The organism is Roseibium denhamense (genome assembly GCF_009711415.1).
Taxonomy (GTDB): domain Bacteria; phylum Pseudomonadota; class Alphaproteobacteria; order Rhizobiales; family Stappiaceae; genus Roseibium; species Roseibium denhamense.
Window position 1 is genome coordinate 57,672 of sequence record NZ_SMLZ01000111.1, and the last position, 56,978, is coordinate 114,649.

54 protein-coding genes, 1 tRNA gene, 1 other RNA gene, 1 pseudogene and 1 riboswitch (1 of these 58 only partly in view) are annotated in these 56,978 nt (G+C 55.8%); of the genes and pseudogenes, 16 read left to right on the forward strand and 41 right to left on the reverse strand.

Annotated elements, in window-relative coordinates; all coding sequences use genetic code 11:
* Window positions 1-86: 86 nt before the first annotated feature.
* Window positions 87-494 (reverse strand): flagellar export protein FliJ, encoded by a 408-nt coding sequence (gene fliJ, locus E1180_RS14575; RefSeq protein WP_155191955.1) that lies wholly within the window; start codon window positions 492-494, stop codon window positions 87-89.
* 28 nt (window positions 495-522) lie between these two features.
* Window positions 523-1,848, reverse strand: coding sequence for a flagellar protein export ATPase FliI (gene fliI / locus E1180_RS14580; RefSeq protein ID WP_283404419.1), 1,326 nt, complete (start codon window positions 1,846-1,848; stop codon window positions 523-525).
* A 372-nt stretch (window positions 1,849-2,220) separates the two neighbouring features.
* Between fliI and ctrA the strand changes: the two genes are divergently transcribed.
* A complete protein-coding gene (gene ctrA / locus E1180_RS14585; protein ID WP_031270498.1) occupies window positions 2,221-2,913 on the forward strand; it encodes a response regulator transcription factor CtrA in 693 nt (230 codons plus the stop codon).
* A gap of 159 nt (window positions 2,914-3,072) precedes the next feature.
* Here ctrA and E1180_RS14590 read toward each other — a convergent pair whose 3' ends face one another.
* Complete coding sequence (locus E1180_RS14590; protein ID WP_155191956.1) at window positions 3,073-4,047, reverse strand: MBL fold metallo-hydrolase; 975 nt, start codon at window positions 4,045-4,047, stop codon at window positions 3,073-3,075.
* 261 nt (window positions 4,048-4,308) lie between these two features.
* On the opposite strand from E1180_RS14590, the gene E1180_RS14595 reads away from it, so the two are divergent.
* The gene (locus tag E1180_RS14595; RefSeq protein WP_155191957.1) at window positions 4,309-5,187 is read left to right on the forward strand and encodes a LytTR family DNA-binding domain-containing protein; all 879 of its coding nucleotides are present in this window, start codon (window positions 4,309-4,311) and stop codon (window positions 5,185-5,187) included.
* A gap of 53 nt (window positions 5,188-5,240) precedes the next feature.
* Here the strand turns inward: E1180_RS14595 and E1180_RS14600 are convergent, their stop codons facing one another.
* The 7 genes from E1180_RS14600 to E1180_RS14630 all read right to left on the reverse strand — a co-directional run bounded on the left by E1180_RS14600 (window position 5,241) and on the right by E1180_RS14630 (window position 12,375).
* Window positions 5,241-6,125 carry a CheR family methyltransferase gene (locus E1180_RS14600; protein ID WP_155191958.1) on the reverse strand — a complete coding sequence of 295 codons (885 nt, stop codon included), beginning with the start codon at window positions 6,123-6,125 and terminating at the stop codon, window positions 5,241-5,243.
* Window positions 6,122-7,345, reverse strand: coding sequence for a protein-glutamate methylesterase/protein-glutamine glutaminase (locus E1180_RS14605; RefSeq protein ID WP_155191959.1), 1,224 nt, complete (start codon window positions 7,343-7,345; stop codon window positions 6,122-6,124). Before E1180_RS14605 ends, E1180_RS14600 begins: the two co-directional genes overlap by 4 nt.
* 19 nt (window positions 7,346-7,364) lie before the next feature.
* Window positions 7,365-7,730: a response regulator gene (locus E1180_RS14610; protein ID WP_155191960.1), complete on the reverse strand. Its 366-nt coding sequence runs from the start codon at window positions 7,728-7,730 to the stop codon at window positions 7,365-7,367.
* A gap of 41 nt (window positions 7,731-7,771) precedes the next feature.
* Window positions 7,772-8,263, reverse strand: coding sequence for a chemotaxis protein CheW (locus E1180_RS14615; RefSeq protein WP_155191961.1), 492 nt, complete (start codon window positions 8,261-8,263; stop codon window positions 7,772-7,774).
* Complete coding sequence (locus E1180_RS14620) at window positions 8,260-11,049, reverse strand: hybrid sensor histidine kinase/response regulator (protein ID WP_155191962.1); 2,790 nt, start codon at window positions 11,047-11,049, stop codon at window positions 8,260-8,262. The genes E1180_RS14615 and E1180_RS14620 overlap by 4 nt, the downstream gene beginning before the upstream one ends.
* A 134-nt stretch (window positions 11,050-11,183) precedes the next feature.
* Window positions 11,184-11,828 (reverse strand): histidine phosphotransferase ChpT, encoded by a 645-nt coding sequence (gene chpT, locus E1180_RS14625; protein WP_155191963.1) that lies wholly within the window; start codon window positions 11,826-11,828, stop codon window positions 11,184-11,186.
* A 166-nt stretch (window positions 11,829-11,994) separates the two neighbouring features.
* Window positions 11,995-12,375 carry a YHS domain-containing (seleno)protein gene (locus E1180_RS14630; protein WP_208997156.1) on the reverse strand — a complete coding sequence of 127 codons (381 nt, stop codon included), beginning with the start codon at window positions 12,373-12,375 and terminating at the stop codon, window positions 11,995-11,997.
* A gap of 261 nt (window positions 12,376-12,636) precedes the next feature.
* Between E1180_RS14630 and E1180_RS14635 the strand changes: the two genes are divergently transcribed.
* From E1180_RS14635 to E1180_RS14645, 3 genes are all read left to right on the forward strand, one after another.
* A complete protein-coding gene (locus E1180_RS14635) occupies window positions 12,637-13,206 on the forward strand; it encodes a DUF1134 domain-containing protein (RefSeq protein ID WP_155192146.1) in 570 nt (189 codons plus the stop codon).
* A gap of 112 nt (window positions 13,207-13,318) precedes the next feature.
* Complete coding sequence (locus tag E1180_RS14640) at window positions 13,319-14,662, forward strand: coiled-coil domain-containing protein (RefSeq protein ID WP_208997157.1); 1,344 nt, start codon at window positions 13,319-13,321, stop codon at window positions 14,660-14,662.
* A gap of 49 nt (window positions 14,663-14,711) precedes the next feature.
* Complete coding sequence (locus E1180_RS14645; RefSeq protein WP_155191965.1) at window positions 14,712-15,485, forward strand: DeoR/GlpR family DNA-binding transcription regulator; 774 nt, start codon at window positions 14,712-14,714, stop codon at window positions 15,483-15,485.
* 90 nt (window positions 15,486-15,575) lie between these two features.
* Here E1180_RS14645 and E1180_RS14650 read toward each other — a convergent pair.
* Together E1180_RS14650 and E1180_RS14655 are read right to left on the reverse strand one after the other, a co-directional pair.
* Window positions 15,576-15,651, reverse strand: a tRNA-Glu gene (locus E1180_RS14650).
* A 109-nt stretch (window positions 15,652-15,760) separates the two neighbouring features.
* Entirely contained in the window at window positions 15,761-16,117 is a 357-nt protein-coding gene (locus E1180_RS14655; RefSeq protein ID WP_155191966.1) for a hypothetical protein, read from the reverse strand.
* Between E1180_RS14655 and E1180_RS14660 the strand changes: the two genes are divergently transcribed.
* Together E1180_RS14660 and rpoH are read left to right on the forward strand one after the other, a co-directional pair.
* Window positions 16,116-17,141: an RluA family pseudouridine synthase gene (locus E1180_RS14660; RefSeq protein ID WP_155191967.1), complete on the forward strand. Its 1,026-nt coding sequence runs from the start codon at window positions 16,116-16,118 to the stop codon at window positions 17,139-17,141. The two genes, E1180_RS14655 and E1180_RS14660, sit on opposite strands and share 2 nt — an antisense overlap.
* Window positions 17,142-17,320: 179 nt before the next feature.
* A complete protein-coding gene (rpoH, locus tag E1180_RS14665; RefSeq protein WP_155191968.1) occupies window positions 17,321-18,205 on the forward strand; it encodes an RNA polymerase sigma factor RpoH in 885 nt (294 codons plus the stop codon).
* 95 nt (window positions 18,206-18,300) lie between these two features.
* Here the strand turns inward: rpoH and E1180_RS14670 are convergent, their stop codons facing one another.
* The 4 genes and pseudogenes from E1180_RS14670 to E1180_RS14685 form a co-directional block, all read right to left on the reverse strand.
* Complete coding sequence (locus E1180_RS14670) at window positions 18,301-19,239, reverse strand: ABC transporter substrate-binding protein (protein ID WP_155191969.1); 939 nt, start codon at window positions 19,237-19,239, stop codon at window positions 18,301-18,303.
* Window positions 19,240-19,261: 22 nt separating this feature from the next.
* Window positions 19,262-20,017, reverse strand: a complete 756-nt coding sequence (locus E1180_RS14675) for an ABC transporter permease (RefSeq protein WP_155191970.1) — start codon at window positions 20,015-20,017, stop codon at window positions 19,262-19,264.
* Between the two features lie 148 nt (window positions 20,018-20,165).
* Window positions 20,166-20,273, reverse strand: a riboswitch (TPP riboswitch).
* Window positions 20,274-20,428: 155 nt separating this feature from the next.
* Window positions 20,429-22,192: a hypothetical protein gene (locus tag E1180_RS14680; RefSeq protein ID WP_155191971.1), complete on the reverse strand. Its 1,764-nt coding sequence runs from the start codon at window positions 22,190-22,192 to the stop codon at window positions 20,429-20,431.
* A gap of 256 nt (window positions 22,193-22,448) precedes the next feature.
* A pseudogene (locus tag E1180_RS14685) lies at window positions 22,449-23,742 on the reverse strand (adenylosuccinate synthase).
* Window positions 23,743-24,163: 421 nt separating this feature from the next.
* Here E1180_RS14685 and E1180_RS14690 point away from each other — a divergent pair.
* Complete coding sequence (locus tag E1180_RS14690) at window positions 24,164-25,063, forward strand: DMT family transporter (RefSeq protein ID WP_155191972.1); 900 nt, start codon at window positions 24,164-24,166, stop codon at window positions 25,061-25,063.
* A 30-nt stretch (window positions 25,064-25,093) separates the two neighbouring features.
* On the opposite strand, the gene serA is transcribed toward E1180_RS14690, so the two are convergent.
* The 19 genes from serA to ruvC form a co-directional block, all read right to left on the reverse strand.
* Window positions 25,094-26,680 (reverse strand): phosphoglycerate dehydrogenase, encoded by a 1,587-nt coding sequence (gene serA, locus E1180_RS14695; RefSeq protein WP_155191973.1) that lies wholly within the window; start codon window positions 26,678-26,680, stop codon window positions 25,094-25,096.
* Window positions 26,681-26,754: 74 nt separating this feature from the next.
* On the reverse strand, window positions 26,755-27,933 hold the full coding sequence (locus E1180_RS14700) for a phosphoserine transaminase (RefSeq protein WP_155191974.1): 1,179 nt from the start codon (window positions 27,931-27,933) through the stop codon (window positions 26,755-26,757).
* Between the two features lie 147 nt (window positions 27,934-28,080).
* Complete coding sequence (locus tag E1180_RS14705) at window positions 28,081-28,899, reverse strand: outer membrane protein (protein ID WP_155191975.1); 819 nt, start codon at window positions 28,897-28,899, stop codon at window positions 28,081-28,083.
* A gap of 213 nt (window positions 28,900-29,112) precedes the next feature.
* The gene (glmM, locus tag E1180_RS14710) at window positions 29,113-30,456 is read right to left on the reverse strand and encodes a phosphoglucosamine mutase (RefSeq protein ID WP_155191976.1); all 1,344 of its coding nucleotides are present in this window, start codon (window positions 30,454-30,456) and stop codon (window positions 29,113-29,115) included.
* 177 nt (window positions 30,457-30,633) lie between these two features.
* The gene (ftsH, locus tag E1180_RS14715; protein ID WP_155191977.1) at window positions 30,634-32,550 is read right to left on the reverse strand and encodes an ATP-dependent zinc metalloprotease FtsH; all 1,917 of its coding nucleotides are present in this window, start codon (window positions 32,548-32,550) and stop codon (window positions 30,634-30,636) included.
* Window positions 32,551-32,727: 177 nt separating this feature from the next.
* Window positions 32,728-34,083 (reverse strand): tRNA lysidine(34) synthetase TilS, encoded by a 1,356-nt coding sequence (tilS, locus tag E1180_RS14720; RefSeq protein ID WP_196220605.1) that lies wholly within the window; start codon window positions 34,081-34,083, stop codon window positions 32,728-32,730.
* Window positions 34,067-35,008 (reverse strand): tol-pal system protein YbgF, encoded by a 942-nt coding sequence (gene ybgF / locus E1180_RS14725; RefSeq protein ID WP_208997158.1) that lies wholly within the window; start codon window positions 35,006-35,008, stop codon window positions 34,067-34,069. Before ybgF ends, tilS begins: the two co-directional genes overlap by 17 nt.
* A 189-nt stretch (window positions 35,009-35,197) precedes the next feature.
* Window positions 35,198-35,683, reverse strand: a complete 486-nt coding sequence (gene pal / locus E1180_RS14730) for a peptidoglycan-associated lipoprotein Pal (RefSeq protein ID WP_208997159.1) — start codon at window positions 35,681-35,683, stop codon at window positions 35,198-35,200.
* 126 nt (window positions 35,684-35,809) lie between these two features.
* Window positions 35,810-37,159 (reverse strand): Tol-Pal system beta propeller repeat protein TolB, encoded by a 1,350-nt coding sequence (tolB, locus tag E1180_RS14735; RefSeq protein ID WP_155191979.1) that lies wholly within the window; start codon window positions 37,157-37,159, stop codon window positions 35,810-35,812.
* A gap of 42 nt (window positions 37,160-37,201) precedes the next feature.
* Window positions 37,202-38,113: a cell envelope biogenesis protein TolA gene (locus E1180_RS14740; protein ID WP_155191980.1), complete on the reverse strand. Its 912-nt coding sequence runs from the start codon at window positions 38,111-38,113 to the stop codon at window positions 37,202-37,204.
* Between the two features lie 6 nt (window positions 38,114-38,119).
* Window positions 38,120-38,572 carry a protein TolR gene (gene tolR / locus E1180_RS14745; protein WP_155191981.1) on the reverse strand — a complete coding sequence of 151 codons (453 nt, stop codon included), beginning with the start codon at window positions 38,570-38,572 and terminating at the stop codon, window positions 38,120-38,122.
* Window positions 38,573-38,575: 3 nt separating this feature from the next.
* A complete protein-coding gene (gene tolQ / locus E1180_RS14750; protein ID WP_155191982.1) occupies window positions 38,576-39,256 on the reverse strand; it encodes a protein TolQ in 681 nt (226 codons plus the stop codon).
* Window positions 39,257-39,542: 286 nt separating this feature from the next.
* Window positions 39,543-40,007, reverse strand: coding sequence for a tol-pal system-associated acyl-CoA thioesterase (ybgC, locus tag E1180_RS14755; protein WP_283404421.1), 465 nt, complete (start codon window positions 40,005-40,007; stop codon window positions 39,543-39,545).
* A 73-nt stretch (window positions 40,008-40,080) separates the two neighbouring features.
* A complete protein-coding gene (locus E1180_RS14760; RefSeq protein ID WP_208997160.1) occupies window positions 40,081-42,135 on the reverse strand; it encodes a methyl-accepting chemotaxis protein in 2,055 nt (684 codons plus the stop codon).
* A gap of 171 nt (window positions 42,136-42,306) precedes the next feature.
* Window positions 42,307-43,350, reverse strand: coding sequence for a Holliday junction branch migration DNA helicase RuvB (gene ruvB, locus E1180_RS14765; protein WP_155191984.1), 1,044 nt, complete (start codon window positions 43,348-43,350; stop codon window positions 42,307-42,309).
* Window positions 43,340-43,585, reverse strand: coding sequence for an endonuclease (locus E1180_RS14770; protein WP_155191985.1), 246 nt, complete (start codon window positions 43,583-43,585; stop codon window positions 43,340-43,342). Before E1180_RS14770 ends, ruvB begins: the two co-directional genes overlap by 11 nt.
* Entirely contained in the window at window positions 43,582-44,199 is a 618-nt protein-coding gene (gene ruvA, locus E1180_RS14775) for a Holliday junction branch migration protein RuvA (RefSeq protein WP_155191986.1), read from the reverse strand. Before ruvA ends, E1180_RS14770 begins: the two co-directional genes overlap by 4 nt.
* Window positions 44,196-44,861 carry a hypothetical protein gene (locus tag E1180_RS14780; protein ID WP_155191987.1) on the reverse strand — a complete coding sequence of 222 codons (666 nt, stop codon included), beginning with the start codon at window positions 44,859-44,861 and terminating at the stop codon, window positions 44,196-44,198. Before E1180_RS14780 ends, ruvA begins: the two co-directional genes overlap by 4 nt.
* Window positions 44,858-45,373 (reverse strand): crossover junction endodeoxyribonuclease RuvC, encoded by a 516-nt coding sequence (gene ruvC, locus E1180_RS14785; protein ID WP_155191988.1) that lies wholly within the window; start codon window positions 45,371-45,373, stop codon window positions 44,858-44,860. Before ruvC ends, E1180_RS14780 begins: the two co-directional genes overlap by 4 nt.
* Window positions 45,374-45,471: 98 nt before the next feature.
* Between ruvC and E1180_RS14790 the strand changes: the two genes are divergently transcribed.
* The gene (locus E1180_RS14790) at window positions 45,472-46,233 is read left to right on the forward strand and encodes a sulfite exporter TauE/SafE family protein (RefSeq protein ID WP_155191989.1); all 762 of its coding nucleotides are present in this window, start codon (window positions 45,472-45,474) and stop codon (window positions 46,231-46,233) included.
* A gap of 343 nt (window positions 46,234-46,576) precedes the next feature.
* On the opposite strand, the gene E1180_RS14795 is transcribed toward E1180_RS14790, so the two are convergent.
* The 6 genes from E1180_RS14795 to E1180_RS14820 all read right to left on the reverse strand — a co-directional run bounded on the left by E1180_RS14795 (window position 46,577) and on the right by E1180_RS14820 (window position 49,848).
* Window positions 46,577-47,323, reverse strand: a complete 747-nt coding sequence (locus tag E1180_RS14795) for a YebC/PmpR family DNA-binding transcriptional regulator (protein WP_155191990.1) — start codon at window positions 47,321-47,323, stop codon at window positions 46,577-46,579.
* Between the two features lie 107 nt (window positions 47,324-47,430).
* Window positions 47,431-48,252 (reverse strand): TIGR00282 family metallophosphoesterase, encoded by an 822-nt coding sequence (locus E1180_RS14800; protein WP_155191991.1) that lies wholly within the window; start codon window positions 48,250-48,252, stop codon window positions 47,431-47,433.
* Between the two features lie 24 nt (window positions 48,253-48,276).
* The gene (locus E1180_RS14805) at window positions 48,277-48,867 is read right to left on the reverse strand and encodes a 5-formyltetrahydrofolate cyclo-ligase (RefSeq protein ID WP_155191992.1); all 591 of its coding nucleotides are present in this window, start codon (window positions 48,865-48,867) and stop codon (window positions 48,277-48,279) included.
* A gap of 57 nt (window positions 48,868-48,924) precedes the next feature.
* Window positions 48,925-49,079, reverse strand: a non-coding RNA gene (ssrS, locus tag E1180_RS14810) — 6S RNA.
* Window positions 49,080-49,161: 82 nt separating this feature from the next.
* On the reverse strand, window positions 49,162-49,545 hold the full coding sequence (locus E1180_RS14815) for a cell division protein ZapA (RefSeq protein ID WP_155191993.1): 384 nt from the start codon (window positions 49,543-49,545) through the stop codon (window positions 49,162-49,164).
* Between the two features lie 6 nt (window positions 49,546-49,551).
* Window positions 49,552-49,848: a DUF4164 domain-containing protein gene (locus tag E1180_RS14820; protein ID WP_155191994.1), complete on the reverse strand. Its 297-nt coding sequence runs from the start codon at window positions 49,846-49,848 to the stop codon at window positions 49,552-49,554.
* 109 nt (window positions 49,849-49,957) lie between these two features.
* On the opposite strand from E1180_RS14820, the gene E1180_RS14825 reads away from it, so the two are divergent.
* From E1180_RS14825 to fba, 7 genes are all read left to right on the forward strand, one after another.
* A complete protein-coding gene (locus E1180_RS14825) occupies window positions 49,958-50,284 on the forward strand; it encodes a hypothetical protein (protein WP_155191995.1) in 327 nt (108 codons plus the stop codon).
* A gap of 2 nt (window positions 50,285-50,286) precedes the next feature.
* Window positions 50,287-52,275 carry a transketolase gene (gene tkt / locus E1180_RS14830; RefSeq protein ID WP_155191996.1) on the forward strand — a complete coding sequence of 663 codons (1,989 nt, stop codon included), beginning with the start codon at window positions 50,287-50,289 and terminating at the stop codon, window positions 52,273-52,275.
* A 140-nt stretch (window positions 52,276-52,415) separates the two neighbouring features.
* The gene (gene gap / locus E1180_RS14835; protein WP_155191997.1) at window positions 52,416-53,426 is read left to right on the forward strand and encodes a type I glyceraldehyde-3-phosphate dehydrogenase; all 1,011 of its coding nucleotides are present in this window, start codon (window positions 52,416-52,418) and stop codon (window positions 53,424-53,426) included.
* A 93-nt stretch (window positions 53,427-53,519) separates the two neighbouring features.
* Window positions 53,520-54,143: a LysE family transporter gene (locus E1180_RS14840; protein ID WP_155191998.1), complete on the forward strand. Its 624-nt coding sequence runs from the start codon at window positions 53,520-53,522 to the stop codon at window positions 54,141-54,143.
* A 15-nt stretch (window positions 54,144-54,158) separates the two neighbouring features.
* Window positions 54,159-55,352 (forward strand): phosphoglycerate kinase, encoded by a 1,194-nt coding sequence (locus tag E1180_RS14845; protein WP_155191999.1) that lies wholly within the window; start codon window positions 54,159-54,161, stop codon window positions 55,350-55,352.
* A gap of 22 nt (window positions 55,353-55,374) precedes the next feature.
* Window positions 55,375-55,746 carry a VOC family protein gene (locus tag E1180_RS14850; RefSeq protein ID WP_155192000.1) on the forward strand — a complete coding sequence of 124 codons (372 nt, stop codon included), beginning with the start codon at window positions 55,375-55,377 and terminating at the stop codon, window positions 55,744-55,746.
* Between the two features lie 227 nt (window positions 55,747-55,973).
* On the forward strand, window positions 55,974-56,978 hold the 5' portion of the coding sequence (gene fba / locus E1180_RS14855; protein WP_155192001.1) for a class II fructose-bisphosphate aldolase. The gene runs 63 nt beyond the window's last position; only the first 1,005 of its 1,068 coding nucleotides appear in the window; it begins with the start codon at window positions 55,974-55,976; the stop codon falls past the right edge of the window.

Here is a 56,978-nt window from a genome sequence, read left to right on the forward strand (position 1 = left end):
ACAAGGCTCGGCGCACCGCAAAAAGACAGCGGTCGAAGAACACTTTTTGGTTTAGCCTGAGCCTGCCGGGCTCCGCTGTGCCCGGATTACCGTGCCCTTGCCCGGCTGGCTATTTCATCGAGCTGATCCTGCTCTGCCATATCCTGTGCCGTTCGTTCGCGCTGCTGATCCCGCTCTTCCAGCTGCTCGAATTTCTTCAGCTCTTCAATGGCCTCGCTCAGCTCGTCTTGAGCCCGCTGAAGCTGGTCATCCAATTCGTGGGCCGAGTTACGCAGATTGTCACGGCGTTCAGCTGCCGCCTTGGCGAAAGTCGGGTAAGCGAAATGACTGACATCGGTAATGCCGACACGCTCTTGCTCAACCCGGATCTGATCGTCAAGCTCATCGGCCATGCGATTGAATTCGGCAATCATGCTTTCGATTTGCGCCAGCTGGCGCCGTTTTTCATCAACCTGAAACCGTTTCAAACGGATCAAACTGTCTCGGGTTTTCATTACTCAATACTCCCCTAACACGGGCAGTCTATCCCGGAGTCATTTCCAAAAGGTTGGCGAGTTGCTGATATCCATCAGAAAGTGATGTCGCTTCATTCTTTTCCTGATTGAGAAAATCGTCTATTGGGCCAAATCGGTAAATTGCCTCATCGACGGTCGGATCCGACCCCTTGCGGTATGCACCGAGACGGATCAGCTCTTCCATATCCGTATAAGTGGACAGCAGCTGCTTTGCCTTTCGCAAGACAGGCAGATGTTCCTCAGGCACACAGCGCGGCATTGTTCGTGAAACTGATTTGAGAACATTGATCGCCGGATACCGGCCCCGTTCCGCAATGCCGCGCTCCATCACGACATGCCCATCAAGAATACCCCGGACCGCATCAGCGACCGGCTCATTGTGATTGTCGCCCTCAACCAGAACTGTAAACAGGCCGGTTATCGAGCCCGTTTGCCCCCGGCCCGGTCCGGCCCGCTCCAGCAGGCGCGGCAATTCCGTAAACACTGTGGGCGTGTATCCTTTGGATGTCGGAGGCTCTCCGATGGACAGGCCGATTTCCCGCTGCGCCATTGCAAACCGGGTTACCGAATCCATCATGCAAAGCACATTTTTGTTCTCATCACGGAAATGCTCGGCAACGGTCATGGTCAGGTAGGCAGCTTGACGCCGCATAAGAACGCTTTCGTCAGATGTGGCCACAATGACGACGGACCGCGCTAGGCCCTCCTCCCCCAGATCGTCTTCAATAAACTCCTGAACTTCGCGGCCGCGCTCGCCAATCAGCCCAATCACCGCGACATCGCATTTTGTGTTGCGGGCGAGCATGGACATTAAAACCGACTTTCCAACTCCGGAGCCGGCAAATATCCCCATCCGTTGGCCTTCGCAGCACGTAACGAAAGTATTGAGCGCCCGCACGCCAAGATCCATTGGGGGGCCAACACGTTTACGTTCTGACGCTGGTGGAGGTGAGCTTCGCAATTTGCGAGGCACTCCGCCATTTGGAAGATCTCCTTTACCATCAATCGGTTCACCATGCGCATTAACCACCCGGCCGAGCCACTGGTTGCTGGGATGAACCACGCTGTCGCGTGCCGTGATGATCGCCTTGCACCCCATCCGCACACCCTCCAACCCGGAAAAAGGCATGCACAATGCGTGGCTGTCACGGAAACCCACGACTTCTGCAGGAATTTTAGGATTGTCTTCGCCGTTATCGATCATGAGTCGCGAACCGACACTCATTTCGTGTATGGGACCCGCCACCTCAACCAGAAGACCCTGCACCGCGGTCACCCGGCCGTAAATTTCGGTCGTCATCAACGAATCAATCTCGGCAAAAAGCGCCTTCACGTCAGATTCCTTACCCTGTTAACGCTTTTGGTAACCTATCGTTTACGAGTCTGGTTAATCTTAACCTTTGAAAGGCTGACAAGCGAGGGCCATTTCGAAGTTAAGACGGGTTTGTTGAAAGGAATCTGAACGGAGTCGGTTAGACCGGTTTGTTAATGTGCAACTTTAAGAATTGTGAATCCGGTTTTTTTACGGTGATTCAACAAGTTGGCGGTTGTTCACAGATTCGTTTCTCCGAAGCTTGCTGCTATGAATCGGAATTTGTTAACCATAAGCTCATAGCTTTGAGTCGGGGTTAATAGCAGTCCTTCGTAGCAGGCACCGACAGAGCCGTTGCGACTTGCCCAGGAAAGGCAGAACAAGGGGATTGGCATGCGTGTATTGTTGATTGAGGATGACAGCGCGACAGCGCAGAGCATCGAACTGATGCTGAAGTCCGAGAACTTCAACGTCTACACGACAGATCTTGGCGAGGAAGGTATCGACCTTGGCAAGCTGTACGATTACGACATCATAATGCTGGACTTGAACCTCCCGGACATGTCCGGCTACGAGGTTCTGCGGACACTCCGCGTATCCAAGGTCAAGACACCGATCCTGATCCTGTCGGGCAATGCCGGCATTGAAGATAAGGTTCGCGGCCTAGGCTTTGGCGCAGACGACTACATGACCAAGCCGTTCCATAAGGATGAGCTGGTCGCCCGCATCCATGCAATCGTCCGGCGCTCAAAAGGCCACGCACAATCGGTCATCGTCACCGGGGATCTTAAGGTCAATCTGGACACTAAGACCGTGGAAGTCGGTGGGCAGCGGGTTCATTTGACCGGCAAGGAATATCAGATGCTCGAGCTGCTGTCCCTGCGCAAGGGAACCACGCTCACAAAGGAAATGTTCCTCAACCACCTTTATGGCGGGATGGACGAGCCGGAACTGAAGATCATCGACGTCTTCATTTGTAAGCTTCGCAAGAAACTGGCAGCGGCGACCTCTGGCAAGAACTACATCGAGACCGTGTGGGGACGTGGATACGTTCTTCGCGAGCCAGATGTGGAAGCTGCCGCCTAAAGCGAGTGATATCGCAACACGGACGAAAAAAAGGCCCCGGGAACCCGGGGCTTTTTTGTATTTTTGAACAAGCGCAGTTGTGCCTCGAAATGAAATGGCCGGGCAAGACCCGGCCATTTTTCCGCGCAGTTGTTATGGTGATGGGGCTACGCGGGTTATTCAGAGGTTCAGCTGGTAAGACGCCGGGACATACCGGAAGCCCTCTCCCGTCGTCTCGACAAAACCGACAGCCGGGAACGGCATATGGTAGCCAACGAACGGAATACGGTCGCTCGCCAGCATGCTGAACACACGGCGGCGGGTTTCGGCGGCCGCTTCTTTATCCATGTCGAAACGCACTTCCCAATCAGGATAGGCAAGCGACCAGACGTAGTGGTTGGCAGTGTCGGCGATGAGGAGCAACTGTTGCCCGTTGCTTTCCAGCATGTAGGTCATGTGCCCTGGTGTATGGCCATTTGCCGCAAGTGCCGTAACCCCTGACACGACCGAGTCGCTATTGGTCAGAAACGTCATTTTTTCTGCAAGGGGTTTCACGTTGCTGGTAACCAGCTTTGTGACCCCGTTTGCCTCAGGGTCCATTGCCGCCCAGAAGTCATACTCTTTTTGGCCCGTGACATAGCGGGCATTTGGAAAGGCTGGAGAGCCGCCTTCCATAAGGCCGCCGATATGGTCTGGGTGCATGTGCGTTAATACAACGATGTCGACCTGCTCTGGCGTATAGCCAGCACTTTGCAACGCAGCGCGCATATTGCCCCGGGCTGGACGCCCTCCTTCGCCGACCCCTGTGTCGAACAAAATAAGTTCATTGCCGGTATTCACGACGGTTGGCGTGAAAAAGGCCTTGAAGGTGTCCGCGGAGATAAAGTTGTCGGCAGACACAGAACCGAAATCATCCGCCTCGACATTCATTCCAAATGTTTTTTGTGGCTCGGAAACAGTGACAGCTCCGTCAAGGAGCGTGGTGACCTCAAAGTCTCCCACGTTGTGGCGCGCGATTGGTGCGGCCAGATCACCCTGTTTTTCGGCCGCAGCGAGGCTGACACCAGTTGCGGACACCAAACCGGCGCCGGCCGCGAGCCCGCCCGCCCCAAACAGTGCCGCACGCCGGGTGAGATTCACTTTCAAGTCAGTCATCAAGTCAGCTCCTACCAATCACTGTCCAACCACACGGGTTTTCGTGCACAAGCAGGCCGTGCGGATGGACGTCTAAAAGATGCAATGTTGAAAATGGCGCCCTGCCCCACCAAGGAAAGGCAAACCCGGCAGAATTACACGGGCAACACATCACTTCTTAGGGCGCTGAAAAAGCGCAGTGATTACTTGAACTTGCAAGTGGTGCATTTCATGCGTCATAAATGGCAACGATGAACCTGCGTAAATTCCGGACTGTCTTCGATGGAAAAACGGGAACTGGGACATGCTGTGATCGTCGCAGCCATCGTTGCCGGAATGCTTGCGGCCAACGAAGTTGCCCGGCCGCAAAACTGGACGCCGGTCGGCCTTTACCTCTATTGGGCCACCCGTATCGCCATTGAGGCCGGGCTGTTTCTATCGACTTTCCAGGCGCTCTTTCTCGCGCCCCAGCTCTCCCGCCGGCCGGTCGTGCATGGCTGTCTCGCCGCCGTGATCAGTTTCTTCCCATTTGTGCTTGCCGTGACAGCGTTGGATATAGTTCTAGGCCTACCTGAACTGGATCTCTCGATCGGCGGGCCAGCAACACCTGGGCCAAGGCTCCTGCCGTTTGCTCAGGAGCTCGGATATCTAATCGATAACCACCTTGTGCTCAGTCTGCTTCTGTGGTGCACCATCATGTTCACTCGGCAGCCGGACATCCGGAGACACCCGGCAAACGAGACTGCTGAGGAAATTGGCGCCCGGCCACCAGAAAAAAAAGGCAATGCTACCCAGACCAACGGGTTCGAAAAAAAGTCTGACTTGGAAGCAGGGCCACCGAAGCTTTTGAAGAGGCTCGCTCCAGACCTTCAAGGGCAATTGCTTCGTGTAGAGGCACAAGAACACTATGTCCGGCTGGTCACTGAGGATGGCAACAGCATGGTGCTTTACCGCTTCGGCGATATCCTGCACGAACTTGCCGACATTCCCGGAATGCAAGTGCACCGAAGCCATTGGATTGCTGACATCTGCGTCGGCCGCGTGTATCGCCAGGGCCACAATCTCCGGATCTCAGCGCGGGATGGCGAGACTATTCCGGTCAGCCGGAAGTTTTCAGCCCAAGTGCAAAGGCGCTACGAAACACTGTTCCAAAAAAAATGACCCCGGCATGGTCAACACCTGCCAGGGCCATAATGGATTTACCTCTCCGCCGTTTAGCGGATCGAGCTCGCACCGACGGCAACTCTGCCGCCAAGAGCAGATGCGGGCGCGGTTTTGGTATCCGCCTGTGGTTTGCGCTGGAACAGTCCACGCTTCCCCGGAACCGGTTTGAAGGCGTCGGTAAGCCCGACAACTGTCTCGGCTGCGCCCAACACCAGAAAGCCATCCTCAGGCAACGCTTTCGCCAATCGCCCTAGAATTTCAGTCTTCGTTGCTTGATCAAAATAGATCAGCACGTTCCGGCAGAACACGATGTCAAACTCGCCCAAGTGGCTGAAGCTGTCCAAGAGATTGAGCTTCTTCCATTCCACCATTGCCCGCATGCCGGCATTGATCTGCCACATGTCGCCTTTTTGCTCAAAGTACTTCAACAGCATTTGGATTGGCAGGCCACGCTGAACTTCAAACTGGCTGTAAAGACCGGTCTTGGCTTTTTCGAGGACCTCTTGCGAGAGGTCGGTGCCCAGAATGCGGGTTCGCCATCCGCCCATTTTCGCAGCGTCTTCCTTCAGACAGATGCCGAGGGAATACGGCTCCTGGCCCGTTGACGCAGCAGCGCACCAGATCTTCAGTTGCTTCCGGGTCGACCGGCTTGCCAAAAGCGCCGGCAACATGGTGTCCTTGAAATGGTCGAACGGTGTCTTGTCCCGGAAAAAGAATGACTCATTCGTCGTCATCGCCTCGATGACTTCCGTTTCCAGGGTGCGATTGCCGCCTTTTTGCAAGGCTTGGATCACCGCGCTCAGTGTTTCCAGCTTTGAACTGCGTGCGATAGGCAATAACCGGCTTTCCACCAGGTACTGCTTGTCATTGGACAGAACCAGGCCGGAACGGGTCTTCAAGAAGTTCTTCAGAAAGTCGAACTCACTCGGGGTCATCGTGTATTCCCCTTCAATACGCGTGAGATCTTCGGCCCAATGTCTTTCAAAGGGAGAATATCGCAACACATTCCAGTCTGGGCAGCCGCCCCAGGCATTCCCCAGACAACGCTTGTAGCTTCATCTTGCGTGATGATGCTGCCACCGCCGGCAGCGATCGTTTTCACGCCGTTCGCACCGTCATGCCCCATGCCTGTCAGGATGATGCCGAGCGTCGCGGACCCATAAATCTTCGCGACGCTGTCAAACAGGGGATCAACGGCCGGTTTGCAGAAATTGACGGGCGGTCCGTCGTTCAAAACAATTTTTACGCCGCCTGCATCCTTCTCCAGGATCATATGCTTGCCGCCAGGCGCGACATAGATGTTGCCCGGTTTCAAGAATTCACCGTGCTCACCCTCTTTGGCCGGCCGCAAAGCGGCTTTTCCCATGTGCTCGGCCAAGATAGCCGTAAACGTTGGCGGCATGTGCTGCGTAATGACAACCGGAACGTCATTCATCGCCGTCCCGACTTCCCGCATGACTTCCTGAAGTGCCTGCGGACCGCCGGTTGAGGATCCGATGGCCAGAATACGGGGACGTGCTGACGAGTAAGGACGGGTCTTCAGAGCCGCAGCGCCAGCTTGTGGAGAGGCCGGCTGCCCAGCTTGACGAAAGCTTGCCCGTGTATCGGTTGCAGGACGGGCACTTACGGGCCGGACAGGCTGTGCAGTACGGCCGGCCTGGGTCTCAGCCCGCATCGTACGCACTGGGCCGCGCATCCGGAGAGCGCGGGCACCTAGTGCCTTTACCTTCTCGACGAGCTCACGCCGGAAATCGACGGACGTTGTGACTTCGGAAGTGGACTCAGGCTTCGGCACATAGTCGGCCGCACCGAGCGAAAGGGCCTTCAAGCTGATTTCCGCATTCCTGCGGGTCAAGGTCGAGGCCATAATGACCACGAGGTCGCGCTTCTTCGCAAGCATGAGCGGCAAGGCGGTCATGCCATCCATTTCCGGCATTTCGATATCAAGTACCACAACGTCCGGGTTGCTTTTCTCAATGTCATCGACGGCAAGCTTGCCGTTGCGTTGCGAACTGACGACCTTCAGGCCTTTGTCTTCTCCAAGCCAGCGTGTCAGCAGGCCGCGAATGACGACCGCGTCGTCAACGACCATGACTTTGATGGGGTCACTGCCCGGATCGGTGCCTTGAGGCACACTTCTTTGCGCAAATGCCATTAATTCGCCCAATCCTGAGTTAGATCAGCCCAACTTCCTGAAACTTCGCTTCGACGATTTCCCGGTCGAACGGTTTCATGATGTATTCGTTGGCACCGGCGCGAATGGCGCGAGCAATATGGGCAACATCGTTTTCAGTTGTGCAGAAGACAACAATCGGGTTTTCCCCACCGTCTTCGGCGCGCAGGCTGGTCAGGAACTCCAAACCGTCCATAACCGGCATGTTCCAGTCCAGCAGGATTGCGTCCGGCATGGATTTCCGGCACGCGTCCAGCGCCTGTTGCCCATCTTCCGCTTCGGTGATCTCAAAGTTCATGTCTTCAAGAATACGGCGGGCCACCTTACGGATGACACTCGAGTCATCGACTACAAGGCATTGTTTCATCAGGCGTTACTCCACTTCATGGCCAACTGCATATGGCCTTTTTATGCTGCTGCCATTGGTTCGGTGAACATCGCGCCCAGCAGGCGGTCGACATCAAGAATGACCATCAACTGACCATCCAGACGGTGAACGCCACCAGCGATCTCCGCCCAGCGGCGATCGAGATTGGACGGGTTCGGCTCTGCGGACGAGGCGGACAGGTTCAGGACTTCACCAACAGTATCGATCACGAGGCCGTAGCTTTCGTGCTTGTACTCGATACCGACTGCCATCATCTGCTGATCTTCCAGAGGCGGCAAATGCAGACGGCGGCGCATATTGATCGCAGTGACGATACGGCCGCGCAGGTTCAAGACGCCGGCAACCTCTGGTGCCGACATCGGCACCCTGGTCACGCTCTCAGGAACGAACACATCATGGACCTGGGAGATTGGAAGTCCAAACAGCTGACCGCCGATAACAACGGTCACATATTGGATCATCTCACCACCGGATTTGTTGTCAGATGTGAATTTCTGGTCCAGCACACTCATGCTGCAGCTCCCATTTCACCGGAGAAGACATCCTTAAGGGCGGCAATCAAGCCTGGCCGGTCGAACTTGGCGACATAGTCATCAAATCCGGCCTGGCGGCCGCGCTCGATCGAAGCTGGTGTCACCATGGATGACAGGGCGAGGATCGGGATATTGCGGAACCTCGGGTCACGCCGCAGCGATTCGCAGAACTCGAAACCGTTGATCTCCGGCATCTCGATATCGCTCACGATCGCGTGGAACTTGTTACCGTTTTCAAGCAGCTCGAACGCTTGACCCGGGCCGACACAGGTTGTCACATCGTAGCCGGCCGCTTTGAGTACAGGGGTCAGCATGTTGCGGAAGAACGCGGAGTCATCGACAAAGAGGACCTTCTTGGTCAGTGCCTCGATGTCCATTTCCTTGCGCATGAACCAGTCTTCGAAGGCCTGCGGCAAGTAGTAACCCAGGTCGATGATTTCGGTCGCGCGCTCCTTGACGATTGCAGATCCGAGAATGCCCGGACGCTCCGAACCAACCTCGATGTTCATGCGGTCTTCGACAATATCGACAATCTCGTCGACTACGAGACCCATGGACCGGCCACTGTCGGAGAACACAAGCATCGGCTGTGTTCCTTCGGACTTATGGCTTTCACCGTCATTGAGATAAACAAGCGGCATGAGTGCACCGCGGTACTGGACGAGATCGCGGCCGTTGGACCGTTCGATCTTGGAGACTTCGAACTCCTCCAGGCGTGTGACCAATGACAATGGGACCGCCTTTGGCTCTGGGGCGCCTGCGCGGAACAGGAGCAGCGAGATTGCGTTGTGACCAGAGATGGCCTTGCGCTGCAGATCTTCTTGCTCTTCTTCCTGATGCTCGGCAACCGCACTGGACGCATGGCTTGCCATTGCGCCAGCGATCCCGTTCGGATCGATAATCATGATCACGGAACCATCGCCTAAGATTGTGTTTCCGGAGAACATGTCGAGGTTACGCAGCATGGTCGACATCGGCTTGACCACGATCTCCTCCGTATGGAAGACACCGTCGACGACAACGCCGAATGTTTGGCTGCCCACCTGCATGACAACAATGAAACCGTTATCGGCATCGATTGCCTCGTCAGCATTTTCACCTTCGTAAATGCCGAGCAGTTGGGAAAGGTGCACGAGCGGGAGCAACTTGTTGCGCAAACGCAGCACAGGTGTGTCCTTGATCCGCTCTATCCGGTGTTCCGAATTTGTCTGAACACGCACAAGTTCCACCACAGAGAGCTGCGGAATGGCAAACCGGTCACCAGCGGCTTCGACGATCAGCGTCGAAACGATCGCAAGTGTCAGCGGGATCTTGATGATGAAGCTGGAACCTTTACCCGGTACCGAGCGCAAATCAACCGTTCCGCCAATAATCTCGATGTTGTTGCGGACAACATCCATGCCAACACCGCGTCCGGAGACGCTGGTAACCTTGGCTGCAGTCGAGAACCCTGCATGGAAAATGAATTTCTGGACTTGGACGTCCGTCATTTTCTCCAGTTCGGCTTCAGTTGCCAAACCGCGCTCAAGGATTTTCTCCTTGACCTTATCGACATCAATGCCCTTACCATCATCACGAACCTCGATGATGATGTGACCGCCTTCATGGTAAGCGGCAAGGGTGATCGTTCCCTTTTCCTGCTTGCCAGCTGCCCTGCGCTCTTCCGGGCGCTCAAGACCGTGGTCGGCGGAGTTCCGGACCATGTGGGTCAACGGATCCTTGATCATTTCAAGGACCTGACGGTCCAGTTCCGTGTCCGCACCGATCATCTCGAGATCGATCGGCTTTTCCAGTTCCTGGCTTAGATCGCGCACAATACGCGGCAGCTTCTGCCATGCATTGCCAATCGGCTGCATGCGCGTTGCCATAACCCCTTCCTGGAGTTCGGCAGTCACATTCGAAAGCCGCTGGAGCGGAACCTTGAATTCGCTGTCCTCATGCCGGCGCACAATTTCAAGCAGCTGGTTCCGGGTCAGCACGAGCTCCGAAACCATCGTCATCAAGTGCTCAAGCGTATCGACGGCAACACGAATGCTCTGGTTTGAAACACCACCGCCGGATGCTTTCTTCTCACCAGCTTCCGCTTCGGTTTTCTTAGCAGGCGCTTTAGCCTGGGGCTGAGCAGCCGGTGCCGGTTCGGCAACCGCCGCAGCAACCGGTTCGTCGATCTCGTCTTCGACGTCCGGCTCGGGTTCGGCGACCTCAACCTCGATCTCGGTCTCCCGGAATGCCCGTTCCAGTTCGTCAAGAGACACTTCGCCAGGGCGTAGGGGACGTTCGAGGGTCTGATCAGGTGCGTCGTCGGAACCTGCGTCGTCAGCAGCTGGCTCTGCAGCTGTTTCGGCTTCGGGTTCTGCGGCTGCACCACCGCCTGCCATGGCAGCATCGGCCTGCGCGGACATGTCCTCAAGCTGGCCGATCAGTTCGCTGTCGTCACCTTGCGGTTCTTCACCACCGGCCGCTTCCAGCTCACCAAGGATGTCTTTAATCTGATCGATCGACGTCAGAATGAGTGACACTGCATCCTGCGTGACCGGCGCGCCGTCGCGGAATTTGCCCATGAGGGTTTCCGCAGCATGCGCAATGCCTTCAAGCCGGGGGAGGCCCAAAAAACCGCAAGTGCCTTTGATGGTGTGCACCAAGCGGAAAATATTGTCCAAAATCGTTGCGTTGTTTGGTTCTTGCTCGAACTTTACGAGCTCAACGTCCACAACATCGAGACTCTCGTTCGTCTCGGTAATGAATTCCCTGAGGAGGTCGTCCATGGCCTGCTCTCACCCGACTTGTTACTGGTTCCGCACCCTGGAATGGGCGTCTGGACCTAGAAGTCCATGAGAGTGATCGTGACCTCAAACAGTTAAGATACGCTGAAGCGCTTGGAGACTTTTATTCGGCTAGTTTACGCTGATGGGATTGCTGTAATTTTTACTAAGTCTTCTTCTTTATCTATCGTTAAACTCATGTTGCATTCACGAGCGAGCAGCAGTGTATAAATCGGCTGAACCGAATGCGCATCGACACGCTCAGGCTCTTCTCCCGACAGTGTTTCCTTCATTCCCAGGGGGATACGCGGATTAAGCCCGCTGGCTGCCAATGTAAACGAAGGGGATTGGGGATCGCCCTCCATTTCAACGCGGATTTCGCCGCCGCGTGGCACGCATTGATTGGCGATCAGAATGAGATTGAGCAACATCTTCACGTAGTTTTTCGGCATCAGATGCCGAGTTAGTTGCCAGTTTAGATCGGATTTTTCGTTTTCCATAAACCCGGTCGCAACGGTCTGGGCGTCCCCCAGATCAATTTCCGCACCGGCCGAGCCAGCGGCGCCGAAGGCAAGGCGGGCAAACTGCAGTTTCGCAGAAGCTTGACGCGCACTTTTGCGGATCAGGTCCATCGCAAATTCGCGCATGTCCTCCGACCCTTCTTCGTCGAGGACTTCAAGGCCGTTGGTGATTGCGCCCACCGGGCTGATGATATCGTGGCAAACGCGGCTGGCGACGAGCGCAGCAAGATCCAAGGATGACAGCTCTTTGAGTGCGGACATAGCCAATGCTCTTTGTCAGTTGGGCGGAAACCCGCCGATTCGAAACTTGGTTAAGAAGACTTACACACCGCAAAAGCCAATGCCAAGGCAGCCATGATGCGCATTTTGCCGTCATCCAAGTGAATTTGGTCCTCAGCAGTGCGCAACCGTCGAAGCACTCGGTCGATTACATGTCGGGGCCGCATCCGACCTTATCGGCATGCGCTTCTGCTTCAAGCAGCAGAACAGTGGCATTGGACAGAAACAAAAACCGGTTGACCACCGTGTGGAAGAAAACAAGGCGGCCGTCGACAACGGCGTAGATAAAAGGGCTGCCAGCCGATGCAAATCCATCCGTCAGCGCATATCCGCCGCACCCACCATAGCGGGGCGCGTAGGCTTCCGGGTCCCGGGCAAAGGCAGCCATGTTTCCTTCGTTCACGAAAATCCACTCTGCACCGCCCCATGTGAATTCAAATTCACGGCTGCCTTTGCGTGGAAACCCGTCAACAAAATAGCTCACCGGATCATGGCCGCCAATTGCATACCCAGTGATGGCGTCAGGCAAAAAAACCTGCGGCCGGGAGCTGGCGTCCCTCATCAGTCCACAGGAGAAACCGGCGAATACAAGCAGAAGACATAACCATGTCCATTTTTGGAGCCAGCGTTTCATCGATTCGGCTTAACTTGGGGCAACGATTACAGCGAATCACGTAAGTGACACCACAGTTTAACACTGCAGCCCGGTTGACGGTTGAAAATGCGGCCAGCATGCCGCGGGGAGTTTTGGGAAATGACGTTGCGCATAGAAAGAACACTGCTCTTGTTTATGTGGTTCATCGCCTGCCTATGCATCGTTGCCGTGCACCAACCGGCTGCAGCGCAATCCTCGGCGCCGACAACGGCCACACAACCGGACACATTCGGCGAAGACGAAATACTTCGGACCGGCCATCAGTTTTTCGGCTCTGTTTCTGGCGGTCTTGCATCGGTTCTTGAAAGAGCATTTTCGCGGTATGGCGAGCCAAACGGTTACATTCTTGGCGAGGAAGGGTCGGGTGCATTTGTCGCCGGAGCCCGCTATGGAGAAGGCCACCTCTATACGCGGAACGCCGGAAATCATAAGGTTTTCTGGCAAGGCCCTTCAGTCGGCTGGGATTTTGGCGCTGACGGCGCAAGGGTCATGACCCTTGTCTACAATCTCCCAAGCATTGACAGTATCTATGACCGTTTCGGCGGCGTGAACGGCTCAGCTTATCTGGTCGGCGGTGTTGGCATGACGGTTCTCATTAAAAACGAAGTCGTGCTTGTTCCGATCCGCGCTGGTGTTGGAGCTCGTCTCGGGCTGAACATGGGCTATTTGAAGTTCACACCGCAAGCGACCTGGAATCCGTTCTGATAAGACGGCACCTATCGCGGCAAACGCGCACAAGGCCTTGCGGACCTTGGCGAAAGGCGCTGTCTCGTCTAATGATGAGGCATGACTGCCGAGCGGGATTGAGGAGTTGTCCGTGATAGAAGCAGCAATGTTTGTGGCTTTGGGGTTTTGCACGGCCGGCTTGATTTGCCTGGCCATACTCCCCGCTTTCTATCGCCGTGCAGCCAGGCTGACCGAAGAAGCCCTCAAGGCGACTACACCATCCAGCTATTCGGAAGTGCGGGCAGCTCAAGACCAGATCCGGGCCCGGCATGCCATCGAACTGCGGCGAGTTGAGCGCCTTTTGGAGAAGGAACGCGAAAAAGCTGCCCGTTTCCAAACCGATGCCACTCGTTTGCAGACCGACATGGATGCGCTCCAGAAGGAGGCAAAGCAGCAATATGCGGACTTCAAACAGCAGTTGGCAGACAAAAAAAGCGATGCAAAGGCTGTTGACCTGCTTTCGGATGAGGTCAAGACCCTCCAGCAGAAGCTGGCAGATGCCGAAAAAGCTCTCGCCGACAATTGGGCAAAATCGTCAGCCGAGGATGATCAGGGCAAGTCAGAGCAGGAAGAGATTGAGACAGCCGAGGCAGGCTGGCTGCCGGCGACAGACACCATGTCTTTGGCAACCATAACGGCACTCGAGGCCGAGGTGTCGACGCTCAAGTCAAAGCTGTCAAAATACGAACCTCTCGCAGCGGCTGAGTTTGAGAACGACCGGGACAAGCAGGCAAGAACGCAGTTGGCCGATCTTGAGGCCCAAATCGTCGACATCGAAGCCAAGTATGTCGCCGCGCAAGCGGAAGTAACCCGCTTGTCGATCATGCTGGAGGCCAGCCCGGCAAGCGATCAGGAAAACGAAACAGACCTTGCAAAGAAGGTAAAATCGCTCGCGGACCATAATGCACACTACCAAGCTGAGATAGACCGCCAGAAGCGGGAACTTACCCGCCGGATTGAACAGCAAAAACGCCTTCAAGCCGATTTGGAAAACGCTTCAGGTTTGAAAGAACTCCGTCAGGAATTTCAGGGGCTTGTGACGCTAATTCAAAGCGGATCTAAGGCTAGCACGGCCACAAAAAAGGTACCTGACACCAAAAAAGGCGCAAAAGCGCCTGCCAAGCGGCCCAGGAAAGCGGCCGTTGAGGACAATACCGATGGCGTCGTCCCTTCGGAGGAAACCGACGCACACCCCACAAAAGAGGGCCTGCCGAGCGGGAAACAGGACGCAAAACCGGCAACCGCCAAGTCGTCGGATATAGCGTCTGCTGCAGAAGCGCTTGTTAGCCGGATTGTCGCCTCAAGCCGGTCGAAGGAAGACAAATCTTCTTCCGATGACGGTGACACCGCGCAGGCCCCGAAGCGCCGCACCGGCAAATCCACACCGCGCCGCAAAACCAAGGCCTCAAGTCAGAGCAAAAAAGACGTCGCCTGATTGTCTCGAGACAGTTTAAACGCCAACGAGAAGACTGAGATCATTGTGAATGCTGATTGAACGCCATAACACCATATTGGAATTGGCCCGCCAAATGGGCCGCGTCAGCGTCGATGATCTCGCAAAACGGTTCAATGTCAGCCCCCAGACAATCCGAAAGGATCTGAACGAGCTGTGCGAGAGGCGCCTGCTCGCGCGGACCCACGGCGGGGCATTGCTGTCGTCTGGAATAGAAAATGTCGGCTACGAAGCGCGCAGAATTATATCCAGCAAGGAAAAGGCGGATATTGGCGCGAGTGCCGCGGCCCTTATTCCGGACAATGCTTCAATTTTCATAAACATCGGCACCACCACCGAGGCTGTCGCCCAAGCTCTGCTTCAGCACCGCGGCCTAATGGTCATCACGAACAATATCAACGTTGCCAGCTTGATGCGCGGCTATTCCCAGATCGAAGTCGTTATCGCGGGCGGTGTTCTCAGGCATGCCGACGGCGGAATCGTGGGCGAAGCAGCGGTCGACTTCATGCGACAGTTCAAGGTGGATTTTGCGGTTATCGGAGCATCGGCCGTTGATAGCGATGGCTCACTGCTCGATTACGACTACCGGGAGGTCAAAGTTACCCAAACCATCATGGACAATGCCCGGCACGTTGTTCTGGTTGCTGACAGCACCAAGTTCGAACGCACAGCGCCCGTTAGGGTTGGACATCTTTCGCAGATCAATACGTTTGTGACAGATCGCTGCCCCAGCCCGGCCTTCGCGAAAGTCGCCGCTGAGGCAAAAGTCAACATGATCGAGACGCTCGCACACGAGGACCAGTAGTCATCGCGCCAGCTACCTAGATGGATCAGCGGGCGTTTCTCACAAAACGCCCGGCGCTCTAGCAAACACAGTGTCATTTTCAGAGGAAAATGGCACGCCCAACGGGACTCGAACCCGTGTTTCCGCCGTGAAAGGGCGGCGTCCTAGACCGCTAGACGATGGGCGCGCGGTGCTTGAGATCGATGCCTCAAGCTGAGGTCGTTGCGTATAAGGCGGGTACGGGACAGGCGCAACCCCTTTTTCGCGTTTTTTTGGCCAAGCTGTTCATAACTATCTCAATTGGCGACAAACTCTGTGCGGCCGAGCGCCGTGCCCGTTTCGGCATCAAAGCGCAAGAGGACAGACTGCTCCCCTTCCCGCACCAAAACGAACATGATGCCGTCTGTCACGGTGACCTGCCGGACGTCGGCATTCGCGCCAACGGCTATTTCAGCTGCAAACGGGATCTCGTCCAGCGGGGCCTCATAAGTGTTGATCTTGTAGAGAATAGCTGCAAAGACAGCGATGAACCCGGCAAACATGATCAGGGACGAGCCCAGCAGCAGCCGCTTCAGTTTTGCTTGCACACGCAGGGTCGCGGGATCAAGCGGTGCGTCATCGGCGCCATTATCCTGAAAATCAGGTTGAGACATGATTGAGAATTCCCAAGAAGATCCGGTCGATCTGGACGCGGATATCATTTTTACAGTCGAGGCAGCCGACACCGGGAAACGGCTGGATGCGGTCCTGGCGGCCCATACCCAAGAGCTCAGCCGAAACAGGGTTCAAACCTTGATCAAGGCGGGAGAGGCTACCGTTGGAGGCGCGAAAGTAGTCGAGCCCAAACACCGGGTCAATGAGGGGGATATACTGACGCTGGCCCTTCCCGAAGCCGAGGACCCTGATCCCAAAGGCGAACCCATTCCGCTCGCTGTCGTTTTTGAAGACGATCATGTGATCGTCGTCGATAAACCGGCAGGACTGGTAGTTCACCCTGGAGCGGGCAATTGGACTGGAACGCTTGTCAACGCATTGATCCACCATTGCGGGGAGAGCCTGTCCGGCATAGGCGGTATAAAACGGCCCGGAATTGTCCATCGCATCGATAAGGATACCTCTGGCTTGCTGGTGGTCGCCAAGACCGACCGCGCACATCAGGGCTTGGCAGCACAGTTCGCAGACCATGGCCGCACGGGCCCGCTTGAACGTGCCTACTCTGCGCTTGTCTGGGGCGCACCATCCCATCTCAAGGGCACGGTTGATGCCAATCTTGCCCGCTCACAGGTGAACCGGCAAAAAATCGCCGTCGTGAAAACAGCAGGTCGGACGGCAATCACGCACTGGCAGGTGAAAGAGCGTTTTGGATCGGGAGACCAGCAAGCGCTGGCCTCGCTCATGGAATGCCGGCTGGAGACAGGGCGAACCCACCAGATCAGGGTTCATATGGCCCATATCGGCCATCCGCTTATCGGCGACAATGACTACGGCCCAGGCTTCAAAACAAAGGCCAACCGGCTCGAAGAGCCGCTGAAAGGTCTCGTCCAGGGGTTCAACAGGCAGGCCCTTCATGCTGGGTTATTGGCGTTCGAACACCCCGTCAGTGGTAAAACATTGCGCTTTGAGAGCACTTATCCGGAGGACTTTGAAAGGCTTTTATCTGGATTGCAAAATTTTTAGTATCTTTTTCCGTTTGGAAAGAATGCAATCTTGAGGATTGAACTTATATTAAGATCTCCAGTGTGCCGTAATGGACACAAAGAACGTGTTTGCCTAGCTCTTCGCACCGTGACCTGCGCCGTCTGCGCCTCACCGATAGAGCACCGGGAATACGTCATTGACGAAAGGGGGTGCATCTAATGGCCCAAAACATACCTGCGCTCACTGCCGGAGAAGGTGGCCTCAGCCGCTATCTCGACGAGATCCGCAAGTTTCCCATGCTTCAACCGCAAGAAGAATACATGCTTGCGAAGCGATACAAGGAGCATGAAGACCCCGCAGCTGCCGAAAGGCTCGTCAATTCCCACCTGCGCCTTGTTGCGAAGATCGCGATGGGTTACCGCGGATACGGCCTGCCGATCGGCGAAGTTGTTTCCGAGGGAAATGTTGGCCTCATGCAGGCTGTAAAACGGTTTGAGCCGGACAAGGGCTTTCGTTTGGCGACCTATGCGATGTGGTGGATCAAGGCTGCTATCCAGGAATACATTCTGCGTTCCTGGTCGCTGGTCAAAATGGGCACCACCGCGAACCAGAAGCGGCTTTTCTTCAACCTGCGACGGTTGAAGGGCAAGATCCAGGCTCTGGATGAAGGGGACCTGAAACCGGAACAGGTTTCTGAAATCGCGACACGGCTCGGTGTCTCCGAGGAAGAAGTGATTTCAATGAACCGCCGTCTTGGCGGCGATGCCAGCCTGAACGCACCCGTTCGCGCGGAAGCTGATGCCGGAGAGTGGCAGGATTGGCTGGTGGATGAGACTGACAGCCAGGAAACAATGCTGGCCAATCAGGAAGAGCTCGATATGCGGCGCAAGCTGCTGAGCGACGCCATGGAGGTCTTGAACGACCGCGAGCGCCGGATTTTCGAGGCACGTAGACTGTCGGAAGATCCGATGACGCTTGAAGATCTGTCCGGCGAGTTCGGTGTAAGCCGTGAGCGCGTCCGGCAAATCGAAGTGCGCGCTTTTGAGAAAGTGCAAAAAGCGGTTCGAAACAGTGCACGGACCACGGAACTCCCAGCTCACTGAGAAATACAGCCATTCAAACTGGTGTTTGATTGGCTGCGCTGTTTTCTGGATTTTGTAGCGGCGCCAGACATCGTGGCGCCGCCCGCATCTCAGGTTTAACGAATTTCCACCGCGTAGGTGTCTACCGGGACAACAGCGTCAATCAGACCCGCCTCTGCCATGAACTCAGCGAACCTCTGATAACGGCCCTCGTCTAGTGCAGACGGGCGCTTCGCAAATCGTGGAAGGGTATCCGTCCAAGCCCGGCGATTGAGTTCATCATTCAAATGCGGATAGGTCTCTATGAACGCATTCCACGATTCTTCAGGATGGTTGGTCAGATAGATCGTGGCGGCTTCAATTGCTGCCATGAATTTTTCAAACCGTGGATCGTCTGTCTTGTCCTTGTTGACCACATAAATCAGCTCATCAAAGACAGGAACGCCGTTTTCTTCCGGAAAGAACGCCTTACCCGGCTTCCCTTCGATTTCCAACTGGGTCAGTCCGAAGTTCCGGTAGGCCCCGATGACCGCATCCACTTGGCCGGACAACAATGCGGGAGACAGCGAAAAGTTCACATTGATCAGCTCGACATCATCGATGGTCAGGTCAACCGAGCGAAGCATCTGTCCCAGCATCGCATCTTCAAATCCGGACACAGAGAACCCGATTGTCTTCCCTTTCAGATCGCTCAGTTCCTGTATTGGCCCATCTTTCAAAACGATCAAGGAATTCAGTGGGGTTTCCACCAAGGTGCCGATGCGCTTCAGCGGAAGCCCCTCGTTGATCTGCGCATGCAGAGTGGGCTGGTAGGAAATCGCAATATCACCTTGACCAGCAGCAACCAGCTTCGGAGGCATTGACGGGTCCGCGGGCTCTATAATCTCAACCTCAAGGCCTTCTGCTGCAAAGAACCCCTTGGCCTGAGCCGTAGTGAGCGGGGCGTGATCCGGATTAATGAACCAATCCAAAAGCACCGTGAGTTTTTCAGCTGCTTGTGCCGGTGCAGACAAAACGCTGAGGGCCAATACAGCCGAGATCAGTGTCTTTTTCATACTTCCTCCAAAGTTCGGCAGATCAGTCTTCCGTCTGCCAGGGGGCCAGGAAACGGGTGGCGTAATCGGCGACGTATCTGAGGACCAGAACCATCGTCGCAAGCAGGATAAGCGCTGCAAAAACCACATCGGTCTGCGCGCGGGCATTGAATTGCAAGAGAATGAAGGCAAGGCCACCCTTTGCCCCGACCCACTCGCCGACAATCGCTCCAATCGGGGCGAACGCAGCTGCGATCCGGATTCCGGACGCAAATGCAGGCATCGCAGACGGTAGACGGAGCAGGCGGAATTCCTGAAACCGCGACAGCCGGTAGAGCCTGGAAAGTTCTGACAAGCCGGGATCGAGGCGCCGGAGCCCATCGTAAAATGTCGACGTTATTGCGAAGAAAATGACCAAGGTCGCCATGATGATCTTGGATGCAAGGCCAAAGCCGAACCAGAGAACCAGTACAGGCGCGATCGCAAACACAGGAAGCGACTGGGTAACGAGAAGAACCGGCAGTGTAACCTTGCGCGCCATTGGGAACAGCCAAAGCGAAACGGCAAGAATGGCACCGAAAGTTACCCCAAAGAAAAGCCCGAGCAGTGTTTCATATGCGGTGATGCTTGCGTGATAGAGAAGAAAACCGGCCCGTCCCCAGAGCGTTTCTCCAACCGCAATCGGACCGGGCACCATATAGGGCTCCACCCCAGACACCTTCACCAAGACGTGCCACACGAAGACGAGGCCAATAATAATGGCGCAAGTCTCAAAGACTGATCGGAGAAAGCCGGTCATGTCGCGCAGATCCCTGCATGGAAAAAATGCACGTAATCGGCATTGCACAATGGCCGGTATGAACGCGCGGTGGCGCGCGGATATTTTCTTTTCAAAACAGGGATCTCCCGTGATCGGTCAGACCGAACAAGACACTGGAGATCCGGGAGTGGCTAAAGGTTTCCGTCCCTTCGCCGGCATGACCCGGATCAGGTTCTAAGGGTTCGGCTTGCCGCCATCTCAGTTCCGGAATTCCGGAACACCCCTCGGACCGGGTCGGACATTGCACCGGCTAATTTTAAAAGGCAAGTCCGCACTCACACAAATGCGCGCGCGTTACACTGGCTGCAAAGACGGGCTGGTGTGATGCAACTGAAACTCGTCTAGCTTTTCCGGCAACTTCGGGAACGAATTTCAATGCCGGAAACCACACTAGCCTGCATTCCACGCCGTGATTGCTCGTTCGACAGCATCTGCACCGATACTGCCTTTCTCCAGGGTGAGGATGCCGCGTTTGCCGTTCTCATAAAGCATCGGAATATCGATCCACCCGCGCTCCCGAAGCAAGGCAAGATTGCGTTCCTGCTCATTCGGCAAGCTGGAGAGCGCAATCCAGAAATATCCGGGCGATACCTTTACAGAAGCACCGATCAGAGCGTCCCCGCGGGCCTCCTCAGTGGGCTTCATCACCAGACCGGGCACGTTGACGATATCGCCGGCAGCAAAACTGTCGGGCAATTCGTATTTAATTTCAACCAGATGACTTGCCGGCAAAGATGTATCGTCATTCGGCTTGATCCGGATATCGACTTTGACGTCGCGTTCCGGGATCTCAACCGACGCATTCAGAACGGCTTGAGACTGACCATTGAGACCGGTTTCCTCGTCAAGGTTCCAGACCACCGCTCCTTGTGCAGCCGTTCCAGCACCGCCGGAGTCTTCCCCTTCTTCATAAAGGATCGACCTTTGGGCGCCGCCATTACTTTCAGGTTCCGCAGGCACTGCATCCGGCGCGACCGCCGCCAAAGGCGTTTCTTCCGGCGCAGACGCTCCAGGATCATCAACGCCGGGAACCGGCTCTGGAGTTACCGGCGCAGGCGTGCTTTCAACATTGGTCACGATGGACGGTTGCGCGGGCTGTGCGTCTTCACTCGGCGGTGTAATCAAAGTCGTGGTCACACTGCGTGCATCTGGCGCAACAACCCCATCCTCTGAATCGTTCAAAAGGCGGTCCGTGTTTTTGGACGGATCTGATGCGTCATCGGCGGGGTCGGTATCCGGTTCGGCAGCCTGAGGCTCCGCGGCAGCAACGGGCTGCGTATCTTCTTCCACTGGAGACGGCTCAACACCGACCGCGCTCACGGCAGGATCAGACGGTTCTGCAGAAAGGAAAAAGTAGGCACCAGCCCCAACCAGCAGCAAGAGAACAGCCGCGGCAACACCAACCAGAACTGTGTTGCCGGAAAGACCTTTCGGCTTCAGTGCCTCTGATGCACTCTTTCGATCACGTTTGTCGCGCGCACCCGGCGCTGCAACGTCACTGTCCGGATTCTGCTCGAAATGCGATGCACTTGGGCCCGCAGCATCCTCGGGTCCGCGATCTTCGAAAATCGATTGATCGTCCGCCTGGGCCGGATTGAACACCGGTTCCTGCCGCTGCGCATAGTCTTGCTGGTCCGCTTGAGGCTGGCCTGGGGTTTCGACGGCCTCACGGGTCTGCTGAACAGCTTCTGAGGCTGCGCCGCCGAGCGTTTCTGCCTCAGCGAGCTCCTCTTTGAGCGGTGCATGACCCGGCTGACTTGCACCAGCGGCATCTGAACCCGGTTTAGCTACCGTAGTATCCACGGGCTGGCTGTAGGAGGGGCTCGGTGGTTCGACGGGTTGGGAAGAAACGGCGGGTTGAGGCGCTGGCGCAGGCGGCTCGACAGTTGGCGCAACTGCCCCCGGTTTGCTGGCAGAGGGAGCCGGGCCAAGACCAAGACTTTCCCGCGCAGCTTCCGCTTCAACTTTCCGGATTGCTTCTTCGAGCCGCAATTGTTCTGCGGTAATCTCGGACGGTGAAAGAGGCGGCTCATAGGCTTTGAGCTGATTTACAATGGCATTGCGCGCACGGCTGTACACGCTGCGCCGGGCTGCCCCATTGCTTTCAGGCAAAGACGCAATCGTTTTCTTTAGAATCGAATAGTAATCAGCCATCTTCCCGCCTACCGGCCCACATCTGTATTTTGCTGCAATGCCTGAATAGGAAATCCACGTCAGGCTTATAGCAAGTTTTCAGAGAACGGTACTCGTTTCTTGAAAAACTGCCGATTGCAAGACCAGCCAAGAGTAATTTTGGTGTGACTGGTTGTGTATGCCAAGCCCTCTTCAAATCAAAAACGACAATGGGAGCGCGGACTGATTCGGTCCGCGCCCAACTCCCTTTGATAATGGGCTGTTTCCTGCGGCGATCTCAATCTTGGAAGGGATTCTGCACAAGAATTGTGTCATCACGTTCAGGGCTGGTCGACAAAATCGCAACCGGAGCGCCAATCAGCTCCTCAATATGCCGGACGTATTTGATCGCCTGAGCGGGCAGATCGGCCCACGTGCGCGCGCCTTCAGTGGATTCTTTCCAGCCTTCCATCGTCTCATAGATCGGCTTTACCCGTTCCTGTGCCCCCTGTGAGGCCGGAAGGTAATCAATCGTCTCACCATCGAGCTCATAGCCAACGCAGATCTTGATTTCATCAAGACCGTCGAGCACATCCAGTTTTGTCAATGCAATCCCGTTGATACCGGATGTACACACGGTTTGCCGGACAAGGACGGCATCGAACCAGCCGCAACGGCGGCGGCGCCCGGTTACAGTGCCGAATTCATGACCGCGCGTTCCAAGGAACTCGCCCACTTCGTTCTCTTGTTCAGTCGGGAAAGGACCCTCACCCACGCGTGTCGTATAGGCTTTCGTGATCCCGAGAACGTAATCGATCGACCCTGGCCCGAGGCCGCAGCCAGTGGCCGCTTGTCCAGCGACCGTATTCGAGGACGTAACGAACGGATAGGTCCCATGGTCGATGTCGAGAAGCGCCCCTTGCGCACCTTCAAACAGGATGCGTTTGCCCTCACGGCGCATGGAATCAAGCAGGTACCAGACCTTGTCCATGTAAGGCAGTACTTTATCGGCGATGCTGGACAGCTCGTCATAGATCGCTTGAGCCGAAATCTCATCCTGGCCAAGGCCACGGCGAAGCGCGTTGTGATGGGTCAGCAGACGGTCGAATTTTTGCCGGAAGCGTGGTCAGGTTTTTCAGATCCATCAGCCGGATTGCCCGGCGCCCCACCTTGTCTTCATAGGCCGGTCCAATGCCCCGCTTCGTGGTCCCGATCCGTGTTCCGGTATTGGAGTTTTCACGAAGCGCATCCAGCTCGCGGTGAAGCGAAAGGATCAACGTGGCATTTTCTGCAACACGTAGATTTTCCGGCGTTACAACAACGCCTTGGCCTGAGAGCCGTTCAACTTCGTCCGCAAGGGCATGGGGATCCAGCACAACCCCGTTGCCAATGATGGAAAGCTTGCCTTGGCGCGCGACACCGGACGGCAGCAACGATAGTTTGTAGCTGACCCCGTCGATCACCAGCGTGTGGCCTGCGTTGTGCCCACCTTGGAACCTTACGATGACATCGGCCTGTTCCGACAACCAGTCGACAATTTTGCCTTTGCCTTCGTCACCCCATTGCGAACCGACAACAACCACATTCGCCATTTAAAACTCGCTCTCCTGGAAGCAGCTTCCGCACCAGATTGGTGCAAACACAACAAGCCCCGGACACCAGCCGGGGCAAACGGCGCGGACTATAGCCATGAATAGTGTGTCTTGCGAGTCCGGGGCGGCAAATTAATGAAGCCAGCCGGACATTTTCACTGTGTACTGCCCAAGTTCATGGATGCGCGGCTTAGGGATCCCATAACTCGCTCGCAAATCGGGTAGCCCCCTAAAAACCTCCATGCTAGAGCAGCTCCCGGTCAGATTGAATCGCCGAGCGATCAATCAGTTCGGAAAAAGATGCTCTAACACACTCAAAAGACGAGCATTTTTCCCATTCCGGTAGAACCGGCGCGGTTCTACCGGAATGGGCATTGCTCTAGTGCCGGGCAAGCGAAGTTCATTTTTAAGGGCCCTGATCATGTCGCTGCGAAATTGGTTTCTTCTTGTTGTCCTCGGTGCGATTTGGGGCGGCTCCTTTCTGTTTGCAAAGATAGCAGTCGCGGAAATTCCCCCATTCATTCTGGTGTTCTTCAGGGTTTCGATCGCTTGCACCGCCTTGTGGTGTGTCGTCTGGTGGCGGGGGCTTTCCAAGCATTTCACACCGAAACTACTGCCCGCATTTTTCATGATGGGTTTAATGAACAATGCGATCCCCTTCTCTCTTCTCTTTCTGGGCCAGACGGGAATTGGAGCGGGACTTGCATCAATCCTGAATGCCACGACGCCGATTTTCACGGTTATTGTGGCGAGTTTCCTGACAAACCAGGAACAGCCTCAGCTTAACAAGATAATTGGTGTCGTATTAGGCATCGCGAGTGTCGGTATGATGCTCTCCGGTAGCTTGACCGGACTGGCCAACGATCCGGTCTGGGCACAGCTTTGCTGTGTAGGTGCCGCCATTTCCTATGCCTGCGGTGCAACCTTTGCCAAACGGTTCAGCCATCTGCCGCCGACAGTCTCTGCGACCGGTCAGCTGACCGGCTCAACCTTGATCATGTTGCCTGTTGCAGTGTTTGCAGGCAGCGGGTGGTCAATCAGCGAGCCCAGCGCTCTGACCTGGCTGAATGTATTGGCGCTTGGACTTCTCGCAACGGCAATCGCTTACCTGATCTATTTTCGCTTGCTTGCAGAAGCTGGGGCCACGAATGCGTCGCTCGTGACCTTATTGGTCCCGGCAAGCGCACTTTTTCTGGGCTGGATGTTGCTCGGCGAGCAGCTAAGCACGGTGCAGATTGCTGGATTTGCAGTGCTTCTGGTTGGGTTGGCTGTGCTGGATGGCAGAATTTTTCCAAAAAGATCCGCGGAACCGCAACGATAGTGGCAGCGCCTGACCGGCGCTGCCGAACGCTCAAAACCTGAGCGACTTCACTTGTTTGACATGTGACACGGATTCAAGGCGTGCCAACACGTCTTTCGGGACGGCCCCGTCAACTTCAACCAGGCAAATCGCATCTTCGCCCGGTCCTGTGCGACCGAGGTTAAAGGTCGCGATATTGACGCTATTCGTACCCAACTCTGTCCCGAGATGGCCTATGAAGCCTGGTTTGTCTTCATTCGTGATGTAAAGCATATGAGCGCCCAACTCGGCTTCCATGTTTATGCCTTTCACCTGGATGATCCGCGGCTTGCCATCTGCGAAAACGGTTCCGGCCACGGATCTTTCCTGGCGCTCCGTTAGCACGGTAAGCCTGATATAGGTCTCATAAGCGCCTTGTTTTTCCCGGCGGATTTCCTCCACCTTGATCCCCCGCTCCTTGGCGAGAATCGGCGCCGATACCATGTTTACAGTTTGAAGCAGCGGAGTGAGCAATCCCGTAAGCGCTGCCGAGGTCAGTGCCTGTGTGTTCATTTCAGACACAGCACCTGCGTACTCGACGCGGATACCCTCAATACCGGTTTCGGTTAACTGGCCTGCAAATGACCCTAATTGCTCCGCAAGGCGGACAAAAGGCGCAAGTTTCGGGGCTTCTTCCGCCGAAATTGAAGGCATGTTCAGGGCGTTTCGCACAGCACCGTCAAGCAAGTAGTCGCACATCTGCTCAGCGACCTGCAGCGCCACATTCTCCTGCGCCTCAGATGTCGAGGCGCCAAGATGCGGGGTTGAGACAAAATTCGGAGCGCCAAACAGAACATTTTCGGTTGCTGGTTCGGAAACGAAAACATCGAAAGCAGCCCCCGCCAGTTTGCCGCTGTCAAGCGCTGTCCGAACTGCTCCTTCATCTGCCAGCCCACCGCGGGCACAATTGATCAGAAACGCGCCGTCGCGCATTTTTGCAATCGCATCCGCATCGATGATGTTTCGGGTTTTCTCGGTCAAAGGCGTGTGAAGCGTCACGAAGTCGGACCGGTTGAGTAGACCGTCAAGCTCAACCTTCTCGACCCCAAGCGCAATGGCACGCTCCGGCGTCAGAAAGGGATCGTAGGCAAGCACCTTCATCTTTAGCCCGATCGCTCGGGCCGCCACGATGGAGCCGATGTTTCCACATCCAACCAAGCCGAGGGTTTTGCCGGTGATTTCGCGGCCCATGAAGCGGGCCTTTTCCCACTTGCCAGCTTGTGTCGACGCATCAGCCGCCGGGATCTGCCGTGCAACAGCCATGAGCATGGAAATTGCGTGTTCTGCCGTCGTAATTGCGTTTCCAAACGGGGTATTCATCACAATGATGCCCCGGGCGGTCGCTTTGGTGATATCGACATTGTCCACGCCGATACCGGCACGGCCGATTACCTTGAGCCGGTCGGCAGCTGTAATGATCTTCTCTGTCACCTTTGTGGCTGACCGGATGGCCAAACCATCATAGCCGCCAATGATCTCGAGAAGTTTCTGCTTGTCCTTGCCCACCTCGGGCAGGAAATCCACGTCCACGCCCCGGTCTTTAAAAATCTGAACGGCAGCAGGCGACAACTTGTCTGAAATAAGTACTTTAGGAGCCATTTTCTTTCTCCTTCGAAGCGATAAGGGATCGGGCGTCGAACCGCCCGATAAAGAATCGTGTTCGGAGAACAGGCTTAGGCAGCCTCAAGCAGCCGGGCTTTTTCCGTCTGGAAGGCCCAATCCAGCCAAGCCGTTAGGGCCTTGACGTCCGAGCTTTCGATCGTTGCTCCTGTCCAGACCCGCAGCCCCGAAGGAGCATCCCGGTAGGCACCGATGTCATAGGCTATGCCTTCCGCATCCAATGCGGCGACAAGGGCTTTGGAAAGCGCTGCTTGCTGGTCGTCCGGCAGTTTGACGATCTCTGGATCGACGACCTTCAAACAAACAGACGTGTTGGAGCGCGTGGCTGGATCTTGAGCCAAAAAATCGACCCAGCTGGAGGCATCTACCCAATCGCCCAGCACCTGCAGATTCTTATCCGCACGGCCCGTCAAGGCATTGAGACCACCCAAACTGTCAGCCCACTTCACAGCGTCCAGATAGTCTTCGACACACAGCATAGACGGTGTGTTGATTGTCTCTCCGCGGAAGATTCCCTCAATGAGTTTTCCGCCCTTCGTGAGCCGGAAAATCTTGGGAAGCGGCCAGGCTGGGACGTAGGACTCCAGCCGTTCAACAGCGCGCGGGCTTAAGATCAGGACACCGTGCGCGCCTTCCCCGCCCAAGACCTTCTGCCACGAGAAGGTAACAACATCGAGTTTTGCAAAGTCGAGATGTTGCGCGAAAGCAGCCGATGTGGCGTCGCATATGGTCAGCCCGCCTCTGTCAGACGGTATCCAATCCGCATTCGGCACCCGCACTCCGGATGTCGTGCCGTTCCATGTAAAGACCACATCATTGTCGAAGTTAACGGATGTTAGATCCGGCAACGCGCCATAGGGCGCTTCCAGAACTCTGGCATTTTCCAGCTTCAACTGCTTGACAACGTCAGTCACCCAGCCGGAGCCAAAGCTCTCCCAGGCGAGCATATCGACACCGCGGGCGCCAAGTAGCGACCACATCGCCATCTCGACCGCGCCGGTATCGGATGCCGGCACAATGCCGATACGGTAGTCGCCCGGAACCTGAAGAACCTTGCGCGTAAGTTCAATCGCTTCAGCAAGCTTCGCCTTACCGGGTTTGGCGCGGTGGGATCGGCCAAGAGGCGCATCCGAAAGACCTGCCAAAGACCAGCCAGGGCGTTTTGAACAAGGTCCGGACGAAAAATTGGGGTTTGCCGGACGAACGTCCGGTCTTGCAATCGGTGTGCTCATTTTGAGTCTACCCTCACAGATAGTTGCCCCTCGTTGGGGAGGGGTGGCCCACCTATTGAGTTACGTTGAAACTGACCAAAGGGCAAATCAAATCGGCACAAAAAAAGGCCGGTCCAAAGACCGGCCTTTTCAAGAGGAGCGCGGTGATCAGAAGTTGCTGCTGATCGGCGTCTGCGGATTGTAGTAAACGGGGCCGGCCGACGGAGCCGTGTCAAACGTGTATCGCGCACCAAGGCGGAACTCGTGAGCCGTGAGGTCTTCCCACTTAATCCGTGATCCTCCGGTGCCCACATCGTTCAAAACAACTGTTTTGGCTTCACCCAGATCCTTGTAACGGTATCCAGCGTCAATTGCCCAGTTGTCTGTAACGGCATAAGACGCACCGGCCATCAGAGCCCAGGCGAAGTTCCATTCGCTGTTCTCACCGTCGTATTCGGAGCGGCCCGTGGACCCTGGATTAATGGAATAGGTGTTGTCTGTGCGCACATAGGCTGCACCGATACCAGCACCCACATAAGGCGTGATCCGGTGCCAGGTCCCGATGTCAATGTAGCCGTTCAACATAACGGTCCAGACGTCGATATCCGTTCCCTCTTCCGAGAAGCCGCCGGTACATGCGCCACAGACCGCGTAACCTTTCACCGCCGCCGGCGTTTCATAGTCAAGAGTAACATCAGTCCGCAGATAGTCCGTGAACTTGTAGCCAACACCAACGCCAATCATCCAGGCATTGTCGATCGATTCGCGCTCAAACCGCAGATCACCGATCAGGCCGTCGTTGAAGCTGCCACTTGGGTCACCGTAGACTTTATAGGCGATATCCCCCCGCAAATACCAACCACCCGCAGCCGCCGGCACTTCCGGAATGTGTTCTATAACCGGGGTCGGCAAATCGGCAGCATAACCCGCGGTGGACACTGCTATTGCAAATCCGGTCAAAGACAGTCGCTTCAGAAACTTGTCCATGTCCTTATCCTCTTCCGATCAGCGTCCGTGTTTCTAATCAACGGACACGTCAAACTCGGATGAATACTGACCGGAATAGATTAAGGGTGACTTAACTCTGTTCTTTAACCGTGTTTTTTTAGGTTAACAGAACCCTAAGATTTGATGCTGACTTAAAGTCAAACGGCCACCCGTTAAGGTGGCCGCTCACAAGTCTTGGAAATTTTCGATGACTTAGGCTGCAGTCGAGGCGACAACACCTGCAATATCGTTGACAACCTGTTTGACAAGGTCTGCATCGTCCCCTTCGGCCATGACCCGAATAAGCGGTTCCGTGCCGGATGCACGGATCACGAGACGGCCAGCATTTCCAAGGCGCGCCTCGCCATCGGTTATAGCCGACTTAACAGTTTCTGCTTCCAACGGCCGCCCGCCCTTGTAGCGTACATTCTTCAGGATCTGGGGAACCGGTTCAAAACGGCGGCAAACCTCTGAGACTGGCCGGTCCTGATCCTTGATACAGGCGAGAACCTGCAACGCGGCAATCAGACCATCACCAGTGGTTATGAAGTCGGACAGAACAATATGGCCTGACTGCTCGCCGCCGACATTAAACCCCTTTGCGCGCATGTGTTCGACAACGTACCTGTCGCCAACCTTGGTTCGCTCCAAGGCAAGTCCAAGCCCATTGAGATACCGCTCAAGGCCCAGGTTGGACATGACCGTCGCAACAATACCAGGAGACGACAAACGATTGCTGGCTTGCCAGGACTGCGCGACCACGGCCATGAGCTGATCGCCGTCAACAACGGTGCCATTTTCATCAACTATGATGACCCGGTCGGCATCACCATCCAGCGCAATCCCGATGTCTGCCCGCAGCTCCCGGACCTTTTTCGACAAAGTATCGGTGGAGGTCGATCCACAGTCCTGATTGATGTTGAACCCATCTGGAGAAACACCGATGGAGATGACTTCTGCACCGAGCTCCCACAGCGCTTCCGGCGCGACCTTGTAGGCGGCGCCGTTTGCGCAGTCGATCACCACCCGCAGGCCTTCCAGGCTCATTTCCCGCGGCAAGGTCCGTTTGGCAAACTCAACGTAGCGCTGCTGTGCCCCGTCAATTCTGCGGGCCCGGCCAATATCCCGCACACCAGCCAGTTTGGCGGACATGTCCTGTTCGACCAGGGTTTCAATCCGCTCTTCGATGGCATCGCTCAACTTGAACCCGTCAGGGCCGAAAAACTTGATCCCGTTGTCCTGGAACGGATTATGCGAGGCGGAGATCATGACACCGACGTCGGCGCGCAGGGAACGGGTCAGCATTGCCACAGCCGGTGTTGGCATTGGCCCAAGAAGCAAAACGTCCATGCCAACGGAGGTGAAGCCTGCAACGAGTGCGTACTCGATCATATAGCCGGAAAGGCGCGTATCCTTGCCAATAACCACCCGGTGCCGATGTCCGCCGTTCTTGAAGACCAAACCGGCCGCCATTCCGACTTTCAACGCCATATCCGCCGTCATCGGGTGAGTGTTGGCCTGGCCACGGATTCCATCGGTTCCAAAAAACTTTCGCATTTCAATGCCTGTATGCTGTCTCGCGTTTGCGTCTTCTTCTAAAGCAAATGCCGCGGAACTTTAGTCAAAAAGTGTGATCGAATGTTACGATCCCATAACGCTTTGCATCTGAACTTCATGACAGAAAAAAGGCCCGGCTGAAATAGCCGGGCCTTGCTTTCATTTTGTCCGGGTCAATCAACCCTGCGGCTGGGGCTCCATGCCCCCGGTCGGCTCATCGCCACCGCGCTTCACACCCGCTTTCGGAACAGCCGAGGCGCGTCCGACCGGCTGGTCGTCGTCAGTGTCTCGCACAGGCGGCTTGCCGTCCAGAAGGTCCTTGATCTCATCGCCGGACAGAGTCTCATACTCGAGAAGCCCCTTGGCGATGGTGTGAAGCTGATCTTCGTGGTCACCCAGGATTTTCTTTGCAGTCTCGTAGCCCTGATTGACGAAGGATTTTATTTCAGCGTCGACGATCTTTTGCGTTTCATCAGCAACATGCTGATTTTTCGCAACGGAATGGCCAAGGAAGACCTCTTCCTGGTTTTCACCGTAAAGAAGCGGGCCGAGTTTGTCGGACATCCCGAATTGGGTTGCCATGGCACGGGCCAGCTTGGTCGCCATTTGAATGTCGCCAGAGGCCCCGGACGTCACCTTCTCATAACCGAAGATCATTTCTTCCGCGACGCGCCCACCCATGGCAACAGCCAGATCAGCCTTACACTTCGCACGTGTTAGCGACACCTGATCCTTTTCCGGAAGACGCATCACCATTCCGAGGGCACGGCCACGCGGGATGATTGTAGCTTTGTGGATAGGATCGGAAGCTTCCTGGTGAAGTGCGACTAGGGCGTGCCCGGCTTCGTGATAAGCCGTCAGCTTCTTTTCTTCTTCCGTCATGACGAGCGTGCGGCGTTCGGCGCCCATCATGACCTTGTCTTTTGCATCTTCAAATTCAGACATAGTCACGAGACGCTTGGACCGGCGGGCAGCCAACAGGGCGGCTTCGTTGACCAGGTTCATCAGATCGGCGCCTGAGAAGCCCGGTGTGCCGCGCGCAAGTGTCCGGACATCGACATCAGGTGCCAACGGAACTTTGCGCATGTGCACTTTCAGGATCTTTTCACGGCCAGTGACATCCGGATTTGGAACGACAATCTGACGGTCAAAACGGCCCGGGCGCAACAATGCCGGATCCAGAACGTCAGGGCGGTTGGTTGCTGCAATGATGATGATCCCTTCGTTCGGCTCGAAACCATCCATCTCGACAAGAAGCTGGTTCAACGTCTGCTCGCGCTCGTCATTCCCCCCGCCAAGTCCAGCACCGCGGTGCCGTCCGACTGCATCGATTTCGTCGATGAAAATGATGCAAGGCGCATTTTTCTTGGCTTGTTCGAACATGTCCCGGACCCGACTTGCGCCAACGCCCACAAACATTTCAACAAAGTCAGAGCCAGAAATGGTGAAGAACGGAACATTTGCTTCACCGGCAACAGCACGCGCCGTGAGCGTTTTACCGGTTCCCGGAGGACCAACGAGCAAGACACCACGCGGAATACGCCCGCCGAGGCGCTGGAATTTTTGAGGATCACGCAGAAATTCAACGATCTCCTGGAGGTCTTCCTTCGCCTCATCGATACCGGCAACGTCTTCAAAGGTTACACGTCCGTGCGCTTCCGTCAGCAACTTGGCTTTCGATTTACCAAAGCCCATCGCCTTGCCGCCGGACCCCTGCATCTGGCGCATCACAAAAATCCAGATACCCAAGATGATCAGCATCGGAAGCCATGAGAAGAGAGCGCCCAGCAGCGGCGAACTTTCGGACGGTGGCCGCGCATTAATCGAAACGCCTTTGTTCCGGAGCTCATCGACGTACTCGGCGCCATCTGGCGCATATGTCTGGAACGTTCCCGTCGACGACTGACCGGTGATCTTCTGCTCCTGGATCGTCACGGTTCGTACATCACCCCGGTCAACCTGATCCATGAAGTCTGAGAAGGATATCTCACTTGTCGTACCCTGCTGGGTGGGGCTCTGAAACAGCTGGAACAATGCGATCAGCAGAAGAGCGATTATGACCCAGAGAGCAAAATTTCGAAAATGTGCGTTCATTTCGTTTCCTTAACCGCCCAACGCGGCTTACTTGCGCGCGGTCAAATTTCGTTATGAGCGAAGATAGGTCGCCCAAGCCGCTCTGCCAAGGCGGTGCGCCATAGTTGCGCATGCGCGCTAACTATTTTGTTAAGCCAAGACCCTTATCAGATGATGCGCCGCAAGAAAACTTCGCAGTTATGCCGGTTCGTCCTCTTCATCCACATGGTTACTCCCGCTTGGGCACATGGACTTCAGCCGCTCTAAGAGTATGCCTTCAACCTGCGAACCGGCTTTCACCGGCAGAACGGCCGAAGGATAACTCAAAAGCTGATCGTCCCCCTGCGTCCAGACCACAGGTGCGGATGCAAAGGCGCTTTTTGGCCACCCATGTGGCCAGCTGAGGTCGCTGGAGTTTGCCGGAGAGCTCGCATATGGGCCAATCGCAATCTTTCCGCCAAGCCCGGACGCGCCCTCCGCAATAGTATATGAGTACCTGCAATCCCAGACCCCCTCATGCGCGGCGGGACAAAGAACCGCCGGCGGCGTCCGCCCCATTTCGCGCCAAATGAAGAGGGCATCCGCCTTGATCGAAAACACACAGCCGGCAAGTGTTGTCTGGCAAACAGGATTGTTTTTTAGACACGCATCCAAGTTTTGCAGCTTCACAAGCTGTGGATTGGCAGGCCGTCCAGTAACCCTTGTGATAATGTGGGCCAAGAACCGCAGTCTGAGTTCTTCGGGCTGCGCAGTGTAAGCGCCTCTTTCCAGTTTGACGGGTCCGGCATCGTGTTCGTGAACGTGTTCAGTTAGGAAGCGCACCAAAAAGTGATCTAGAGCTTGGCGGGTCCGGCGCATATGCGTTGCCGTGCTCAAGATCCGCGCAGCATCGACCCCTTCCGCGGACAGCAACTCCAGAATCTTTCGAAGACGGTTTCTCTTGTAAACAGCACTTGAATTTGTTGGATCCTCCCGCCAGGCCTGTGATCGCTTGCGCATGGAGGCGTCAAGTGCGGATTTTGGGATCATCAGGAACGGACGGATCAACCTCAGACCCTCGGGACCGTTTGGCTCGTCCAATGCCATCCCGGCCAGACCATAGACGCCGCTTCCCCTCCCAAGCCGATCCAAAAAAGTTTCAACCTGATCGTCTCTGTGATGTGCCAGCACAATGCACTCGGCACCGTCCGAAACAGCGGCATCGGCAAACAGCCGGTACCGGGCAAGGCGGGCCTCCTGCTGAACGTTTGCGAGCGGTAACGTGGGCTGCCAGGACAAGCTTCGACACTTGATGCCGAGGTCCCGGCAGAGCTTGGCGACAAAGTCCGCATCTGCGGCGCTTCCCGCTCTAAGACCATGATCGACTGTGTAGACGGCTGCTCGCCCTGCCCAGCCCGTGCGATGGCGCCATTCGTTGAAAAGAACCAGCAGTGCAACAGAATCGACCCCGCCCGAGACGGCAAGAGCAACGTTTGAAAATGAATCTAATGGAGAAAACAGTCGGTCGCAGTCGACCAGACTCAAAGGTGCCGGATCATTAGGAACATTGGGCACGGCTGCGCTCATCCCGCGCTTGGGACAACACAGCAGGCGCGGCATTTGGAAATTTGTTCAAGAGTTCAGAAAAGGTCGCACATGCAACATCGGTCTCACCCAGACCGCGCAAGGACACGCCGAGTTTCAAAAGACTATCCGGACCTTTGGGATTTCCCGGGTAATCCTTGTAGGTCTTCAAAAATGCATCGGCGGCTTCGCGGTAATTTTGCTGAGCAAGCAGGCTCTCGCCGAGCCAGTACTGAGCGTTGGGAACGAGCGCATCACCGGGATAAGCCTCAAGAAAAGATCTGAAACCCGTTTCAGCTGCCTGATAGTCGCCATTGACCGCAAACGAGTAGGCTTGATCGTAATCCGTCCGCGGATCACCTGTTCCGAGAATCCCGGCAAGGGCGTCATCGTCGGTACTCAGGTTCGGGTCAGGCACCGCCGACGTCCCTGGCACATTTTCGAGGCCGCTTGCCAGCGCTGAAAGGTCGATTGGCCCATCCGTCGGCAAATTGCCGCCTTCCTGATAGCCGCCTGACGCCGACCAGTCGCCGTCACCGGAGCCACCTGCAGGAAGTGTCGCCAAATCACCGCCGGGTGCAACAAGATTGCCAGACCGCGGCGTCCCATCCGGGCTCAATCCGGGCGTTGCGCCCGGGCCCGCGTCAGACCGGTCACCCGGCGCGCCGCCCTCGAGCTGCTGGAACCTGTATTCATTGTCTTCCTGCATGCGCCGCATTTGATCCTGCATTTCGCGCAACTGGAAGGACAGTTGTTCAATCTGCCCTGTCAGGACACGGATCTGTTCTTCCAGCTGAGCAACGCGGACAGCTGAATCATCATTGCGCCTGCCGAACAATTGCGCATTCGAGGGTGACGACGTGGCGACAAACGCCAGCGTCAGCAGCAAGCAGGCCATTCCATTGAGGTAACGCATTCATTCCTCCGGTTTCTTGCATGATGTCTTTACCATGCCCGGCGCATCTCTCAAGGCAAAGAGCGCTTGGAGTTCGGCTAAATTTTGACGGTGCGACCGAAAAATGGCTCTGCAACACTGCAGGTCAAACGCATTGCGGCCGGGGCACCATGCCCGGCCGCAACCGAAGTCTCAGTGATTATCGGGCGATCAGTTCGTGGCGTTGTTCAACACCGTGACGGCCCGGCGGTTCTGGGACCAGCAGCTATTGTCATTACACACGGCGACCGGACGCTCCTTACCATAGGAAATAGTCCGGATCCTGGACGCCGAAACGCCCTGGCCAACAAGGTAATCGCGTGCGGCCTGAGCGCGGCGTGCGCCCAGCGCAATGTTGTATTGGCGGGTGCCACGCTCGTCCGCATGACCCTCTACAGTGATTGTGTATTGGGAGTAGCGGTTCAGCCACTTCGCCTGATTGGCAAGAGTTGCCTGGCCCTGCGCATTCAAAACGGACTGGTCTTCTTCAAAGAAAACACGGTCGCCGACATTGACGACAAAGTCCTGACCTGTACCCGGCGTTACGTTGCTCGACAGGCCATCCGGTTTGGTTTGCGCACATGCAGCTGCGAACAAAACCGCGAAGCAGACTGCAATCCAGCGCGCGCCATGGATGGCATTTTGTTTCATTAACATTCCAGTCTCCTATCCCCAGCCTGCAAAGTCCTTCCGGATGCCCGGCGTTAGGGTAAATGCTTTCTAGACAAAGCTGGTTAAAACGGCCTTTGCAAACATGGTTAGCAAAAGCTTAACACGCCTTGCTCAATCGATCAGTGGCGACCATGACGGGTCCGACGCGAAGGCTGGCGTTTCCAGCCGCAGCTCGTTGTATCCTGTGAGATCAACCGTCCAAACCTGCGGCCCGCCATTCGCTCCAGGTGTATCGCGGAAGAACACCAAAACACGGCCATTTGGTGACCATGCGGGCCCCTCGTTATGATACCCTTCGGTCAAGATGCGCTCGCCCTTGCCGTCTGGCCGCATCACACCAATCATGAACCGGCCCTGATGCTGTTTGGTGAAAGCAATGAGGTCACCGCGCGGGGACCATACAGGTGTCGAATACCGGCCGGGCCCGAAGGAAATCCGCTCGGCACCACCGCCATTCGCACCCATCACATAAAGTTGTTGCGTCCCGCCACGATCAGATTCAAAAACGATCCGGCGGCCATCGGGTGAAAAGGACGGGCTGGTATCAATCGCAGCCGTGTTGGTGAGACGGGTGGTTTGCCGGGAACGGAGATCCATCTTGAAGATATTGGCATTGCCGCCCTGTTGGAGGCTCATCACCACGCTCTGGCCATCCGGTGAGAATCTCGGGGCAAAGGTCATGCCGGGAAAGTTGCCCACAATCTCACGCTGTCCGGTCTCGATGTTCAGGAGATAAACGCTCGGGTCCGTCCCACCGTAGGACATATAGGTGATTTCCTGGCTGGTCGGCGAAAAGCGCGGTGTCAGAACCAGATCATCTCCCCGTGTCAGATAGCGGATATTCGCCCCATCCTGATCCATGATGGCAAGCCGTTTGACGCGTTTGTCCTTAGGCCCGGTTTCATCGACAAAAACGATACGGGTATCGAAGTATCCTTTTTCGCCTGTCAGCCGCTCGTAGATCGCATCCGAGATGATATGAGCAAGACGGCGCCAGTTTTCCGGGGTTGTGTAGAATTGCTGTCCGAGCATCTGATCGGCGGCAAAGACATCCCAAAGCCGGAACTCCGCCCGTAAACGACCATCCGGCTGCTGAATGACTGTTCCAGTGACCAGTGCCTGGGCGCTGATTGTCCGCCAGTCGCCGAAGCGCGGCGTTGAGTTGACGCTCATGTTCTTCTGAATGTAACTCGCCGGATCAAGCGGGTTGAACAAGCCTGACCGTCTGAGATTGGCCGCAATGACCGCTGTCATGTCCGACGCCAGGCGGCTGTCGCCCCCTTCGGCGGAAAATGGCGGCAATGCTATCGGAAGCGGCTCGATATTGCCTTGCGTAATATCGATCTCAACGAGAGCCTTCGCGGGCTCAGGTCCCAGCAGGCCCGAGAACACGCCTGCAGCAATTGCCAAGACCGCGATCCGGGTTGCAAGAACCGAAAGCTTTTTCAAATTTCCGCGCATGAGCACTCAGCTCCCTTGATTAAGGTGACGTCCGTCTCCGGACTATCCTCCAAGCATTTCCCTTGGATCAAAATTGATAATCACTTCCTGCCAGGTTTCATACTTCGCAACAGGAAGAGAATAAGGCTGACACCGCATTATCGCACGAACTGCGCTGCTTGCGGCCGCCCGGAATGCCGGGTTGCCATTTGAATTCAAGACTTCCGGACTTCCCGACACATCACCGGATTGAGATAGATTGAAGCGCACACGAACTTTGAGTTCCTCGGCGCCAACCGCACCGACCGGAGGGCTCCAGCATTGCGCCACCTGCCCTCTCAAGGCATCAAGTTCCGATTGCGTCATGCGGATGTTCTGGGCCCCTTGGCGTGACCCGAGTGATGCCGGATCCTGGGACGATTGCCCGGCCGCAGCAGCAGGCTCAACCTTGTTCAAGAGCGCAGCCACCTGGTCAACGACTTCTTCGGTTTCGCGCTCGGGTGCGCGCCGCGGCGGTGTTGGTTTTGATCGCGGGGCTACACTTGTCACAATCGGCTGCGGGGCGGGCGCTGCCTCTTGCTGCGGCTCCGGGGCAGGTTCAGGCTCAGCGACAGGAACAGGGGCCGGCGCTGGCTCTGGTTCGGCAACCGGCTGCGGCTCCGGCTCCGCGGCAGGTGGCGGAGGTGCGGGTGCGGGCGAAGGTGTTGGCTGCTGGACCTGGCTGTCGCCTGGGCGGTCGGCGGGCTGCGGTGGTGTTTCCTCAGGTGTCTCGCTGGGATTTAAGGCCGCAACGTCCCGGATTTCGGCGTTACGTTCGCCAAGACGGAGCTGGGTAAATTCTTCAACAGGTATCAGATCCACCGGCAGAGTTTCCACCTGCGGCACCGAAAAGCTCTCCGCGTCCGGAAATGAGACCAAGCCCCAGACCAATATCGCCGTATGACCGGCCAAAGACGCGATGAGACCGGCGCGCATGACGCTTTACGAGTCCCGTTCTTCCAGAGTGACCAGGCCGAGCCGTTTAAAGCCGGCCGCGTTAATCCGCCCCATCAGTTTCATAACTGTGCCGTAGTCGGCATCTTGATCGCCGCGTACGTAGATACGCTCTTCATAGCCATTGGCGGCAATGGCTTCGAGTTTGGGGACCACCTCGTCCAGAAGGATCGGCGTGTCCTGAATGAAGATTTCGCCAGACGAATTCACCGAAATTGTGATTGGCTCATTATCACCCTCAAGCGGCTTGGCTGCTGTTTCAGGCAAATCGATCGGCACGCCTACCGTGAGCAATGGTGCAGCAACCATGAAAATGATGAGGAGAACAAGCATGACGTCCACAAATGGCGTCACGTTGATCTCACTTATTGGGGCTGAACGGCGTCTTCGGCGGCCCCGGCGACCTCCGCCCGCTCCGCCACTTCCGACCTGCATGGCCATCGCTTAGCCCCTCTCGTCGATCTGACGGGACAGGATTGCCGAAAACTCATCGGCAAAGCCTTCCATCCGGGCAACAGCTTTGCCAACGTCGGAGTTGAACTTGTTGAAGGCAATAACAGCCGGGATAGCCGCCAGAAGACCGAGGGCCGTGGCAAACAAGGCCTCAGCAATACCGGGCGCCACGACGGCAAGGTTCGTGCTCTCGGACGTGGCAATTGCCTGGAAGGCAGTCATGATGCCCCAAACGGTTCCAAAAAGACCGATAAAGGGCGCGGCAGACCCAACAGTTGCCAAAATCAGCAATCGGCTTTCAAGGCGTTCAGACTCCCGCTGGATAGTAACGTCCATCACGCGGTCTATGCGCTGCTGCAAGCTGGCAATGGCGGGCCGGGACCCCTCGTGACTGCGTTTCCACTCGCGCATCGCCGCCACAAAGAGCGCCGCCATGGAGTGATTTACCCGGTTGTGGAGCGTGCCATAAAGTTCCTCCAGCGATTGCCCAGACCAGAAAACGGTCTCAAACCGGTTCATCTGGCGTTGTGTGCGGCCGATCAGCAAGACCTTGTCGACGATGATCGCCCAGCACCATACCGATGACAAAATCAGACCGATCATGACAAGTTGGACGACGATATGCGCTTGCCAAAACAGATCAATAAGTGAAAAGCCTTCATGCGGCGCCATCGAAATATGCTTCCTATTGTGTTCAGTCGGTCTCGTGACCGGGCCGGCTTCAAGATCGCGGAATTCAATCAACCATTTCCGCCAGAAATCATGTCCAGGGGCGTTTGGAACAGGACGCCTCTCTGACGTTTGATTTTGTCAAAACTGGGACTTGGTCCGCGCTTTCTTTACGGTTCTTAGAGGAATCTATTATGGTTACCGCAGGATTAAGATCCGCCGACGTTTTTGAACAAATTTTCGTTTTGAGCTGCTGTCGGCAATGTCACCGGCCTTGATTTGGTCGGCATTATTGATCCTGATTTACCGGACGTTGAGCCAATAGCTTCTCGGCCAACTGTGCAGGCAAACGCGAGGGTTTTCCATCGGTGTTTATGACTGCAACGGTGACGGCGGCTGAAACGAGGAGCTGCCCTTCTCGATAAATCAACTGGTCCAAACGAATACGCGCACCTTTAAACTCGGCCAGGCTCGTGTGGACTTCCAGTACGTCATCAATGCGCGCCGGTTTCTGGAAATCAAGTGACATGGATTTGACGGCAAACGCCAAAGCCACTCCGTTTACCCCATTCGCCAATTCTGCGTGATGGATACCGACCAGCCGGAGAAAGTCTGAACGCGCCCGTTCAAAAAAACGGACATAAGCTCCGTGGTACACGATGCCGGTGAAATCGGTATCTTCATAATAGACCCTGACCGGAAGCACGTGTCCGCCATCTTCAAGCCGCCCTGCTAGATCTGGCCAATCGGTCACGGTGTCATCTCCAAATAAAAAGCCTTCCGGCGTTGAAACCGGAAGGCCGGATGTTTGTTAGATAAGACCGGACTTAAGCAGCCGCAACCTCGCTCAGGAAGGCTTCGACCGATGCCCGCAGCTGCTCCGCCTGCTGCTTCATCTCGATCGTTGCATTGAGCATGTCCTTAACCGCTGCGGAGTTCTCCGCCACGCCGGAATTAAGCTCCGCAACCGTCACAGCAACGTTCCGGGTTCCCTCAGCCGCTTCCGCAACGTTCCGCGAAATCTCGCCGGTCGCCGCGCCCTGCTGTTGAACCGCATCGGCGATGGTTCCGGTATAGGAGTTCACTTCCTCCACGCTTTCGGATACCTGACCAATCTCGTTCACCGCCTCACTGGTCGAGGCTTGGATTGCAGCGATCTGGGTGGAGATTTCCTCGGTTGCCTTTGCGGTCTGTCCGGCAAGGGACTTCACTTCGGAAGCAACGACCGCAAATCCTTTTCCAGCTTCGCCAGCGCGGGCCGCTTCAATCGTCGCATTGAGGGCAAGCAGGTTTGTCTGCTCGGCGATATCCGAGATCAACGAGACAACATCGCCGATTTTCTCCGCAGCTGCGGCAAGACCTGAAATCTTTGCGTTGGAACTTTGCGCAGCGGACGTCGTCTTTTCGACAATCCCGGCGGTCGTTTCGACTTGTCTGGATATTTCTGAGATCGATGCATTCAACTCTTCAGTCGCCGAGGCAACGGCCTGAACATTCGCAGACGCTTGTTCCGACGTTGACGCCGCCGCCTCTCCTTGAGAAGCAGCTGAGGTGGAGCGGACACTCAACGCCGAGGACAATTCCTCGACACGGGCAATATTGGTTTCGACAAGCTCCAGTACCCGCTGCGCTTCGGAACGGAATGAGCTGATCAACTCATCAATCTTCTTTTCGCGCTGTTCGCGGGCGATATGACCGACTTTCCGCTCAGCCGCCAGGCGTTCGCGCTCAATCGAATTGCCCTTGAACACGTCAATACAGCGTGCCATTTCGCCGATTTCATCCTGGCGCTCAGTCGCATCGACTGGCACTTCCAGATCCCCGTCAGCAATTTGCCGGGCCGCAGCTGAAAGCCCCTGAAGCGGAGCAAACATGCGTCCTGTCACCCACCAAATGACACCTACAATCGGCACCAGACACAAGATGCCGGAGATGATAGCGCCAAATGTAATCCGGTCCGCAGCCGCCGAGAGCTTCGTTTGAAGAACCGCATCGACAACGCCATAAGGGGCCTCGGAGAAAGTTGCGCTCGCTTGGGCATAGCGGTAGTCATTTCCATCCAGCAAAAGCGTCTGATTTCCGCTGACGACAGTTTCTTTGTTGTGCACGACCGCCGCACGGCCGGCGGCATCCAGGCTCACAAGCTGTCCCGCCTTATCAACGAGAAATACTTGTTCGCCTTCATCCAGCTCTCCAGACCCGTTCAACAGATCTGCAAGATTGGCCATGTTCACTGAAAAGGCAGCGGCGCCAAAAAAGCGATCCAGATAAAAGACCGGTGCAGCAATGACCATGGAGACCGTGCCGTCTTCTGACGTCATGAAGCCGGACGTAAAGATCTGGCGTGCCTGAATGCTCTCGTCTGCGACAGCTTTGAAGAGAGGACCGAGTGCAACCTGAACCGCATGTCCCGAAATCTCCGCATCATCAATGTGGTGAGCGAATTCCTGTCCCTTGGCGAACGTGTAGGTGATCACCCCATCCGGAGTGGCGAGAGCCACATCTGAAAAAACACCCTGACTGACAAGATCCTGGAAAATCGGGTGAACAACCTTGTGGTTGTTGGTGTACTGGTTTGTTTCGGTCGGCTCCAGAAGCAGATGGCGCTCTCCGGCAGGATGCGGATTGTCCGTCACAAACAAACCACGGAGAATAGCGGTCTGACCTTCCTTCAGGTTTTTCCAGCCAACCAGGGTCTTCATCAAGCTGCTTTTTGCATCTTCAAGAGACACAAAGAATTTGGCGCTGTCAGCTGCCTGGCTTAACGCCAATTCCGCCACTTTGAGTTTGGCTTTGGTTCCGCTTTGCAAAGCTGCATCGGCCTGACCATTGGCAACGTCCCGTGACAAGGTCGACGTGACCGTTACAATCGCGATGCACATCGTCACCGCACCTGCCAAAAACATAAGAGCTAGTTTAGATGAAAGCCGCTTACGCATCGTATCCCCCACATAGTTAAGCGCACTATGCAGGGGCATTAACGAAAAAACCCTTAATTCCCCTCAGGTATTACTGCAATAAATCGCAATGATAGTGATTACTATGCGCTCAGGCTATCCGTCAGGATCTGAGAAGAGCCCCATCTGCGGGGCAGCAACCTGTTCTGGAACCGAAAGCCCCAGATGCTGAAAGGCGACCGGTGTCAGGATACGCCCTCTTGGCGTGCGCTGCAGAAACCCGTTTTGAATGAGATAGGGCTCCACAATTTCTTCAATCGCATCGCGCGGCTCGGACAGCGCTGCGGCAATTGTCTCGATGCCGACCGGACCGCCGCCAAAATTCATGGCGATCTGGCTTAAATAACGCCGGTCGAGACTGTCGAGCCCGGCCCCATCCACCTCAAGCTGCAGCAGGGCTTTATCGGCAAGGCGGGCATCCACGCGCTCAGCCCCCTCAAACACCGCAAAGTCGCGAACACGCCGCAAAAGCCGTCCGGCGATCCGGGGCGTGCCACGTGAGCGCTTTGCAATCTCATGGGCGCCGTCTTCCGCCATCCCGATCCCGAGGATGGATGCGCCCCGTTTAACGATGTGTTCCAACTCAGCAACTGTGTAAAACTGCAGCCGGACCGGGATTCCAAAACGGTCCCGAAGCGGTGTCGTCAAAAGCCCGAGCCGCGTCGTGGCCGCCACAAGAGTGAACTTTGCAAGGTCAATCTTTACGGAGCGGGCCGCCGGCCCTTCGCCAATAATCAGATCAAGCTGGTAATCCTCCATGGCGGGATAGAGAACCTCTTCAACCGCCGGATTGAGCCGGTGTATCTCATCGATAAAAAGAACGTCCCGCTCTTCAAGATTGGTGAGCAGCGCTGCCAGGTCACCAGCCTTTGCGATGACGGGACCAGACGTGGCCCGGAAATTAACGCCGAGCTCCCGCGCCATGATCTGCGCTAAAGTGGTTTTTCCAAGCCCCGGAGGCCCGACGAACAGAACATGGTCAAGCGCTTCTCCGCGGGCTTTGGCCGCGCCGATGAAGACTTTGAGGTTGGCCCTGGCCTGTGCCTGACCGACAAAATCATCAAGCGCTTGCGGGCGCATGGTGCTGTCAATCTCATCACCGCGGATTTCCGGCGTAACCAGGCGTTGATCATCCGACATTCCCGACCACCACGAACAACAACACCAGGAGAAACAGGGAGTAAGCGACCCTCAAAGCATAGAACTTTTTGAATTGCTGCCTGACAAACGGATCGTCCGTTTCGATGCGGCGCCCCTTGATCGCAAATGGCCGGTCACCAACGGCGAGAGAGAACTTGTGATCAAGATACATGATCCCGCCAACGCCCAGGACGACGAAAACAACAGCGATAATGGTGTAGGTAACGGCGATCATGATGACAGTTCCTTGAGCCCCAGGCGGATCAGTGTTTCGGTGCCGGCGTCCGAACCTGCGGACTGTACGGCCTTGGCAACCGCAGCACTGGCCTGCGGCTGACTGTAGCCAAGATTGGTCAGGGCGGACACTGCTTCGGCAACCGGGCGGGATGCAACGTTGTCTGCAATCGTTTGCGATACTTCGATCGTGCCAGCATCAACACTGGCAAAAGCGGGTGCCTTATCCTTGAGCTCAGACAGGATCCGCTCGGCAACCCGCTTGCCAACACCCGGCGCACGTGACATCGCTGCCTTGTCGCCGAGCGCAATAGCATTTGCGACCTCACTGGCCTTCAATATTCCCAGAATGCCGAGAGCGACTTTTGCTCCGACCCCCTGCACCGTCATGAGAATGCGAAACCACTCACGTTCTGCCTCTTGCCCGAACCCATACAGCCGGATCATGTCCTCCCTGACGATGGTCTCAATAAAAAGGACGGCCGCCTCACCGGCCCGCGGCAGTGTCTGCAAAATGCGCGAGGGGCAAAAAACCTGATATCCGACCCCGTGCACATCGAGGATCACATGATCCTCGCCGTAGCTGTCAATCGTTCCCTTCAACTTCCCGATCATGCAGCCCCCAAACTACGCTGCATTTGGAAAAAGAGACGCTGAGAAAATTTCTCTACAGCGCCATCCTCTTCTGCTGTCAAATCTCGGACCGGCAGATAACCGGTACAAGCACCAGATTGTTGATCCACCCCAAAGAACAACACAACATCGATGCACTGAAATCGTCCCTTTCTGAACTCCGACATAAAGAACCTTGAGGCAGTCTCAGTAACAAACTTGAAATCGTTGTAGCGCCCAGAATGGGTAAAAACTAAAACTCGTAGAAAACTTTCTACTTTGAAGGCTTTACAGTGGTCACGAAATTGGGAGTTTGCTTTACTAATATGACTTTCGTAGACTTGGCTAACGGTTCTGTATACTTCTTTCAAACCAGCCACCGGATCTGCCATGGTGTCTACAATATCTCTACTAGGCACCTTTCCGAGGGCGACAACAAATTTCCCTTGCTTCTTTGATAAGTTATGTAGTCGATCATAGATCTTATTAGTCGGATCTTTTTCAATATGCTTTATCTCAACGAAACATCGTTCGAAGAAGTTCGCGAAATCCGGAGTTTTTACGGATCTACTCTCTCGAGTTTTTATTTCATCGATGTACTGGTACTCACAGTCTAACAAAACCGTCGCAGCAAGGGTTTCAAGCTCTCTTCCTTCCGTAATCATGCAGCCCCCTGCCGCGCAAGCCGGGCGGCACCGCTGGCGCGGTGCTGAGCATGGCAAATCGCAATTGCGAGCGCATCCGCCGCATCATCTGAATTGAACGTTGCCCGTGGCATGAGCACTTTGACCATGGCCCTGATCTGCTCTTTTTCCGCATGGCCGGTGCCAACGACCGTTTTCTTCACGAGGTTTGGCGCGTATTCAGCCACTGCCAGACCGGCAAGCGAGGGCACGAGCAATGCGATCCCCCTGGCCTGGCCGAGTTTGAGTGTGGCACCGGCATCCTTGTTCACAAATGTATGTTCGACCGCTGCCTCGTCGGGCGCATACTGCGCAACGATTGCGCTGAGCCCGTCATGAAGCTGCACAAGCCTCTCAGCCAGGCTTTTTTTGTTGTCGGACGTCACCGTGCCCGAGGCAACAAACGAAAGACGGTTTCCCGCTGCTTCGATCATGCCCCATCCGGTGCGCCGAAGGCCCGGATCAATACCGAGCAATCGAATCGCGTTCACCATGGAACAAACCGGTAACAAAACTTGCCGATTGACGCCAGCAAAAGAGCATCCTACCGATGGAAAGCCATCCTTTCTCCCCCGCATTCCCTTGAGCCCAGATGTTTGATGTTTTCAGTTCCTTTCCGCCCATGCTGCTCGCATTTCTGGCGGCAACCTTGTTTGTAGCCGGTTGCGTTCGCGGCTTTGCAGGCTTTGGCGCCGGAATGATCTTCATGCCGGTCGCTTCCAGCGTGATGCCGCCGGCGTCCGCAGCTGCCGCATTTCTTTTCATAGACAGTATCGTCGCGGCGCCACTGATGATTCGCGCGCTACGTCTTTGTGAATGGGCAACCGTCTTGCCCGCTGTCATCGGATCGATTTTTTTTGTCCAGGTGGGAGCCTGGCTTCTGGCGACGATCGACACCCTGATCCTTCGCTGGATCATATTCGGTATCGTCACTGGGCTGCTCCTTCTGCTCTTGTCCGGCTGGATCTACAAGCGGAAGCCATCAAAACCGGTCTCGTTTTCAATTGGCGGTGTGGCCGGGCTTTTGGGCGGCATTTCCCAGGTTTCCGCGCCGCCAATCGTCGCCTTTTGGATGGCAAGTTCCCGTGATCCTGCAGTTGTGCGCGCAAACTTGATTGTGTTTTTCCCGCTGGCAGGCGTTGGAACATTCGCAGCATACATCCTGAATGGTTTTTTTACGCTGGATGTGTTCCGTCTCTTGATCATGGCCGTGCCTGTCTACGGGCTGTCACTGGCACTCGGCTCGCGAGGTTTCAAGAAGGCGGATCCGGCACTCTACCGCAAAATCGCCTACAGCTTGATTGCCTTAGCTGCCTTAATCAGCATGCCAGCGCTGGATCCGCTGTTCCGATAGCTTTGCCTGGCACTCGGCCCTTTTTCGGTGAGGGGATCGGGCCGGCTCTGTTTCGAACATTTCGCGGGTTTGCCAGGACGCTCAACGCGACTCGTACCGCATCTGTGGCCCTCTCGCGCAAATGGATGACAGCGAGTTGCTCGCAGGTGTTTCTTAGCGCCTCAGCGAACCGGGCTTTTCTGGGAAACGCCCAACGCCCGGTAGATCCATAACCGATCAGCTTCAGCGTTCGACCCTGTAGCGTCTTCGAATACGGCTGCGTCAGCGCGAAAACTTCAAAAATGATGGCTTCATGAAAAAACCCCGGCAGAGCCGGGGCTAAGCTTCTTCCTCGAATGACAAATTACGAGGCCAACTGAGCCATTGTCTCCTCATCGACATCAAAATTCGAATAGACGTTTTGAACGTCGTCATCGTCCTCGAGCATGTCGATCAGTTTCATGAGGGTCTGGGCCTTTTCAGGATCAACCGGCGTCAAATTCTGGGGTTTCCAGATGATCTTAGTGGAATCCGCTTCGCCCAGCGCATCTTCAAGAGCCTTTGCAACGTCGTTCAGATCTTCAAAGGCCGTGTAGATCGTGTGCCCGTTTTCGTCCGATTGCACATCTTCGGCACCTGCCTCGATTGCAGCTTCCAGCATGGCCTCAGCCTCACCCGCCTCGGCCTTGTAGACAATCTCGCCAACACGGTCGAACATGAATGACACGGAGCCCGTTTCACCAAGGGAGCCGCCGCATTTGGTGAAGTAAGAGCGAATATTCGATGCGGATCGGTTGCGGTTATCGGTCAGCGCTTCGACCACGATTGCAACGCCTGCAGGCCCGTAGCCCTCATAGCGGATCTCTTCATAGCTCTCGGCATCACCAGCCTGCGACTTGTTGATCGCCCGCTGAATATTGTCCTTTGGCATCGACTGTGCCTTGGCATTTTGAACCGCAAGGCGCAGCCGCGGATTTGCGTCCGGATCCGGGTCGCCCATTTTGGCTGCGACAGTAATTTCCTTGGACAGTTTAGAGAACATCTTCGACCGGGCCGCGTCCTGGCGTCCTTTGCGGTGCATGATGTTCTTGAATTTTGAATGGCCTGCCATGGCTCGTCTCGGCTCTCAGTCGGATTGCTTTGAAGAAAACTGCGGTGCTTATAGGCAAGTTACCAGGGAAAATCCAGTTCCGTGAAGACCTCTGTCTGTTGGCTGGCTTATGACCAGAACGGTGGCAGCACGGGCTCAAGCCGGCCGCCAATGCGCACAGGGGCAACTTTTTCGGCCAAACCTGTCCGGTCATTCGTCTCAAGCGCAACGCCGCAGATTGTTGCCTCCCCGCCGGCCGGCGTAAAGCGTGAGCCTGGGATCTTGCGCTGAAACCGATTGACCGGCTCTTCCTTGTCCATTCCCAGAACGCTGTCATAGTCCCCGCACATACCTGCATCGGACAGATAGGCGGTGCCGCCTTCCAGAATTTGGTGATCGGCAGTTGGAACATGGGTATGGGTTCCGACCACGAGGCTCACGCGCCCATCGAGAAAATGCCCCATGGCCTGCTTTTCGCTGGTGGCTTCGGCATGCATGTCGACGATAATCGCATCCGCGACCTCGCCCAGCGGACACTCCCCAACGACCTTATCGATCGCAGCAAAGGGGTCATCCAGAGCATCCATATAGACGCGCCCCATCACGTTTGCGACCATGACCTGCGCACCATTCCGCGCAGTGTAAAGATGCGCCCCCCGTCCGGGAGTACCGGCCGGGTAGTTGACTGGCCGAAGCAATCTATCCTGGCGTTCGATGTAGACTAGAGTATCGCGCTGATCCCACACGTGATTGCCGGTTGTGACAACATCGGCGCCTGCGTCAAGAACATCTTGGAGAATGGCTTCTGTAATGCCAAACCCTGAGGCCGCGTTTTCGCCGTTTACGATAACAAAATCGATCTGATTGGTTTCCACGAGATCCGGAAGTTGCTCAATCACAGCTGTCCGGCCCACACGGCCGACCAGATCGCCAAGAAACAGTATCCGCATAAACCCTCGCTCAACCCTGCCGGTCTACGGTTCGTATGACCCGAACGCCCGGTATCCTTTTTCAGTCAAAATGCCATCAAGCGGTTTGTCATGCGCTTCAACCGGCACCCGGTCAACCTCCTGAACGGCAAATGCGAGACCGATACACAAGAGCGGGCCGTTTTTTTCAAGCGCAGCGATAGCTGTATCATAGTGCCCCTTGCCGTAACCGATACGGTTTCCAAGGCGATCAAACCCTGCCAACGGCATCAGGAGCGCATCTGGTTGGATCTCCGGTGCATCAGCCCCGGGCGCGAGCGTGCCAAAGCCCGCCGGTTCCAGTGCTGTACCGCGGTCAAGTGTGCGAAAAATCAGATGCGGGTCAGCGACAACCGGCAAACAAAGCCTAAAGCCGCTCTGGCGTAAGCCATCCATCAACGGCCTGGGATCAATCTCATCGCGAATTGGCCAAAACCCCGCAACGACAGCTCCGGGTGGCAGCGGCAATGCATCCGCGTGATCTGCCAGTTCCAGCGACTTCTCGATCCGCTCAACTTCCGGTAAAGACTTCCGGCGCGAAAGGGCAAGCTTACGCAACTCGTGTTTTTGGCTGGCAAGAGAAAGGGAATCGGTCATGGACCTGGAGCCTGTGAACAGGATTTCGCGACACAGCCTTATCGAATGGCTGGAGAGGGTGCAGCCGGCCGACCGTTGGATCTGCAATCCCGGAGAACCTACAGAGTAGGTGGGCGCCGTATGCAACGGACCACGGCCCAGCGCAGGGACAGCTCCCGAAGGAATGCGTAAGGCCCCGGGGATAATGTTCCTGACGTATCGGCCAGCCACAACACCGGCATATAATCAAGCAAGCCCTGATTTACCAGAGGGTTCTTACAAAGTGCTCTCGCACCAAACCGCTACGGCCAGCCCCTAGGAAGACGTCTCCGGTGATTTCAAACTCTTGCTCAGCCCCTCAGCAAGGCTTTCGATCCGCACGGCTGCCGTGTTGATTGCTTTCGACAGTTCCTGATCATTGTGGCTCATAGCGTCGAGCGCGTGCACCTGCTGTGCCTTGGCGTCTTTCAACTCCGCTTCCAAACGGGCAACACGCCGCTCCATTTCAGAGAGCTGGTCGGTCGCCATGATGCCCGCCATCACCGTCAGGCGCTGATCACCAATTTCGCCGAACGCGCCCTTCAACTCTCCAATCCAGCCGTCAAAACGCGCGGCCAGCCCCATCAGACGCTCTTCCTCGCCGTCATCGCACGCCATGCGGAAGGACTTGCCGTTGATCGTGACCGTGATTTGCGCCATTGCTGCTCAGCCCCCATGCGCGTCAAGGACGCTGCGAATTGTTTCCATTGCGGACACGAGGCGGCGCGAAACATCCTTGTTCGCTTCTTCCAAACGCGATGCGCGTGCTTCGCTCTCATCAAGGGAAGCCGCCAATTGCGATCTGTCTTCTCCAAGGCGCTGAAGATCGTCCTGCAGGGAAATCAGGGACCGGTCCGCATCGAGGCGTCTTTGGACCGCACTCTCAAGGCCACTCACAGCGGCGTTTAACCGTTTTACGGCATCGGCAAGACTGGTCCGCTCTGTGCAATCGACATCCGCCATTTTTTATCGTTGTCCCAATACCCTTTTTGCGGCGGCCCGCTTGTTTGGTCGAAGTGTCTCCCGGGATTGAAAACGAAGCACTTCAACGGCTTCCCTCTCCCGCAAGAGAATGCATTCAACAGCAATTTTTCTGCGGAATATGCTCAATAGCGAAAAGCAAAGTCCCTGTCAGGGCCAAGAGCTTAGGCGCCGCATCTTTGCGCAGTCAATGCATCATTGGCAGAATCCTCAGCTCTATAACCCGCAAAACGAGTTTTTTGTTCCTGAAACGTTGCGAGGTCCCTTTATTGACTCGCTGCTTGTTCCTGATATTTGTCTGGCGCCTATTTCGGACCACCAAAAGCAGGGTGACGGAGTAGAACACTGGAACTCATTTCATAAAGACCTCGCCGGTGGTCAGGACTGGCCAGGAAATCCGCAGCAAGCAACGGGATAACAATGACCGATCTTGAAAAACACCAGCGCATGGCAAACGCGATCCGCTTTCTCGCGGTTGACGCCGTTGAACAGGCGAAATCCGGCCACCCCGGCTTGCCGATGGGCACCGCTGACATTGCGACTGTGCTGTTCACGGAATTTCTGAAATTTGACCCGACCGCGCCGTACTGGGCGGACCGCGACCGCTTTGTGCTGTCCGCAGGTCACGGGTCCATGCTGCTTTACAGCCTGCTGTATCTTCTGGGCTACGAAGACTTTTCTCTCGAAGAGTTGAAAAACTTCCGTCAGCTTGGCGCGCGGACGGCTGGCCACCCGGAATTCGGTCATGGGGCCGGCATCGAAACGACAACGGGCCCACTTGGTCAGGGCCTCGGCAACGCTGTTGGAATGGCAATTGCCGAACGGCTGCAGGCCGAGCGGTTCGGAACCGAGCTGGTTGACCACTACACATACGTTCTGGCCGGCGACGGCTGCTTGATGGAAGGTATCAGCCAGGAAGCCTTGACACTTGCAGGGCACTTAAAGCTGAACAAACTCATCGTAATCTGGGATGATAACGGCATTTCCATCGATGGCCGTGTCGATCTCACTGACAGCACCGATCAACAGGCTCGTTTCGCCGCGTCCGGCTGGAACACGCTGACGGTCGACGGCCATGACCCGAACAGCATCGCAGCCGCCATCCGGCAGGCTCAGGCGAGTGACAAGCCGACCCTGATCGCCGCAAAAACGACGATCGGATTCGGCGCTCCGACAAAAGCTGGAACGCAAAAGGTTCATGGCGCGCCGCTTGGCGCAGAGGAAATCGCGGGCACCCGCGAAGCATTGAATTGGCCTCATGAGCCGTTCGAGATCCCAAGTGATGTTTTGGATGCCTGGCGCATTGCCGGTCTGCAGTCCGCTCACGCCCACAAGGATTGGCAGAAACGGTTTGCCGATGCGGACGCCGAACTCCGGGCGGAATTCGAGCGCCGGAACAGAGGCGATTTGCCGGCCGCCTTTACCCAAGCCGTGCTCGATTACAAAAAACAGCTTGCCGAAGACCAGCCGACCATGGCGAGCCGCAAGGCATCTGAGGCTGTCTTGGGTGTCATCAACGAAGTAATTCCGGAAACAATTGGCGGCTCTGCCGATCTAACCGGGTCGAACAACACGAAAACAGCCCAGACGGCTGCGGTAACACCGACCGATTTTTCCGGCCGGTACATCCATTGGGGCATCCGCGAACACGGAATGGCCGCGGCCATGAATGGGATGGCCCTTCATGGGGGACTGATTCCCTATTCTGGCGGATTTCTGATCTTCTCCGATTACTGCCGGCCTTCGTTGCGGCTTGCAGCGCTGATGGGGCAGCGGGTCATCCATGTGATGACACACGATTCCATCGGGCTGGGAGAAGATGGCCCGACGCACCAGCCTGTGGAACACTTCGCCGCCCTGCGTGCAATTCCCAACATGGTGTTCTTCCGCCCGGCAGACATCACAGAAACGCTTGAATGCTGGCAACTGGCCCTTGAGCACAAGGACGGTCCGTCCATCCTTGCACTGACCCGTCAAAACCTGCCGTCGGTCCGCAAGACCTATGAAGAACAGAACTTGTGTTCTAAGGGCGCATACGCACTGATCGACAGTGATGATGAAGCTGCTGTCACACTGTTCGCCAGCGGTTCTGAAGTCGAGATTGCGGTGGAAGCCCATGCGGAATTGAAGGAAGCCGGGATCTCTGCGCGCGTCATCTCAGTTCCCTCCTTTGAGCTGTTCGAATTGCAGTCGGAAGACTACAAGAATGCTGTAATTGGCACATCGCCCGTAAAAATTGCGGTAGAAGCCGGCATCCGCATGGGCTGGGACCGCTTCATTGGAAATGACGGACTTTTTGTCGGCATGTCGGGCTTTGGCGCCAGCGCGCCGTACAAGGAGCTTTACGAGCATTTCGGCATCACAAAAGAGGCCGTGGTCTCTGCGGTGAAAGAAAAGCTCGGCGCTTAAGCCAGATCAATTCCCGGCAACGATCCTTCCTCCATATGTTGCCGGGCCCCGAGCGCCTCAATGCGCTCATCACTGCGCCTATCACGATAGGTTCAAAAGTGGCGTTCGTTCCCGGAGCGCCGGAAATGCGGGAGTAGAATATGGTTACCAAGGTAGCAATCAATGGCTTCGGGCGGATCGGCCGGAACGTTTTGCGGGCAATCGTTGAGTCCGGGCGTACCGACGTCGAAGTTGTTGCAATCAACGACCTCGGCCCGGTTGAAACAAACGCGCATCTTCTGCGCTACGACTCAGTTCATGGCCGCTTCCCGGCGGAAGTCTCTGTCGACGGTGACACAATCACTGTAGGTGGCGGCAAGCCGATCAAGGTCACTGCAATCCGCGATCCAAAGGATCTGCCTTGGGGCGAGCTGGGTGTTGAAATCGCAATGGAGTGCACCGGCATTTTCACGTCGAAAGAAAAAGCCTTTGCACATCTTGAAGCTGGCGCCAAACGGGTTCTGGTATCTGCACCGGCCACCGGCGCAGACAAGACCATCGTTTATGGTGTCAACACCGATGCCCTCACGGCTGAGGATGTTGTCGTTTCAAATGCCTCGTGCACCACGAACTGCCTCGCCCCGGTCGCCTATGTGCTTGATCAGGCTGTAGGGATCGAAAAAGGCTTCATGACCACGATCCACTCCTACACGGGTGATCAGCCAACTCTCGACACCATGCACAAGGACCTTTACCGGGCCCGCGCCGCAGCCATGTCGATGATCCCAACCTCAACAGGTGCCGCAAAGGCCGTTGGCCTGGTTCTGCCCGAGTTGAACGGAAAGCTGGATGGCGTTGCGATCCGTGTTCCAACTCCGAACGTTTCGGTTGTCGATCTCAACTTCATCGCTAAGCGCGAAACATCTGTCGAAGAGATCAATGCCGCGATTAAAGAGGCAGCGGACGGCAAGCTGAAGGGGATCCTTGGTTACACGGATGACAAGCTGGTATCCATGGACTTCAATCATGATTCCCATTCTTCCGTGTTTCACACCGATCAAACCAAGGTTATGGACGGCACATTTGTTCGTATCCTGACTTGGTACGACAACGAATGGGGTTTCTCCAACCGTATGGCCGACACTGCTGTTGCGATGGCAAAGCTGATTTGATGGCGGCGCTGACACGCCTTTGATCAAAGGTTGTCCGGCGGATGCGGCTTGCCGCATCCGCCTTTTTTGATTTTGATTTTCTTGGGGGTATTCTTGCTCGAACTTCTTACGGTTGTTTCGCTTACGGTTGTCGTTGCCGTTGTTCCCGGACCCGATTTCGCGGTTGTTTTGAGGAACGCTCTGATCGGGGGACGCTTGGCGGGCATCATGACCGCACTCGGCATTGCCCTGGCACTGGGCGTTCATGTCACCTATGCACTTGCCGGGATAGGTTTGATCGTGTCCCAGTCCATATTTCTGTTTAACACACTCAAGCTGATCGGTGCGGCCTATCTGATTTTTCTAGGTGTGACGATGTACCGGACAGCGTCCAAGGACATGCCAGCGGATTGCAAGGTTGGCGGAATGGCCCCGTTGAGGGCGCTCCGCTGGGGATTTTTCACCAATGTGACAAACCCAAAGGCAACCATGTTCGCCTTGAGCGTCTTTCTCCAGGTGACGTCACCCGCAACGCCCTTGTGGACGCAAATCGGCTACGGCGTCATTATGGCTGGCGGCGTCTTCTTGTGGTTTGTACTTGTGACGCTGTTCTTCACCCTGCCGTCGGTTCGTCTTCAGTTCATGCGCGCGAAACTCTGGATGGAACGTTCCTTCGGCGTTTTGCTGACGCTTTTCGGCATCGGAATTGCCGTTTCAACCAACTCCTCCCGTCCTTGATTACAGGTGTTCCAGATGACATTCAAAACTCTCAACGATCTTGGTGACCCTAGCGGCCAGCGCGTCCTTGTCCGCGTTGACCTGAACGTTCCGATGGACGGCACGAAAGTCACGGACACGACCCGCATAGAAAGGGTCCTTCCAACCATCAGGGAGCTGTCGGAGAAAGGCGCAAAAGTCATCCTGCTCGCGCACTTCGGACGGCCCAAAGGCGCCCGGGTCTCCGAAATGTCCCTGGCCCCTGTCGCCCCGGCGGTATCGGATCTTCTCGGGAAGCCGGTTTCCTTTGCGGACGATTGCATCGGCGAAATGGCAAAGTCAGCCATTTCCAAAATGCAGAACGGGGATGTACTGCTTTTGGAAAACACCCGTTTCCATGCGGGCGAAGAGAAGAACGATCCGGATTTCGCAAAGGCTTTGGCAGAAAATGGCGATGTTTATGTAAACGATGCTTTTTCCGCAGCCCATCGCGCCCATGGCTCCACCGAAGGCATCGCAAGGTTGCTGCCATCCTATGCCGGCCGGACCATGCAAGCCGAACTCGAGGCACTTTCTTCAGCTCTCGGCACCCCCGTTCGTCCGGTGCTGGCCGTTGTCGGTGGCGCGAAGGTCTCTTCAAAAATCGACCTTCTTGAGAACCTTGTCAGCAAAGTCGACATGCTGGTGATCGGCGGTGGAATGGCCAACACATTCCTGGCTGCAAAAGGCATCAATGTTGGCAAGTCGTTGTGCGAACACGACCTTGCAGATACCGCCCGCAAAATCATGGCGGCCGCGGAAAAGGCAAACTGCGAGATTGTCCTGCCCGTGGATGCGGTGGTGGCGAAAGAGTTCAAAGCCGGCGCCGCCAATGAAACGGTTGATCTTACAGCCATTCCCGCTGACGGGATGATCCTCGACGTGGGTGCTGCTTCAATCGAAACCGTGAAGTCAAAAATCGACGGCGCAAAAACGCTTGTCTGGAATGGTCCGCTTGGGGCTTTTGAGATCGAACCATTCGATACGGCGACCGTTGCCGCTGCAAAACATGCGGCAGAAAACACCAAGTCAGGCAAACTGAACTCTGTCGCCGGCGGTGGAGACACCGTCGCAGCGTTGAACCATGCGTCTGCTGCTGAGAGTTTTTCTTATGTCTCAACTGCGGGCGGTGCATTTTTAGAGTGGCTCGAAGGCAAGGAACTCCCCGGGGTTAAAGCCTTGGAAGCTTGATCCTAAAAGGGGAGCTCGAAGCATGAAGCGCAGTTTTCCGAATATTCTAACCGAGGAGGTCGCGGTCACCGCGGCCTTCTACAAAGACCTTCTTGGTCTGACGGAACAGTTTTCATCGGAATGGTTCGTCAATCTGGTTGATCCTGACAATAGCGGTATAGAACTCGGCATATTGAGGCAAAGCCATGAGATCGTTCCAGTTGCACCCCGGCACGCGCCGGCTGGCATCATTCTGACATTCGTCGTTGAGAACTGCGATCTCGTTTATGAACGTGCGCAGGCCATGAAAGCGGATGTATTGGAGGCGCCTAAAAACATGCCCTATGGACAAAGGCGTCTGATCTTGAAAGATCCGGCAGGTACGATCATTGACATAAGCTCCCTCATAAAATGAGGAGATACGAAACGGACCGATTATTTAATTCGCAGAACGAATTAAATAAAGCCGATGATAATCATTCATGTCATTGTATTTAAATTGATTTAGGCGATTGGCGGCCTCTTCCCATCAATGGAATTCTTGATAGAACCACCGAGGATTGACGCACCGCAATACCGGATACTTGGTTTCACGTTAACGTTCGCGATCAAACCGCGACACCTGCTTCTTGGGAGAACTTCATGGCCCGAATTACCCTCCGCCAGCTCTTGGACCATGCAGCGGAACACGATTACGGCGTTCCAGCGTTCAACATCAACAACATGGAGCAGGCGCTGGCAATCATGGCTGCCGCAGACCAGACGGATTCCCCAGTCATCATCCAGGCATCACGTGGTGCGCGGGCTTATGCCCAAGACGTCATGCTGAAACACATGATGGATGCAGTTTGCGAAATCTATACGCATATTCCGGTCTGCGTGCATCTGGATCACGGCAATGCGCCGGCCACCTGCATGACCGCAATTCAGTCGGGTTTCACGTCCGTCATGATGGATGGCTCGCTTGAAGCTGACGGCAAGACCCCCGCTGACTGGGCTTACAATGTCGGTGTGACGAAAACAGTCACCGATATGGCTCATCTCGGAGGTATTTCGGTCGAAGGTGAGCTCGGCGTCCTAGGGTCTTTGGAAACGGGCATGGGCGACAAGGAAGACGGTCACGGCGCCGAAGGTAAGCTCAGTCAGGATCAATTGCTTACCGACCCGGAAGAAGCGGTAAAGTTTGTTCAAGAAACAAAAGTCGATGCGCTGGCCATTGCTATGGGCACCAGCCATGGTGCCTATAAGTTCACACGCCAGCCGGATGGTGACATTTTGGCAATGCACGTCATCGAGGAAATTCACCGGCGCCTGCCCGACACCCATTTGGTTATGCATGGGTCCTCATCCGTCCCGCAGGATCTTCAGGACATCATCAACCAGTACGGTGGGGAAATGCCGCAGACCTGGGGCGTCCCGGTCGAGGAAATTCAGCGTGGCATTAAAAACGGTGTCCGCAAGATCAACATCGACACCGATAACCGAATGGCAATGACCGGTCAGATCCGCAAGGTCCTGAGCGAGAACCCGGGTGAATTTGATCCGCGCAAGTATCTGAAGCCAGCGCGCGAAGCCATGCAAAAGCTGTGTGTCGCCCGGCTCGAGGCCTTCAACACAGCCGGTCAGGCGTCAAAAATCAAAAAGATT

Excerpts from the sequence above, each read along its gene's own strand:
- fliJ (WP_155191955.1), bottom strand. The coding sequence starts at position 494 with ATGAAAACCCGAGACAGTTTGATCCGTTTGAAACGGTTTCAGGTTGAT.
- ctrA (WP_031270498.1), top strand. The coding sequence starts at position 2,221 with ATGCGTGTATTGTTGATTGAGGATGACAGCGCGACAGCGCAGAGCATC.
- E1180_RS14590 (WP_155191956.1), bottom strand. The coding sequence starts at position 4,047 with ATGACTGACTTGAAAGTGAATCTCACCCGGCGTGCGGCACTGTTTGGG.
- E1180_RS14595 (WP_155191957.1), top strand. The coding sequence starts at position 4,309 with ATGGAAAAACGGGAACTGGGACATGCTGTGATCGTCGCAGCCATCGTT.
- E1180_RS14600 (WP_155191958.1), bottom strand. The coding sequence starts at position 6,125 with ATGACCCCGAGTGAGTTCGACTTTCTGAAGAACTTCTTGAAGACCCGT.
- E1180_RS14605 (WP_155191959.1), bottom strand. The coding sequence starts at position 7,345 with ATGGCATTTGCGCAAAGAAGTGTGCCTCAAGGCACCGATCCGGGCAGT.
- E1180_RS14610 (WP_155191960.1), bottom strand. The coding sequence starts at position 7,730 with ATGAAACAATGCCTTGTAGTCGATGACTCGAGTGTCATCCGTAAGGTG.
- E1180_RS14615 (WP_155191961.1), bottom strand. The coding sequence starts at position 8,263 with ATGAGTGTGCTGGACCAGAAATTCACATCTGACAACAAATCCGGTGGT.
- E1180_RS14620 (WP_155191962.1), bottom strand. The coding sequence starts at position 11,049 with ATGGACGACCTCCTCAGGGAATTCATTACCGAGACGAACGAGAGTCTC.
- chpT (WP_155191963.1), bottom strand. The coding sequence starts at position 11,828 with ATGTCCGCACTCAAAGAGCTGTCATCCTTGGATCTTGCTGCGCTCGTC.
- E1180_RS14635 (WP_155192146.1), top strand. The coding sequence starts at position 12,637 with ATGTGGTTCATCGCCTGCCTATGCATCGTTGCCGTGCACCAACCGGCT.
- E1180_RS14645 (WP_155191965.1), top strand. The coding sequence starts at position 14,712 with ATGCTGATTGAACGCCATAACACCATATTGGAATTGGCCCGCCAAATG.
- E1180_RS14660 (WP_155191967.1), top strand. The coding sequence starts at position 16,116 with ATGATTGAGAATTCCCAAGAAGATCCGGTCGATCTGGACGCGGATATC.
- E1180_RS14655 (WP_155191966.1), bottom strand. The coding sequence starts at position 16,117 with ATGTCTCAACCTGATTTTCAGGATAATGGCGCCGATGACGCACCGCTT.
- rpoH (WP_155191968.1), top strand. The coding sequence starts at position 17,321 with ATGGCCCAAAACATACCTGCGCTCACTGCCGGAGAAGGTGGCCTCAGC.
- E1180_RS14670 (WP_155191969.1), bottom strand. The coding sequence starts at position 19,239 with ATGAAAAAGACACTGATCTCGGCTGTATTGGCCCTCAGCGTTTTGTCT.
- E1180_RS14675 (WP_155191970.1), bottom strand. The coding sequence starts at position 20,017 with ATGACCGGCTTTCTCCGATCAGTCTTTGAGACTTGCGCCATTATTATT.
- E1180_RS14680 (WP_155191971.1), bottom strand. The coding sequence starts at position 22,192 with ATGGCTGATTACTATTCGATTCTAAAGAAAACGATTGCGTCTTTGCCT.
- E1180_RS14690 (WP_155191972.1), top strand. The coding sequence starts at position 24,164 with ATGTCGCTGCGAAATTGGTTTCTTCTTGTTGTCCTCGGTGCGATTTGG.
- serA (WP_155191973.1), bottom strand. The coding sequence starts at position 26,680 with ATGGCTCCTAAAGTACTTATTTCAGACAAGTTGTCGCCTGCTGCCGTT.
- E1180_RS14700 (WP_155191974.1), bottom strand. The coding sequence starts at position 27,933 with ATGAGCACACCGATTGCAAGACCGGACGTTCGTCCGGCAAACCCCAAT.
- E1180_RS14705 (WP_155191975.1), bottom strand. The coding sequence starts at position 28,899 with ATGGACAAGTTTCTGAAGCGACTGTCTTTGACCGGATTTGCAATAGCA.
- glmM (WP_155191976.1), bottom strand. The coding sequence starts at position 30,456 with ATGCGAAAGTTTTTTGGAACCGATGGAATCCGTGGCCAGGCCAACACT.
- ftsH (WP_155191977.1), bottom strand. The coding sequence starts at position 32,550 with ATGAACGCACATTTTCGAAATTTTGCTCTCTGGGTCATAATCGCTCTT.
- ybgF (WP_208997158.1), bottom strand. The coding sequence starts at position 35,008 with ATGCGTTACCTCAATGGAATGGCCTGCTTGCTGCTGACGCTGGCGTTT.
- pal (WP_208997159.1), bottom strand. The coding sequence starts at position 35,683 with ATGTTAATGAAACAAAATGCCATCCATGGCGCGCGCTGGATTGCAGTC.
- tolB (WP_155191979.1), bottom strand. The coding sequence starts at position 37,159 with ATGCGCGGAAATTTGAAAAAGCTTTCGGTTCTTGCAACCCGGATCGCG.
- E1180_RS14740 (WP_155191980.1), bottom strand. The coding sequence starts at position 38,113 with ATGCGCGCCGGTCTCATCGCGTCTTTGGCCGGTCATACGGCGATATTG.
- tolR (WP_155191981.1), bottom strand. The coding sequence starts at position 38,572 with ATGGCCATGCAGGTCGGAAGTGGCGGAGCGGGCGGAGGTCGCCGGGGC.
- tolQ (WP_155191982.1), bottom strand. The coding sequence starts at position 39,256 with ATGGCGCCGCATGAAGGCTTTTCACTTATTGATCTGTTTTGGCAAGCG.
- E1180_RS14760 (WP_208997160.1), bottom strand. The coding sequence starts at position 42,135 with ATGTGCATCGCGATTGTAACGGTCACGTCGACCTTGTCACGGGACGTT.
- ruvB (WP_155191984.1), bottom strand. The coding sequence starts at position 43,350 with ATGTCGGATGATCAACGCCTGGTTACGCCGGAAATCCGCGGTGATGAG.
- E1180_RS14770 (WP_155191985.1), bottom strand. The coding sequence starts at position 43,585 with ATGATCGCCGTTACCTACACCATTATCGCTGTTGTTTTCGTCGTCCTG.
- ruvA (WP_155191986.1), bottom strand. The coding sequence starts at position 44,199 with ATGATCGGGAAGTTGAAGGGAACGATTGACAGCTACGGCGAGGATCAT.
- E1180_RS14780 (WP_155191987.1), bottom strand. The coding sequence starts at position 44,861 with ATGATTACGGAAGGAAGAGAGCTTGAAACCCTTGCTGCGACGGTTTTG.
- ruvC (WP_155191988.1), bottom strand. The coding sequence starts at position 45,373 with ATGGTGAACGCGATTCGATTGCTCGGTATTGATCCGGGCCTTCGGCGC.
- E1180_RS14790 (WP_155191989.1), top strand. The coding sequence starts at position 45,472 with ATGTTTGATGTTTTCAGTTCCTTTCCGCCCATGCTGCTCGCATTTCTG.
- E1180_RS14795 (WP_155191990.1), bottom strand. The coding sequence starts at position 47,323 with ATGGCAGGCCATTCAAAATTCAAGAACATCATGCACCGCAAAGGACGC.
- E1180_RS14800 (WP_155191991.1), bottom strand. The coding sequence starts at position 48,252 with ATGCGGATACTGTTTCTTGGCGATCTGGTCGGCCGTGTGGGCCGGACA.
- E1180_RS14805 (WP_155191992.1), bottom strand. The coding sequence starts at position 48,867 with ATGACCGATTCCCTTTCTCTTGCCAGCCAAAAACACGAGTTGCGTAAG.
- E1180_RS14815 (WP_155191993.1), bottom strand. The coding sequence starts at position 49,545 with ATGGCGCAAATCACGGTCACGATCAACGGCAAGTCCTTCCGCATGGCG.
- E1180_RS14820 (WP_155191994.1), bottom strand. The coding sequence starts at position 49,848 with ATGGCGGATGTCGATTGCACAGAGCGGACCAGTCTTGCCGATGCCGTA.
- E1180_RS14825 (WP_155191995.1), top strand. The coding sequence starts at position 49,958 with ATGCATTCAACAGCAATTTTTCTGCGGAATATGCTCAATAGCGAAAAG.
- tkt (WP_155191996.1), top strand. The coding sequence starts at position 50,287 with ATGACCGATCTTGAAAAACACCAGCGCATGGCAAACGCGATCCGCTTT.
- gap (WP_155191997.1), top strand. The coding sequence starts at position 52,416 with ATGGTTACCAAGGTAGCAATCAATGGCTTCGGGCGGATCGGCCGGAAC.
- E1180_RS14845 (WP_155191999.1), top strand. The coding sequence starts at position 54,159 with ATGACATTCAAAACTCTCAACGATCTTGGTGACCCTAGCGGCCAGCGC.
- E1180_RS14850 (WP_155192000.1), top strand. The coding sequence starts at position 55,375 with ATGAAGCGCAGTTTTCCGAATATTCTAACCGAGGAGGTCGCGGTCACC.